Origin of the sequence: Burkholderia sp. LA-2-3-30-S1-D2, assembly GCF_001523915.2 — a bacterium.
Classification (GTDB): Bacteria; Pseudomonadota; Gammaproteobacteria; order Burkholderiales; family Burkholderiaceae; genus Burkholderia; species Burkholderia diffusa.
This window is the reverse complement of record NZ_CP013384.1, coordinates 3,312,407-3,367,693: the sequence shown is the minus strand read 5'-3', so window position 1 is coordinate 3,367,693 and position 55,287 is coordinate 3,312,407. Positions and strand designations below refer to the sequence as shown.

At 68.2% G+C, this 55,287-nt stretch carries 55 protein-coding genes and 1 pseudogene (2 of these 56 only partly in view); 19 read left to right on the top strand and 37 right to left on the bottom strand.

Annotation, left to right across the window (positions count from 1 at the left end; translation table 11 throughout):
- Positions 1–1,027, bottom strand: the 5' portion of a protein-coding gene (locus WS66_RS28680; protein WP_059607484.1) for an NAD(P)-dependent alcohol dehydrogenase. The gene continues 26 nt to the left of window position 1, outside the view; only the first 1,027 of its 1,053 coding nucleotides appear in the window; the start codon lies at positions 1,025–1,027; its stop codon lies off the left edge, out of view.
- Between the two features lie 227 nt (positions 1,028–1,254).
- On the opposite strand from WS66_RS28680, the gene WS66_RS28675 reads away from it, so the two are divergent.
- On the top strand, positions 1,255–2,199 hold the full coding sequence (locus tag WS66_RS28675) for an AraC family transcriptional regulator (RefSeq protein WP_059607550.1): 945 nt from the start codon (positions 1,255–1,257) through the stop codon (positions 2,197–2,199).
- A 67-nt stretch (positions 2,200–2,266) separates the two neighbouring features.
- Here the strand turns inward: WS66_RS28675 and WS66_RS28670 are convergent, their stop codons facing one another.
- From WS66_RS28670 to argB, 7 genes are all read right to left on the bottom strand, one after another.
- Positions 2,267–3,313 carry a M48 family metallopeptidase gene (locus WS66_RS28670; protein ID WP_059607482.1) on the bottom strand — a complete coding sequence of 349 codons (1,047 nt, stop codon included), beginning with the start codon at positions 3,311–3,313 and terminating at the stop codon, positions 2,267–2,269.
- Complete coding sequence (locus WS66_RS28665) at positions 3,303–4,724, bottom strand: AmpG family muropeptide MFS transporter (protein WP_059607480.1); 1,422 nt, start codon at positions 4,722–4,724, stop codon at positions 3,303–3,305. Before WS66_RS28665 ends, WS66_RS28670 begins: the two co-directional genes overlap by 11 nt.
- 125 nt (positions 4,725–4,849) lie before the next feature.
- Positions 4,850–5,458 (bottom strand): methionine biosynthesis protein MetW, encoded by a 609-nt coding sequence (gene metW, locus WS66_RS28660; RefSeq protein ID WP_059607478.1) that lies wholly within the window; start codon positions 5,456–5,458, stop codon positions 4,850–4,852.
- Positions 5,455–6,600: a homoserine O-succinyltransferase MetX gene (gene metX, locus WS66_RS28655; RefSeq protein ID WP_059607476.1), complete on the bottom strand. Its 1,146-nt coding sequence runs from the start codon at positions 6,598–6,600 to the stop codon at positions 5,455–5,457. Before metX ends, metW begins: the two co-directional genes overlap by 4 nt.
- 252 nt (positions 6,601–6,852) lie before the next feature.
- Entirely contained in the window at positions 6,853–7,515 is a 663-nt protein-coding gene (slmA, locus tag WS66_RS28650) for a nucleoid occlusion factor SlmA (protein ID WP_059607472.1), read from the bottom strand.
- Positions 7,482–8,273, bottom strand: a complete 792-nt coding sequence (locus WS66_RS28645; protein WP_059607470.1) for a pyrimidine 5'-nucleotidase — start codon at positions 8,271–8,273, stop codon at positions 7,482–7,484. Before WS66_RS28645 ends, slmA begins: the two co-directional genes overlap by 34 nt.
- The gene (gene argB, locus WS66_RS28640; RefSeq protein WP_059534964.1) at positions 8,270–9,169 is read right to left on the bottom strand and encodes an acetylglutamate kinase; all 900 of its coding nucleotides are present in this window, start codon (positions 9,167–9,169) and stop codon (positions 8,270–8,272) included. Before argB ends, WS66_RS28645 begins: the two co-directional genes overlap by 4 nt.
- Positions 9,170–9,464: 295 nt before the next feature.
- Between argB and WS66_RS28630 the strand changes: the two genes are divergently transcribed.
- The 3 genes from WS66_RS28630 to WS66_RS28620 all read left to right on the top strand — a co-directional run bounded on the left by WS66_RS28630 (position 9,465) and on the right by WS66_RS28620 (position 11,764).
- Positions 9,465–9,689 (top strand): cysteine-rich CWC family protein, encoded by a 225-nt coding sequence (locus WS66_RS28630; protein WP_059607468.1) that lies wholly within the window; start codon positions 9,465–9,467, stop codon positions 9,687–9,689.
- Positions 9,690–9,801: 112 nt separating this feature from the next.
- Complete coding sequence (locus WS66_RS28625; RefSeq protein WP_059607466.1) at positions 9,802–11,208, top strand: ATP-binding protein; 1,407 nt, start codon at positions 9,802–9,804, stop codon at positions 11,206–11,208.
- Positions 11,209–11,221: 13 nt separating this feature from the next.
- Positions 11,222–11,764 carry a response regulator transcription factor gene (locus WS66_RS28620; RefSeq protein WP_044847841.1) on the top strand — a complete coding sequence of 181 codons (543 nt, stop codon included), beginning with the start codon at positions 11,222–11,224 and terminating at the stop codon, positions 11,762–11,764.
- Between the two features lie 83 nt (positions 11,765–11,847).
- On the opposite strand, the gene hslU is transcribed toward WS66_RS28620, so the two are convergent.
- The 9 genes from hslU to lpxL form a co-directional block, all read right to left on the bottom strand.
- Complete coding sequence (gene hslU / locus WS66_RS28615; protein WP_059607464.1) at positions 11,848–13,191, bottom strand: ATP-dependent protease ATPase subunit HslU; 1,344 nt, start codon at positions 13,189–13,191, stop codon at positions 11,848–11,850.
- Positions 13,192–13,201: 10 nt separating this feature from the next.
- Positions 13,202–13,738, bottom strand: coding sequence for an ATP-dependent protease subunit HslV (hslV, locus tag WS66_RS28610; RefSeq protein ID WP_006760749.1), 537 nt, complete (start codon positions 13,736–13,738; stop codon positions 13,202–13,204).
- A gap of 237 nt (positions 13,739–13,975) precedes the next feature.
- Positions 13,976–14,392, bottom strand: coding sequence for an RNA polymerase-binding protein DksA (gene dksA, locus WS66_RS28605; RefSeq protein ID WP_006477498.1), 417 nt, complete (start codon positions 14,390–14,392; stop codon positions 13,976–13,978).
- Positions 14,393–14,886: 494 nt separating this feature from the next.
- Positions 14,887–15,957, bottom strand: coding sequence for a CobW family GTP-binding protein (locus tag WS66_RS28595; RefSeq protein WP_059607463.1), 1,071 nt, complete (start codon positions 15,955–15,957; stop codon positions 14,887–14,889).
- 198 nt (positions 15,958–16,155) lie between these two features.
- A complete protein-coding gene (locus WS66_RS28590; protein ID WP_059607461.1) occupies positions 16,156–17,370 on the bottom strand; it encodes a class I SAM-dependent rRNA methyltransferase in 1,215 nt (404 codons plus the stop codon).
- Between the two features lie 76 nt (positions 17,371–17,446).
- Entirely contained in the window at positions 17,447–18,367 is a 921-nt protein-coding gene (xerC, locus tag WS66_RS28585; RefSeq protein ID WP_059607459.1) for a tyrosine recombinase XerC, read from the bottom strand.
- A gap of 10 nt (positions 18,368–18,377) precedes the next feature.
- A complete protein-coding gene (locus WS66_RS28580; RefSeq protein ID WP_059607457.1) occupies positions 18,378–19,103 on the bottom strand; it encodes a DUF484 family protein in 726 nt (241 codons plus the stop codon).
- A gap of 36 nt (positions 19,104–19,139) precedes the next feature.
- Positions 19,140–20,009 carry a diaminopimelate epimerase gene (dapF, locus tag WS66_RS28575; RefSeq protein WP_059607455.1) on the bottom strand — a complete coding sequence of 290 codons (870 nt, stop codon included), beginning with the start codon at positions 20,007–20,009 and terminating at the stop codon, positions 19,140–19,142.
- Between the two features lie 295 nt (positions 20,010–20,304).
- Positions 20,305–21,189, bottom strand: coding sequence for a lauroyl acyltransferase LpxL (gene lpxL, locus WS66_RS28570; protein ID WP_059607453.1), 885 nt, complete (start codon positions 21,187–21,189; stop codon positions 20,305–20,307).
- A 265-nt stretch (positions 21,190–21,454) separates the two neighbouring features.
- On the opposite strand from lpxL, the gene metK reads away from it, so the two are divergent.
- Positions 21,455–22,642: a methionine adenosyltransferase gene (gene metK / locus WS66_RS28565; RefSeq protein ID WP_059607451.1), complete on the top strand. Its 1,188-nt coding sequence runs from the start codon at positions 21,455–21,457 to the stop codon at positions 22,640–22,642.
- A gap of 117 nt (positions 22,643–22,759) precedes the next feature.
- Here metK and WS66_RS28560 read toward each other — a convergent pair whose 3' ends face one another.
- Positions 22,760–23,101 (bottom strand): hypothetical protein, encoded by a 342-nt coding sequence (locus tag WS66_RS28560; RefSeq protein ID WP_059607450.1) that lies wholly within the window; start codon positions 23,099–23,101, stop codon positions 22,760–22,762.
- 353 nt (positions 23,102–23,454) lie between these two features.
- Between WS66_RS28560 and WS66_RS28555 the strand changes: the two genes are divergently transcribed.
- On the top strand, positions 23,455–24,228 hold the full coding sequence (locus WS66_RS28555; protein WP_059607448.1) for a phytanoyl-CoA dioxygenase family protein: 774 nt from the start codon (positions 23,455–23,457) through the stop codon (positions 24,226–24,228).
- Positions 24,229–24,378: 150 nt separating this feature from the next.
- On the opposite strand, the gene WS66_RS28550 is transcribed toward WS66_RS28555, so the two are convergent.
- Positions 24,379–24,585, bottom strand: coding sequence for a DUF3185 family protein (locus tag WS66_RS28550; protein ID WP_059448449.1), 207 nt, complete (start codon positions 24,583–24,585; stop codon positions 24,379–24,381).
- 184 nt (positions 24,586–24,769) lie between these two features.
- On the opposite strand from WS66_RS28550, the gene mgrA reads away from it, so the two are divergent.
- Positions 24,770–25,813: an L-glyceraldehyde 3-phosphate reductase gene (gene mgrA, locus WS66_RS28545; protein WP_059607446.1), complete on the top strand. Its 1,044-nt coding sequence runs from the start codon at positions 24,770–24,772 to the stop codon at positions 25,811–25,813.
- A 119-nt stretch (positions 25,814–25,932) separates the two neighbouring features.
- On the opposite strand, the gene WS66_RS28540 is transcribed toward mgrA, so the two are convergent.
- Positions 25,933–26,118, bottom strand: coding sequence for a hypothetical protein (locus WS66_RS28540; protein ID WP_059607444.1), 186 nt, complete (start codon positions 26,116–26,118; stop codon positions 25,933–25,935).
- Positions 26,119–26,420: 302 nt separating this feature from the next.
- The gene (locus tag WS66_RS28535) at positions 26,421–27,302 is read right to left on the bottom strand and encodes a DMT family transporter (protein WP_059607441.1); all 882 of its coding nucleotides are present in this window, start codon (positions 27,300–27,302) and stop codon (positions 26,421–26,423) included.
- 627 nt (positions 27,303–27,929) lie between these two features.
- Here WS66_RS28535 and WS66_RS28525 point away from each other — a divergent pair.
- On the top strand, positions 27,930–28,142 hold the full coding sequence (locus tag WS66_RS28525) for a hypothetical protein (protein ID WP_011886311.1): 213 nt from the start codon (positions 27,930–27,932) through the stop codon (positions 28,140–28,142).
- A 58-nt stretch (positions 28,143–28,200) separates the two neighbouring features.
- Positions 28,201–29,223 carry a serine/threonine protein kinase gene (locus WS66_RS28520; RefSeq protein ID WP_442859297.1) on the top strand — a complete coding sequence of 341 codons (1,023 nt, stop codon included), beginning with the start codon at positions 28,201–28,203 and terminating at the stop codon, positions 29,221–29,223.
- Between the two features lie 72 nt (positions 29,224–29,295).
- Here WS66_RS28520 and WS66_RS28515 read toward each other — a convergent pair whose 3' ends face one another.
- On the bottom strand, positions 29,296–30,738 hold the full coding sequence (locus WS66_RS28515; RefSeq protein ID WP_059607436.1) for a coniferyl aldehyde dehydrogenase: 1,443 nt from the start codon (positions 30,736–30,738) through the stop codon (positions 29,296–29,298).
- Positions 30,739–31,458: 720 nt separating this feature from the next.
- On the opposite strand from WS66_RS28515, the gene WS66_RS28505 reads away from it, so the two are divergent.
- Positions 31,459–33,102, top strand: coding sequence for a GMC family oxidoreductase (locus WS66_RS28505; protein WP_059607435.1), 1,644 nt, complete (start codon positions 31,459–31,461; stop codon positions 33,100–33,102).
- A 33-nt stretch (positions 33,103–33,135) separates the two neighbouring features.
- Here WS66_RS28505 and WS66_RS28500 read toward each other — a convergent pair whose 3' ends face one another.
- The 6 genes from WS66_RS28500 to fliF are packed head-to-tail and all read right to left on the bottom strand — an operon-like array spanning position 33,136 to position 39,952.
- Positions 33,136–34,479, bottom strand: coding sequence for a flagellar hook-length control protein FliK (locus WS66_RS28500; protein WP_059607433.1), 1,344 nt, complete (start codon positions 34,477–34,479; stop codon positions 33,136–33,138).
- Positions 34,480–34,510: 31 nt separating this feature from the next.
- A complete protein-coding gene (gene fliJ, locus WS66_RS28495) occupies positions 34,511–34,969 on the bottom strand; it encodes a flagellar export protein FliJ (RefSeq protein WP_059607431.1) in 459 nt (152 codons plus the stop codon).
- Between the two features lie 5 nt (positions 34,970–34,974).
- Positions 34,975–36,534, bottom strand: a complete 1,560-nt coding sequence (fliI, locus tag WS66_RS28490) for a flagellar protein export ATPase FliI (protein WP_059607429.1) — start codon at positions 36,532–36,534, stop codon at positions 34,975–34,977.
- Positions 36,528–37,211, bottom strand: a complete 684-nt coding sequence (gene fliH, locus WS66_RS28485; protein ID WP_059607427.1) for a flagellar assembly protein FliH — start codon at positions 37,209–37,211, stop codon at positions 36,528–36,530. The genes fliI and fliH overlap by 7 nt, the downstream gene beginning before the upstream one ends.
- Positions 37,204–38,199 (bottom strand): flagellar motor switch protein FliG, encoded by a 996-nt coding sequence (gene fliG, locus WS66_RS28480; protein WP_059468597.1) that lies wholly within the window; start codon positions 38,197–38,199, stop codon positions 37,204–37,206. Before fliG ends, fliH begins: the two co-directional genes overlap by 8 nt.
- A complete protein-coding gene (fliF, locus tag WS66_RS28475; protein WP_059607425.1) occupies positions 38,189–39,952 on the bottom strand; it encodes a flagellar basal-body MS-ring/collar protein FliF in 1,764 nt (587 codons plus the stop codon). The genes fliG and fliF overlap by 11 nt, the downstream gene beginning before the upstream one ends.
- 250 nt (positions 39,953–40,202) lie before the next feature.
- Between fliF and fliE the strand changes: the two genes are divergently transcribed.
- From fliE to WS66_RS28440, 6 genes are all read left to right on the top strand, one after another.
- Positions 40,203–40,547, top strand: a complete 345-nt coding sequence (gene fliE / locus WS66_RS28465; RefSeq protein ID WP_059607424.1) for a flagellar hook-basal body complex protein FliE — start codon at positions 40,203–40,205, stop codon at positions 40,545–40,547.
- A 208-nt stretch (positions 40,548–40,755) separates the two neighbouring features.
- Complete coding sequence (gene fliS, locus WS66_RS28460; RefSeq protein WP_059535013.1) at positions 40,756–41,190, top strand: flagellar export chaperone FliS; 435 nt, start codon at positions 40,756–40,758, stop codon at positions 41,188–41,190.
- Positions 41,187–41,519 (top strand): flagellar protein FliT, encoded by a 333-nt coding sequence (locus WS66_RS28455; protein ID WP_059607422.1) that lies wholly within the window; start codon positions 41,187–41,189, stop codon positions 41,517–41,519. Before fliS ends, WS66_RS28455 begins: the two co-directional genes overlap by 4 nt.
- A gap of 75 nt (positions 41,520–41,594) precedes the next feature.
- Positions 41,595–42,950, top strand: a complete 1,356-nt coding sequence (fliK, locus tag WS66_RS28450) for a flagellar hook-length control protein FliK (RefSeq protein ID WP_059607420.1) — start codon at positions 41,595–41,597, stop codon at positions 42,948–42,950.
- Complete coding sequence (locus WS66_RS28445) at positions 42,947–43,267, top strand: EscU/YscU/HrcU family type III secretion system export apparatus switch protein (RefSeq protein ID WP_059607417.1); 321 nt, start codon at positions 42,947–42,949, stop codon at positions 43,265–43,267. Before fliK ends, WS66_RS28445 begins: the two co-directional genes overlap by 4 nt.
- 269 nt (positions 43,268–43,536) lie before the next feature.
- Positions 43,537–44,271, top strand: coding sequence for a PepSY-associated TM helix domain-containing protein (locus WS66_RS28440; protein WP_059607415.1), 735 nt, complete (start codon positions 43,537–43,539; stop codon positions 44,269–44,271).
- Between the two features lie 79 nt (positions 44,272–44,350).
- Here the strand turns inward: WS66_RS28440 and WS66_RS28435 are convergent, their stop codons facing one another.
- The 9 genes and pseudogenes from WS66_RS28435 to WS66_RS28395 all read right to left on the bottom strand — a co-directional run bounded on the left by WS66_RS28435 (position 44,351) and on the right by WS66_RS28395 (position 52,584).
- Positions 44,351–45,376 carry an XdhC family protein gene (locus WS66_RS28435; RefSeq protein WP_059607548.1) on the bottom strand — a complete coding sequence of 342 codons (1,026 nt, stop codon included), beginning with the start codon at positions 45,374–45,376 and terminating at the stop codon, positions 44,351–44,353.
- A 339-nt stretch (positions 45,377–45,715) separates the two neighbouring features.
- On the bottom strand, positions 45,716–47,122 hold the full coding sequence (locus WS66_RS28430; RefSeq protein WP_059607413.1) for an amino acid permease: 1,407 nt from the start codon (positions 47,120–47,122) through the stop codon (positions 45,716–45,718).
- Positions 47,123–47,319: 197 nt separating this feature from the next.
- Positions 47,320–47,976, bottom strand: coding sequence for a response regulator transcription factor RqpR (gene rqpR / locus WS66_RS28425; protein WP_059607410.1), 657 nt, complete (start codon positions 47,974–47,976; stop codon positions 47,320–47,322).
- Positions 47,977–47,983: 7 nt separating this feature from the next.
- Positions 47,984–48,793, bottom strand: a complete 810-nt coding sequence (gene rqpS / locus WS66_RS28420) for a quorum system sensor histidine kinase RqpS (RefSeq protein ID WP_059607408.1) — start codon at positions 48,791–48,793, stop codon at positions 47,984–47,986.
- A gap of 415 nt (positions 48,794–49,208) precedes the next feature.
- The gene (locus tag WS66_RS28415; protein ID WP_059535031.1) at positions 49,209–49,979 is read right to left on the bottom strand and encodes a ferredoxin--NADP reductase; all 771 of its coding nucleotides are present in this window, start codon (positions 49,977–49,979) and stop codon (positions 49,209–49,211) included.
- Between the two features lie 226 nt (positions 49,980–50,205).
- A pseudogene (locus WS66_RS28410) lies at positions 50,206–50,337 on the bottom strand (LysE family translocator); the annotation flags it as partial.
- A gap of 71 nt (positions 50,338–50,408) precedes the next feature.
- A complete protein-coding gene (locus tag WS66_RS28405; RefSeq protein ID WP_059607406.1) occupies positions 50,409–51,224 on the bottom strand; it encodes an endonuclease/exonuclease/phosphatase family protein in 816 nt (271 codons plus the stop codon).
- 5 nt (positions 51,225–51,229) lie between these two features.
- Positions 51,230–51,718, bottom strand: coding sequence for a hypothetical protein (locus tag WS66_RS28400; RefSeq protein ID WP_059607404.1), 489 nt, complete (start codon positions 51,716–51,718; stop codon positions 51,230–51,232).
- 146 nt (positions 51,719–51,864) lie between these two features.
- A complete protein-coding gene (locus WS66_RS28395) occupies positions 51,865–52,584 on the bottom strand; it encodes a nitroreductase (protein WP_059607546.1) in 720 nt (239 codons plus the stop codon).
- 227 nt (positions 52,585–52,811) lie between these two features.
- Here WS66_RS28395 and WS66_RS28390 point away from each other — a divergent pair, with 227 nt between their 5' ends.
- From WS66_RS28390 to WS66_RS28380, 3 genes are all read left to right on the top strand, one after another.
- Positions 52,812–53,792: an AAA family ATPase gene (locus WS66_RS28390; RefSeq protein ID WP_059607402.1), complete on the top strand. Its 981-nt coding sequence runs from the start codon at positions 52,812–52,814 to the stop codon at positions 53,790–53,792.
- A 122-nt stretch (positions 53,793–53,914) separates the two neighbouring features.
- Positions 53,915–55,024: an NAD(P)/FAD-dependent oxidoreductase gene (locus WS66_RS28385; RefSeq protein ID WP_059607401.1), complete on the top strand. Its 1,110-nt coding sequence runs from the start codon at positions 53,915–53,917 to the stop codon at positions 55,022–55,024.
- Positions 55,025–55,196: 172 nt separating this feature from the next.
- Positions 55,197–55,287, top strand: the beginning of a protein-coding gene (locus WS66_RS28380) for a high-potential iron-sulfur protein (protein WP_059508331.1). Its footprint extends 221 nt past the window's final position; 91 of the gene's 312 nt are visible here — the first part of the coding sequence; its start codon is at positions 55,197–55,199; the stop codon falls past the right edge of the window.

Here is a 55,287-nt window from a genome sequence, read left to right as displayed (position 1 = left end):
TCACGAACCGGTACTTCACGTCGCTCTTCAGCATCCGCTCGTAAGCGGTGTTGATCTGCTGCATCGGAATCGTCTCGATATCCGACGTGATGCCATGCTTCGCGCAGAAATCGAGCATTTCCTGCGTCTCCGCGATCCCGCCGATCAGCGAGCCCGCGAGGCGGCGGCGCTTGAAGATCAGGTTGAACACCTGCGGCGACGGATGGTCGTGCTCCGGCGCGCCGACGAGCGTCATCGTGCCGTCGCGCTTCAGCAGGTGCAGGAACGGGTTCAGGTCGTGCTGCGCGGCGACCGTGTTCAGGATGAAATCGAAGCTGTTCAGGTGCGCGTTCATCTGCGCCTCGTCCTTCGAGATCACCACTTCATGCGCGCCGACGCGCTTGCCGTCCTCGATCTTCGACGGCGACGTCGTGAACAGCACGACGTGCGCGCCCATCGCGCGCGCGAGTTTCACGCCCATGTGGCCAAGCCCGCCGAGGCCGACGATCCCGACCTTCTTGCCGGGGCCGACGTTCCACTGGCGCAGCGGCGAATAGGTCGTGATCCCCGCGCACAGCAGCGGCGCGGCGCCGGCCGGGTCGAGCGTCTCGGGCACGCGCAGCACGAATGCCTCGTCGACGACGAGCTGCGTCGAATAGCCGCCGTACGTGACATCGCCGGTCACGCGATCCTGGCCGTTGTAGGTGCCGACGAAGCCGTTCTCGCAATACTGCTCGAGGCCTTCCGCGCAGCTGGGGCAGGTGCGGCACGAATCGACGAGACAGCCGACGCCGACCAGCTCGCCGACCTTGAAGCGCGACACCTGCGGGCCGGTCGCGGTCACGCGGCCGACGATTTCATGGCCCGGCACGACCGGGTAGATCGTGTTGCGCCATTCGTTGCGGGCCTGATGCAGGTCCGAGTGGCAGACGCCGCAGTAGAGCACCTCGATCTGGACGTCGAGGTCGCGCAGCGCGCGGCGCTGGAATTCGAACGGGGCGAGCGGTGACTGCGCGTCGGTCGCCGCGTAAGCGTAGGTTGTGCTCATGCAGGGGCTCCTTGTCCGGGAAAACATCCGGCGAATCAGACTGCCGCCGCGTCATGTGGCGACGCGGCGAGACAGGTGCCCATCGTAAGGAGCGAGCGGCGTCGGCGAAATACACGAAGGTCTCGAAGATTTGCCTATTCCTCTCGAATTGCGCGCGAACGGCCGTAAAAACGCTTTCAAGGTGCTACATTGCGAGCCTGATTCTCTTGCAGGACAGGATGACGCCGATGAGCTTCCAGCCCCTTTCAGACGACGCGGGCGACCGTGTGCGGCGCCGCATGATCGAGCTGCATTCGCGTCTCGCACCGAACGACGGCGATACGCTGGCGGCGCTCGACGGCGTGCGCTTCATCCGCGTGAGTCGTCCGGTGCCGCGCATGCCGGTGCTGTACGAGCCGAGCATCATCGTCGTGTGCCAGGGCCGCAAGCTCGGCTATCTCGGCGATCGCTCGTTCGTCTGCGACGCGCAGCAGTATCTCGTGCTGTCGGTGCCGCTGCCGTTCGAATGCGAGACCTTTGCGAGCATGGACGAGCCGTTTCTCGCGATCTCGATCCGCGTCGATCTCGCGGTGATCGCCGAGCTCGCGATCCTGCTCGACGAGACGCTCGGTGCGGCGGTCGGCGAGCCGCACGGCGTCTGTTCGACGCCGCTCGATGCGCCGCTCGCCGACGCGGTGGTGCGGCTGCTCGAAGTGCTCGCGTCGCCGCACGACACGTGCGTGCTCGGGCCGGCGATCATGCGCGAGATCGCGTATCGCGTGCTGACGGGCGCGCAGGGCGACGCGATCCGCGCGGCGCTCGTCCAGCAGCATCACTTCGGCCGCATCGCGAAGGCGCTGCGGCGCATCCATGCGGACCTGAAGGCCGATCTCGACGTCGAGACGCTCGCGCGCGAGGCCGGGATGAGCCTGGCGGTGTTTCACGCGCAGTTCAAGCACGTGACGGCGACGTCACCGATGCAGTACGTAAAGGCCGCGCGCCTGCACCAGGCGCGGTTGATGATGGTGCAGGACGGTCTCGGGGCAGGTGCCGCCGCGGCGCGGGTCGGCTATGCGAGCGCGTCGCAGTTCAGCCGGGAGTTCAAGCGGCTGTTCGGCCGCAGCCCGGGAGACGACGTGCGCTGGATGCGCGAAAGCGGCAGCCGGCCCGTCGAGTCGGAAGTCGGCGCGTAGCGCCAGGCCTCATACGCCGCTGACGCGCGCCGGCGATGCGCGGCGGGGAAGCCGCCGGATGCGCCGCTCAGCGCCGCACGATCTTGCGCCGCTGCGCGCTGATGCCCGCGTAGTCGGGGAGCGTGTCGACCCGTTTGCCGACTGCCTTCGCATACAGCGGCATCAGGTCCGGCAGGCGGTTCAGCAGATCTTGCCGCCGCGCGGCGTTGTACGGATGCATGTAGATGAAGCCCGAGGTCCTGTTCGCGCGCGTCGCCGCCGCTAGCTTGTCCCACAGCGTGATCGCCGCGCGCGGATCGAAGCCCGCGCGGGCGGCAATGTCGCCGCCGATCACGTCGGCTTCGGTTTCGTCGGTCGGGTCGTAGCGCAGCGTCTGCAGACGCGCGCCGAGGTTCAGCGCCTGCGGCAGCGGCTCGCCGACGCCGAACAGCGGCGGCAGCGAGGCCGCGCGCAGCGACGTTTGCGACGTCGTGCTGAAATTGCTGCGTGCGTGTTCGCGCAGCGCATGCGCGATGCCGTGCGCGAGCAGCACACCGAACTCGTCGTCGTTCAGGCGGACGCGATCGAGCATCCCGCCGTACACGAGCACCTTGCCGCCCGGCAGGCACGTGACGCGGATGTCGCGCGAGCGGATCGCGTTGACGTCCCATGCCCAGTTCTTCACGCGATCGTTCCACTTCACCGAATACGGCGCGAGCTTCATGACGATCGCGCGCAGTCGCTTCACGCGCGGCTGGTTGGCGGGCAGCAGACGGTCGCTGTCGGCGGCCGCCTGCACGATCTGCGCGTATTCGCTCGTGGTGAGCTGCTCGAGCAGTGGCGACGGGATCAGCGTGCGGAACGCGATCGCGTTGCCGTAGCGCACCTGCTGCGACGTCGGCGTATAGGCCTTCGCAGGCGCGGCGGCGCCGGTCGGCTGCGCGGCTTCGGCGGCGGACTGCGCAACCGGAGCGGCGGGCGTGGACGGCGCAGCCGGCGCGCCGGCGGGCGCGGAGCCGGCCGCAGCCGCACTTGTGTCGGTCGCATGCACGCTTGCCGCCGCGCCGAGCGTCGCGATGCCGACGCTCAGCGCGGCGGCGACGCGTGCCGCGCGATGCAGTCGATCATTGCGCACGGCTGGCCTCGCCGTTGCGCGCGGTGCCGTTCCACGGCGCGATCTTGAACAGCAGCAGCATGCCGGGGATCGCGAGCGCGGTGCACACGATGAAGTAGTCGAACCAGCCGATCTTCGCGACGATGAAGCCGCTCGCGGCCGAGGCGAGCGTGCGCGGCACGGACGCGAGACTCGTGAACAGCGCGAACTGCGTGGCCGTGTAGCGCGGATCGGTCGTGCTCGCGATATACGCGACGAACGCGGCCATCGTCAGGCCGGTGGTGAACGTTTCGGCGGCGTAGACGAGCGCGAGCGCGACCGTCATCGGGCTCAGATGCGGCGTGACCTCGAAGCCGAAGACCGACAGGAGCGACGCAAGCGCGTGACTTGCCGCGACCGTGAAGTCGTAAAGCACCGCGAGCACCGGCGAGCCGGGGCCGACCTGCGCGAGCCACGCGAAGCCGAGCGTCGACACCATCTGCAGCGCGCCGAAGATCCACAGCCCGCGGCCGATGCCGATCTTCACGAGCCAGATGCCGCCGACGATGCCGCCGGCAACGCTCGCGACGAGCGCGGTGGTTTTCGCGACGATGCCGATTTCGGTGCGCGTGAAGCCGATGTCGAGGAAGAACGACGTCGACAGCGTGGTGGCCATCGTGTCGCCGATCTTGAACAGGAAGATGAACGCGATGACGAGCAGCGCACCCCTCCAGCCGTCGCGCTGGATGAATTCGCGGAACGGCAGCACGATCGCGTCGCGCAGGTTGCGCGGCGGCGCGCCGATCACCTCGGGCTCGCGCACGACGAGCGTCATCAGGATGCCCGGCAGCATGAATGCGCCGGTGATCGCGAACACGACGTCCCACGCCATGTGGTCGGACAGGATCAGCGCGAGCGAGCCGGGGATCAGCGCGGCGAGCTTGTACGCGTTCACGTGTATCGCGTTGCCGAGGCCCTGCTCGGTGTCGCGCAGCAGCTCGCGACGGTAGGCATCGATCACGACGTCCGCGCTCGCGCCGAAGAACGCGACGAGCGTGGTGAGCGCGGCGACCGTCCAGATCGAGTCGCGCGGCGACACGAAGCCGAGCGCGGCGATCGCGCCGGCGACCAGCACCTGCGTGAGCAGCAGCCAGCCGCGCCGGCGTCCCGGCCGCCAGCCGGGCAGGCGCGGGATGTAGCGGTCCATCAGCGGCGCCCACAGGAACTTCCACGTATACGGGAACTGGATCAGCGCGAACAGGCCGATTTCCTTCAGGTTCACGCCCTCGGAGCGCAGCCATGCCTGCACGAGGTAGACGAGCGTGAAGAGCGGCAGCCCCGACGTGAAGCCCAGGAACACGCAGATCAGCATGTGCGTGTTCAGATAGGCGCGCCAGCCGGGGTGATCCTCGTGAGCGGTGAGTGCGGGCGCCTCGTGTGGCCTTTTGGACATGGACAGAAACTGGGTAGCGTTGACTGATTGCGGCGGCGGCGGCGGCGGCGCGGGCAGCGCGGGCGGCGCAGGAGGGGCGGCCGCACGCGGGTGCGGGCCGGATCATCCGTCAACGGCTCCCCGGCTCAGCTGCGCTTGACGCGGTAGACAGCAAGACTACCACGCCAGTTCGCTCCCCATCGAATCGGCTGGCCTTCGTGCAGCACGATGCGGTCGAGGATCGTGACGCCGACTTCGGGCGCGAGCGCCTCGAAATCCTTGATCGTCAGCACCCGGACGTTCGGCGTGTTGTGCCACTGGTAAGGCAGCGACTTCGACACCGGCATCCGGCCGCGCAGCACCGACAGCCGGTGCGCCCAGTAGCCGAAGTTCGGGAACGAAACGATGCATTCGCGTCCGACACGCGCGGTTTCGCGCAGGATCGCGGCCGTCTGGTGGATCGTCTGCAGCGTTTGCGACAGGATCGCGAAATCGAAGCTGTGATCCTCGAACAGGCGCAGGCCGTCCTCGAGGTTCTGCTGGATCACGTTGATCCCGTTCTTCGTGCTCGCGAGCACGCCGGCGTCATTCAGTTCGATCCCGTAGCCGGACACGTCCAGTTCCTCGGACAGCAGCGACAGCAGCGAGCCGTCGCCGCAGCCGAGATCGAGCACGCTCGAGCGCGGTTCGACCCAGCGGGCGATCGCACGGAAGTCCGCGCGTGCGGACAGGGAGTTCAGCGCTTGCTGGTTCATGCACCCACCTCGTTGGCGATTCGTTCGTAATACGCGCGGAGCAGGTTGTGATATCGCGCGTCGTCGAGCAGGAACGCGTCGTGGCCGTGCGGCGCGTCGATCTCCGCGTAGCTGACCGTGCGCTTGTTGTCGAGCAGCGCTTTCACGATCTCGCGCGACCGCGCGGGCGCGAAGCGCCAGTCGGTCGAGAAGCTCGCGATCAGGTATTTCGCCTGCGTGTGCGCGAGCGCGGCCGTCAGGTTGCCGTCGAACGCCTTGGCCGGGTCGAAGTAATCGAGCGCGCGCGTGATCAGCAGGTAGGTGTTCGCGTCGAAGTAGTCGGCGAACTTGTCGCCCTGGTAGCGCAGGTACGACTCGACCTCGAATTCGACGTCGAAGCTGAAGTTGTACGCGTCGAGCGCGCCGTCCGCGCGCCGCAGCGCACGGCCGAATTTCTCGGCCATGTCGTCGTCGGAGAGATACGTGATGTGGCCGATCATCCGCGCGACGCGCAGGCCCCGCTTCGGCTTCACGCCGTGCGCGTAGTAGTTGCCGCCGTGGAAGTCGGGATCGGACAGGATCGCGGAGCGCGCGACCTCGTTGAACGCGATGTTCTGCGCGGACAGCTTCGGCGTCGACGCGATGTCGATACAGTGGGCGACGCGGTCCGGATACATCAGGCTCCATGCGAGCGCCTGCATCCCGCCGAGGCTGCCACCCATCACGGCGGCAAAGCGCTCGATGCCGAACGCGTCGGCGACGCGCGCCTGCGCATGCACCCAGTCCTCGACGGTGACGACCGGAAAGCGTGCGCCATACGGCTTGCCGGACGACGGATCGATGCTCATCGGGCCGGTCGAGCCGAAGCACGAGCCGAGGTTGTTCACGCCGATCACGAAGAAGCGGTTGGTGTCGAGCGGCTTGCCCGGGCCGACCATGTTGTCCCACCAGCCGGTGCTGCGCGGATCGTCCGCGTAGATGCCGGCGACGTGGTGCGATGCGTTGAGCGCGTGGCAGACGAGCACCGCGTTCGAGCGCGCGGCGTTGAGCTCGCCGTACGTCTCGACGACGAGCTGATAGTTGCCGATCACGCTGCCGCTTTGCAAGCGCAGCGGTTCGGCGAAGTGCATGGTCTGTGGAGCGACGATGCCGATCGATTCCATTCGTTCCGCCTTATGACTGGGCGGCTAAACGGTGTCGGCGATGCGCGGAGGCGAAGGTGCGCGGCTGACGACCTCTTTAGCCGCATTTGTAGTGAACCGCCGGGACGAAGACGCATCAAGGCCCTGGTCGGTTCGCGCGCCCGCAATCGAGTCAGCAAATCGGCGCGCTTCCGACCCGCCACCAAAGTGGCAGGTCGAAGGAGTATAGCGGAATTCCGCGGAGCGCGGATTTCGCGGGCCGGCTGCGCCCGGCTACTGCAGGATCAGCCGCAAATGCGCATCGGCCTGCTCGCCGGGCGGCCTCTGGAAGCCGCCTTTCGCGAACCGGTGCCACTTGCCGATCACGTAGCTGACGAGCAGGCTCGCGCGCGCGGCGGGATCGTAGTCGGCCGGCAGCACGAACGGCGCGGCGCCATCGGGCGCCTGCGCCTCGGTACGCGCGACCCGCAGGCACTGCTTGAGGGTCGCCTCGATCCGGTCGAGCAGCTGGTTCACGCGTTCGGTGAGCCGCTCGTCCTCGCCGACCAGCGCCTCGCCCGTCAGCACGCGCGTCATGCCCGGATTCTTCGCCGCGAAATTGAGCATCGTCAGCGCGATCGTGCGCGCCTGCTGCACGCCGTTCGGCTCCTTCGCGACGATCTGGTTGACGAGCCCGAACAGTGCCTGCTCGATGAACTCGATCAGGCCTTCATACATCTTCGCCTTGCTGGTGAAATGCCGGTACAGCGCGGCTTCCGACACGTCGAGGCGGGCCGCGAGCGCGGCCGTCGTGATTTTTTCGGGCTTCGGCGCCTCGAGCATCGCGGCGAGCGTCTGCAGGATCATCACGCGACGCTCGCCCGGCTTCGGGCGCGTGCGGGACGGCGTGGCCTGGTCTTCCTTTACGGCTTGGTCCTGCGGGTAAGTCGGCTGCATTTCTGTCGCCCCGATCGTGTGCCCAGTCGGAGCGATTTTAACGAACGAATGCGCTGGTCGACATATTGCGGGCGGCCGATGTTCGGCAGATGGCCCGGCAGGTGCCCGGTGATCCACACCGTGCCGATGCCGAGGCGCTTGTAGCGCTTCAGGTGGCTGCGGGTATCTTCGACGAGGATCGCGTCTTCGAGCCGCGCATGCGCGGCTCGAAGAATCCGGCGCAGCATCGTGTGGTCGGGCTTCGCGCGCCATGTGCGACGGTCGCGCATGTGCTCGATCGCGATCACGCGCTCGAACAGGCGCTCGATGCGCAACTCGCGCAGCACCGCGCGCGCGTAGTTCTCGGGCGCGTTGGTCAGCACGAACTTGCGGCCCGGCAGCGCGGCGACGATGCGCGCGAGGCCGCGCTCGGCGCGCAGCATCGCGGGCAGGTCGGAAAACGTGTGGACGACGCGCAGGAAGTCGTGCGGATCGATCGGGTGATGGCGCGCGAGGCCGAGGAGCGCGGCGCCGTAGCGCTGCGTGTAGCCGGTGCGCAGCCGGTCGGCTTCGGCACGCCCGACGTGGAGCGTGTCGATGATGTACTGCGTCATCGCGCGGTTGATCTCCGGAAAGATCGCGTGCGATGCGTGATGGAGCGTGTTGTCGAGATCGAACAGCCAGACGGGCGCGCCGGCGCGCGGCCGGCTGCGGGAGATGCGCCGGCGTCGCAGCGACGCCGGCAGGTCGGGGCTGGAGGTTTTGCGGCGCGCGCTCAATGCGAGCGGATCATCGTGCCGAACGGCTGCTCGGTCAGGATTTCCAGCAGCACCGAGTGCTCGATCCGGCCGTCGACGATGTGCACCGACTTCACGCCGCTCTTTGCAGCGTCGAGCGCCGACGAGATCTTCGGCAGCATGCCGCCCGAGATCGTGCCGTCCGCGAACAGCGCGTCGATCTCGCGCGCCGACAGATCGGTCAGCAGGTTGCCGTCCTTGTCCATCACGCCGGGGATGTTGGTCATCATCAGCAGCTTCTCGGCGTTCAGCACCGTCGCGAGCTTGCCCGCGACGAGGTCCGCGTTGATGTTGTACGAGAGGCCGTCCTCGCCGAAGCCGATCGGCGAGATCACCGGGATGAACGCGTCGTCCTGCAGCGCCTTCACGACCGCCGGGTTGATCGCCTCGACTTCGCCGACCTGGCCGATGTCGATGTACTGGCCCGGATTGTCGCGGTCCGGCATCAGCAGCTTGCGTGCGTGGATCAGGCCGCCGTCCTTGCCCGTCAGGCCCACCGCATGGCCGCCGAAGTGGTTGATCAGCATCACGATGTCCTGCTGGACTTCGCCGCCCAGCACCCATTCGACGACTTCCATCGTCTCTTCGTCGGTCACGCGCATGCCCTGGATGAAGGTGCCGGCCTTGCCGATCTTCTTCAGCGCGTGATCGATCTGCGGGCCGCCGCCGTGGACGATCACCGGATTGATGCCGACCAGTTTCAGCAGGATCACGTCGCGCGCGAAGCCTTGCTTGAGCCGCTCTTCCGTCATCGCGTTGCCGCCGTATTTGATCACCACGGTCTTGCCGTGGTAGCGGCGGATGTACGGCAGTGCCTCCGCGAGGATTTCTGCCTTCAGCGTGGGGGCGATCTGCGAGAGGTCGATGGGCTCGGACATGGCGGCGGCTCTGGCTGGGAACGGTTGAAACAGGGCGAATTGTACAGGAGTGGCGCAGCGCAGCATCGGGTTTTTGGGCTGGCCGGACGGCCGATCGCGCGGGCCGGTCGCCACGCGCGGCGGCCCGCCGGCCATGGTGCCGGACCCCGCACGGGGCGCCCGCGGCGGCGGGGTGGACAGCGCGACGGCCTGCGTCGGCGGCATGCATCGGCCGAGCGGCCGACGTGCAAAATCCGTCCGCCGCGCTATGCTTGTCGCGTAGGGTGACGTTCCTGCCCGCTTCCGCGTTTCCGCCATGACCGATACCGCCGCCGACGCCCGCTCGACGCCGCGCCGCGCGCGTTGCCCGCGCTGCGGGCGCGGCTTCGACTGCGGCGCTCGCACCCAGCCATTCGACTGCTGGTGCGCGTCGATGCCGACCCTGTCCGGCGGCGCGCCGCCGGCGGCCGGTACGCGCTGCCTCTGCCCGGAGTGTCTCGCCGCCGAGATCGCGCAGCGCATGGCACGCGAGGCCGGCTGACGGCGCGGGCCCGTGCAACCCGACTCGACGCCGGCTCGTCCGGTGCGCCGTCCGTCCTCGCTGAACCGGCCCCCGATAGAGGTGCCGGGCGCTAAACGGGTAAACTGCCCGGATGCAACGAATTACCACCACCGGGCGCGTCAACCTCAGTCACCTGTTCTGGCTGCGCAATCTCGCGATCATCGGCCAGCTCGTGACGATCGGCGTCGTGCAGACCTATTTCGGCGTGCATCTGCCGTTGCCGGCGATGCTGATGGTCATCGCGCTCGAAATCGTTTTCAACGCGCTGACCTGGGTGCGCGTGCTGCGCGCGCGGCCCGAGACCAATTTCGAGCTGCTCGGCCAGCTGTGGGTCGACCTCGGCGCGCTGTCGGCGCTGCTGTTCCTGTCGGGCGGCACGACCAACCCGTTCGTATCGCTGTACCTGCCGTCGCTCGCGATCGCGGCGGCCGTGCTGCCGTGGCACCTGATGATCTGGCTCGCGGCGTTCGCGGTCGCGTGCTACGCGGCGCTCGGATTCGATTCGGTGCCGCTCAACATGGACAACCCGGCGAATCTGTTCGACTACTACCGCACGGGGATGTGGGCGAACTTCATGGTCAGCGTCGGGCTGATCGCATGGTTCGTCGCGCGCATGTCGAACGCGTTGCGCCAGCGCGATGCGGCGCTCGGCGAAGCGCAGGCGCACCTGCTGCGCGACGAGCGGGCGGTCGCGCTCGGCGTGCAGGCCGCCACCGTCGCGCACGAGATGGGTACGCCGCTGTCGACGATCGCAATGCTTGCGGAGGAGCTGCGCGATGCGGCGCGCGCCGATCCGGGGCTCGCGCGCTACGAGGCCGACCTGAGGGTGCTGGAAGAACAGATGACGCTCTGCACGTCGGCGCTTGCGCGCCTGCGCAGCCGGGCGAGCGCGCCGGCGAGCCGCCAGCCGGTGGACGACTGGCTCGACACGTTCGTCGAGCACTGGCGCCTGAGGCATCCGCACGTGCAGTTCGAACTGCTCGGCGCGCGCCCGTCGGGCGTTGGGCTCGACGACACGGTCGCGGCCGGCCAGATCCTGACGATCCTGCTCGACAACGCCGCGCGGGCGAGCCCGCACCGCGTGACGCTGGCCGCGAAGCTTGCGCACCACGAGCGGGCTGCGGACCAGATCGAATTCGAGGTATGCGACGACGGCCCCGGCATTCCGGCCGCGCTGCGCGAATCGCTCGGCTCGATGCCGGTCGACAGCACGCAGGGCGGCCACGGGGTCGGCCTGTACCTCGCGTTCAGCGCGGCCGTGCGTCTCGGCGGCGAGATCGAGCTGTCCGATGTCACGCCGCGCGCGGGGGGCGGCAACGGGCGCAGCCATGGCGGCGCGAACGGACACGCGGCAGGTGCGTCGGGCCAGCGCGCGACCGAACGAGCGACGGCCACGCCGGACGGCCGCCCGGCCGGCACCCCCGGCCGCGGCACGCGCGCGGTGCTGCGCCTGCCGGTGGCGCGTATCGCGGTGCCGGCCGCCTCAACCAACACGTAGACGGAGAAACCACATGAGCGAGAACAATTTCCTGGTGATCGACGACAACGAGGTGTTCGCGGGCACGCTCGCGCGCGGCCTCGAGCGCCGCGGCTATGCGGTCCAGCAGGCGCACGACAAGGAGGCGGCGCTGCGGCTGGCGGCCGGCGGCAAGTTCCAGTTCATCACCGTCGACCTGCATCTCGGCGACGATTCGGGCCTGAGCCTGATCGCGCCGCTGTGCGACCTGCAGCCCGACGCGCGGATTCTCGTGCTGACCGGCTACGCGAGCATCGCGACCGCCGTGCAGGCGGTGAAGGAAGGCGCCGACAACTATCTGGCGAAGCCCGCGAACATCGAGTCGATCCTGGCCGCGCTGCAGACCAACGCGAGCGAAGTGCAGGCAGACGAGGCGCTCGAGAATCCGGTCGTGCTGTCGGTCGACCGGCTCGAATGGGAGCACATCCAGCGCGTGCTGGCGGAGAACAACAACAACATCTCGGCGACCGCGCGCGCGCTGAACATGCACCGCCGCACGCTGCAACGCAAGCTCGCGAAGAAGCCGGTGCGGCAGTAAGGGGCGCGGCGGCATCGGCCGGGCGCACCAACGAAAACGGGCGGCCCGCCGGGCCGCCCGTTTCGCATTCGACGCCGCGTGCGTTACAGCACGTAGCGCGACAGGTCTTCGTCCTGCGACACTTCGCCGAGCGCGCGATCGACGTACTTCGCGTCGATCGTCACGCGCTCGCTGGCGTGATTGCCGGCCGAGAACGACACTTCCTCGAGCAGCTTCTCGATCACCGTATACAGCCGGCGCGCACCGATGTTCTCGGTCTTCTCGTTGACCGAGTACGCGATCTCGGCGAGGCGGCGGATGCCGTCTTCGGCGAACTCGAGCTGCACGTCTTCGGTGGCGAGCAGCGCCTGGTACTGCTTGACGAGGCTCGCGTCGGTCGCGTCGAGGATCGCCTCGAAGTCTTCCACCGACAGCGAATCGAGTTCGACGCGGATCGGAAAGCGCCCCTGCAGTTCGGGAATCAGGTCGCTCGGCTTCGCCAGGTGGAACGCGCCGCTCGCGATGAACAGGATGTGATCGGTCTTCACCATCCCGTACTTCGTGTTGATCGTCGTACCTTCGACGAGCGGCAGCAGGTCGCGCTGCACGCCCTGGCGCGACACTTCGCCGCCGCTGCCTTCGTTGTTGCGCGACGTGATCTTGTCGATCTCGTCGAGGAACACGATGCCGTTCTGCTCGACGTTCTGCACGGCCTTCGTCTTCACTTCCTCGTCGTTGAGCATCTTCGCCGCTTCCTCGTCGGTCAGCAGCTTCAGCGCTTCCTTGATCTTCACCTTGCGGCGCTGCTTCTTGCCGCTGCCGAGGTTCGAGAACATCGAGCGGATTTGCTCGGTCATTTCCTCCATCCCCGGCGGCGCCATGATTTCCATGCCGGCCGTCGGCTGCTCGAGGTCGAGTTCGACTTCCTTGTCGTCGAGCTGGCCTTCGCGCAGGCGCTTGCGGAAGGTCTGGCGCGTCGCGTTGTTGTCGTCGTTCGCGTGATCCGCGTTGCCGCCGAAGCCCACCGCGCGCGGTTGCGGCAGCAGGATGTCGAGGATGCGGTCTTCCGCCTGGTCGGTTGCCTTGCTGCGCACCTTGCGCATCTCGGATTCGCGCGTCTGCTTGACCGAGATCTCGATCAGGTCGCGCACGATGCTGTCGACGTCGCGGCCGACGTAGCCGACTTCGGTGAACTTGGTCGCCTCGATCTTGATGAACGGCGCGTCGGCGAGCTTCGCAAGGCGGCGCGCGATTTCGGTCTTGCCGACACCCGTCGGCCCGATCATCAGGATGTTCTTCGGCGTGATTTCCGTGCGCAGCGGATCGGCGACCTGCTGGCGGCGCCAGCGGTTGCGCAGCGCGACCGCGACGGCCTTCTTCGCCTTGTTCTGGCCGATGATGTGCTTGTCGAGTTCCGAGACGATCTCGGCAGGGGTCATGGTGCTCATGGTGCGGTCCTTACTCGATCGTTTCGATGATGCGGTTGTGGTTCGTGTAGATGCACATGTCGCCGGCGATCTCGAGCGATTTCTCGACGATCTCGCGCGGGGACAGCTCGGTGTTCTCCGCGAGCGCGCGGGCCGCAGCTTGCGCATAGGCGCCGCCCGAACCGATCGCACAAATGCCGCCTTCCGGGTCGAGCACGTCGCCGTTGCCGGTGATCACGAGCGTGGTGGTCGCATCGGCCGTGATCAGCATCGCCTCGAGCCGGCGCAGCATCCGGTCGGTGCGCCAGTCCTTCGCGAGCTCGACGGCCGCGCGGGTCAGGTTGCCCTGGTGCTTCTCGAGCTTCGCCTCGAAGCGATCGAGCAGCGAGAACGCATCGGCGGTGCCGCCCGCGAATCCGACCAGTACCTGGTTGTTGTAGATCCGCCGCACTTTCCGCGCGCCACCCTTCATGACGATGTTGCCGAGGGTTACCTGGCCGTCGCCGCCAAGCGCGACCTTGTCGCCGCGCCGGACCGAAACGATGGTCGTGCCGTGAAATTGCTCCATCTGCGTTCCTTGAGAAAAACGGGGAAGAGTCGGGCGGCGCGGGGCGCCGCCGCTTGAATCGCAGTGCGCCGGGGAGCGGCCCGGCGCGCGTCCGATTCATTTTAGGGCGGGCGCCGGGATATCAAGAGGGGGAGGCAAATCGGCCGGCGGGCCGGGAACCGGTGCCGGAAAAACAAAAAGCGCGCGGCAGGCCGCGCGCTTTCGGGAAGCAGCGTGTCGGAGCGGAACGCCGCTCGATCAGTCGCCGAACAGCTTCTGGCGCAGTTCGCGGCGCTCTTGCGCCTCGAGTGACAGCGTGGCCGTCGGGCGCGCGAGCAGGCGCGGGATGCCGATCGGCTCGCCGGTTTCCTCGCACCAGCCGTAATCGCCGGAATCGATGCGGGCGAGCGACTGTTGAACCTTCTTGAGGAGCTTGCGTTCGCGATCGCGCGTGCGCAGTTCGAGCGCGTGCTCTTCCTCGATCGTCGCGCGATCGGCGGGATCGGGCACGATCACCGTCTCGCGCAGGTTCTCGGTCGTCTGGCCTGCGTTCTTGAGGATGTCCGCCTGCAACTGTTCGAGCCGATTTTTGAAGAAGGCGAGCTGATCCTCATTCATGTAATCCTTGTCGCTCATCTTCAGGATTTCGGCTTCGGTCAAGAGTTTCTTCGTCATCTGCTTGCTTCTTCAATGTGCGGCAAATCAAGAGATATTGCCTGCACTTTGGGATTACCCGCAACTGCGCTTGCAATCATTTGCGATATGCCGCCGCGGGGCCGAAAGCCTCTGGAAAACCGGTTCTCAAATACCAGGATAGCCCTGGCGCGGATTTGCGCGCGCGGCGAACCGGTGTGCTGCGCGGCAGATCGCATCGGCCGCGGCCGGGTGGCGGATGGGCGATCCGGCGCGGTTGCGATGCCCGGTCAATGGTTCAGCAAGAACCGGGCCTGTTATTGCCGTACTCCAGCGGGCACGTATTGTAACTGAATCGCAAGCGGGCGCCGTATCGGGTCGATCCCCGTCGGCTGCGCCAATATCTAGAAAATATAACGCGCAAATCGCGAAAAAGCGATGACGGCGAAACCCTGCCCGGAAAAGGCACCGCGCAAGCGCCGCGGCCGCCCCGGAAGGCGGCCGCATGGAAGGCGCGCGACGCCGGGCCAGAAGGCTCAGGCGAGGCAGGCGTCGAGGCCGTCGGTGATCAGGTCCTGCGGCAGGTCGACGCCGATGAACACCATCTTGTTGGTCTTCTTCTCGACCGGCAGCCACTTTGCGGCGAGGTCGCTGCCCATCATCTGGTGCACGCCCTGGAACACGACCTTGCGGTCGACGCCCTTCATGTACAGCACGCCCTTGTAGCGCAGCATCCGTTCGCCGTAGATCTGCAGGATGCCGCCGAGGAAGTCTTCCAGCTTGTTCGGGTCGAACGGGCGGTCGTTGCGGTACACGAACGACTTGATCTTGTCGTCGTGGTGCGCGTGGTGGTGGCCGTGGTCGTGATCGTGCGCGCATTGACCGTGATCGTGGTCGCAATGCGCGTGATCGTGATCATGGTCGTGATCGTGGTGATGGTGCGCGTGGTCGTCCTCGGCGAGGAAGTCCGGGTCGATCTCGAGCTTCGCGTTCAGGTTGAAGCCGCGCAGATCGAAGATTTCCTTGATGTCGGCTTCGCCGAAGTTCACGACCTTGATCGTCGCCTTCGGGTTCATGTGCATCAGGCGGTGCTTGAGCGCCGCGACGGCCTGGTCGTCGACCAGGTCCGACTTCGTGATGAACAGGCGATCGGCGAAGCCGACCTGGCGCTGCACCACTTCGTGTTCGTCGAGCTGCGCGTTCGCGTGCTTCGCGTCGACCAGCGTGATGACCGCGTCGAGCAGGAAATCGTCGGCGATTTCGCTGTCGATGAAGAAGGTTTGCGCGACGGGGCCCGGGTTCGCAAGGCCGGTCGTTTCGATCACGATGCGGTCGAAGTCGAGCTTGCCTTCGCGCTTCTTCGCGGCCAGATCGCCGAGCGCGCGTGCGAGGTCGCCGCGGATCGTGCAGCAGATGCAGCCGTTGCTCATCTGGATGATCTGCTCGTTCGTGTCCTGAACGAGGATCTCGTTGTCGATGTTCTCTTCGCCGAACTCGTTCTCGATCACGGCGATCTTCATGCCGTGCTGTTCGTTCAGGATGCGCTTGAGCAGGGTCGTCTTGCCGCTGCCGAGGAAGCCGGTGAGGATGGTGACGGGAGTGGCCATGTCGGTCGCCTGTGGTTCGTGAATCGGGGTCAAAACCAGGATGTGTGCGTCGCGCCGTCGACTCGCGAGCCGGGGCGCACAACCATCCATTGAAACATACCTGTCAAGCCTTCGCCCGTCGTCCGGACGACAGGCTCGAGCGCGTGGCCGCCAGCCGGGCGTCCCGGCGGACGCGGGTGTGCGCGTAGATCGGGGCGATCAGACGATTTGCAACAGCAGGCCCTTCAGATATTCGCCTTCCGGGAACGCGGCGAGCAGCGGGTGATCGACGCCCGCGCCGAGCCGCTTCAGGATCCGCGCGTCGACCTTCGCGTCGGCGGCCGCGCCCGCGACGATCTTCTGGAACAGGTCCATGTCGATCGCGCCCGAGCACGAATACGTGAACAGCAGGCCGCCCGGACGCAGCAGCTTGAAGCCGCTCAGGTTGATGTCCTTGTATGCGCGTGATGCGCGGTCGACGCTGTCGCGGGTCGGCGCGAACTTCGGCGGATCGAGCACGATCAGGTCGAAGCGCTCGCCTTCGTCGACGAGGCGGCGCAGCGTCTTGAACGCGTCCGCGTCGAGCCAGGTCGCGCGCTCGGCATCGAAGCCGTTCGCGACGACGTTCTGCTGCGCGAGCGCGAGCGCGTCGCCCGACGAGTCGATCGACACGACACGGTTCGCGCCGCCCTTGAGCGCCGCGAGCGAGAAGCCGCCCGTGTAGCAGAAGCAGTTGAGCACGTCGCGGCCGGCCGCGTATTGCGCGACGAGTGCGCGGTTGTCGCGCTGGTCGACGTAGAAGCCGGTCTTGTGGCCGTTCGGCACGTCGACGTGATAACGCACGCCGTTTTCGTTCGCGATCAGCGTCGCGGGCGGCGCATCTCCTGCCAGCACGCCGGTCGTCTGTTCGAGCCCTTCCTTGTCGCGGATCGACACGTCCGAGCGTTCGTACACGTTCGGGCAGCCGGTCGCGCCGCTGAGTGCCGCGACGATCGCGTCCTTCCACGCCTCGACGCCCGCCGCCATGAACTGGCACACGAGCTGGCCGCGCGGTGCGGCGCCCGGCTCGGCCGTGTCCGCGACGTAATAGTCGACGATCAGCCCCGGCAGCCCGTCGGCTTCGCCGAACACGAGCCGCACCGCGCCCGTGCCCGACACCATCGTCGTGCGGTGCGCGACCGCGCGCTGCACGCGGCGCTTGAAGAAGGCGTGATCGATCGGCTCGTTCTCGTCGAAGCTCCACACGCGCACGCGGATCTGCGACTGCGGGCTGTACGCGCCGCGCGCGAGGAAGCGGCCGTCGTGCGCGCGGACGATCACGGTCGCGCCGGGCGCGGGCTTGCCGTCGACGCGGTCGATCGCATTGGCGTAGATCCACGGATGGCGGCGCAGCAGCGATTTTTCCTTGGACGGCTTGAGGGTGACGGTTTGCATGATGAGATCGAAAGGGGCCGTGCGCAAAGCCGACCTTGGCCGGTCGCCGCGCGCGGCGGGTAACACGGGAAGCGCGTCAGTCGCGCTTCTTCGCGCGCGGATGCGCGCTGTCGTAAATTTTCGCGAGATGCTGGAAGTCGAGCGACGTATAGACCTGCGTGGCGGAGACGCTCGCGTGGCCCAGCAGTTCCTGCACCGCGCGCAGGTCGCCGCTCGACTGCAGCACGTGCGTTGCGAACGAATGGCGCAGCACGTGCGGGTGGACGTTGGCGGGAATGCCCGCGGCCAGCGCCGCGCGCTTCACGCGGTCGCGCACGACGCCGGGCGCCATCCGGTTGCCGCGCACGGACACGAACAGCGGATGCGGATCGTGCTTCACGAATTCGCCGCGCACGGCGAGCCACGCGTTCAGCGCCTCGATCGCCTTGCGGCCGACCGGCACCTTGCGTTCCTTGTTGCCCTTGCCGCGCACGGTGACTTCGGCTTCGGCGAGATCGAGCCAGCCGGCCGAGCGGTAGCCGTCGGCCTGCGTGTACATGACGTCGAGCCCGACCAGTTCGGCGAGGCGCAGCCCGGACGAATAGAAGAGTTCGAGGATCGCGTGATCGCGGATGCCTTCGGTCGTACCGGCGAGCGGCGCGTCCATCAGTGCCGATGCGTCGTCGACCGAAAGCGCCTTCGGCAGGGTTTTCGGGCGCTTCGGCGCACGCACCGCGGCGACGGGGTTCGCGGGCATCTCGATGCGTTGCGCGAGCCAGCGGTAGAACGCGCGCCACGCGGACAGCCGGTGCGAGATCGAGCGCGCGGACAGCCCGCCCGCATGCGCGCGCGCGACCGCGCCGCGCATGTCGGCAGCCGTGAGCGCCTCGAGCGGGCGGCCGGCGGCGAGCTTCTTCAGTTCGTCGAGTTCGTGCGTATACGCACGCAGCGTGTGTTCCGACAGCTGCCTGACGTGCTTCAGGTTCGACAGGTAGGCGGCGATCGGATCGTCGGTCATGGGCGCGGCATCAGTGCGGCAGCAGGCGCGTGAGCGCGGCGCTCGCGAGCGTCGCGATCTGCGCGAGGAAGTCGGTCGCCATCCCGTCGTGGAAGCGGCGCGGATCGGGCGAGCCGAGCACCAGCAGGCCGAACGCGGGGGCGTCGGTGCCGCCGAGCGGCGCGCGCAGCGCGAGCAGCGCGACCGACGTGGCCGCGCCGTCGCCGGCCGGCGCGGCTTCAGCGCCTTCCGCCGCGTTCGCGGCCGGCGCCGCGAGCGCGGGTGCGAGCCACTGGGCCGCTTCGAATCCGGTGTTCGCGCCGCAGTACGGCGTCGACAGCCCGTTCGTGAACAGGCGCACTTCCTCGCCGACCTGGCGCGCGAAGTCGGCCTGCGAGTAGGTGTCGGCGACGTCCCACACGCGCAGCGCGGTTTGCGGCACGTCGAACACCTCGGCGATGCCGTCGGCGATCGTGCGCGGCAGCGCGTACGGATCGCGTTCCGCGATCACGCGCGCGGTCCAGCGGCTGAACTTCGCGGACAGGCTGTCGTTCTCGTGGCCGTAGCGCACGAGCTCGGCGAGCCGGCGCTCGAGATGCTTGTTCTTGTCGCGCAGCATTTCCATCTGCCGCTCCTGCAGCGAGATCGCGGCCTTGCCGTGCGGATTCGCGAGACGGATCGTCGCGAGCAGTTCCGCGTGTTGCGCGAAGAATTCGGGATTGGCGAGCAGGTAGTCAGCGACTTCGCGATCGTTCATGTGGCTGGAGCGTTCAGTTATCAGGACGTTGCAGGGTCAGACGTTCAGGTCGATCTCGCCTTCGAACACGGTCGCGGCGGGCCCGGCCATCATCAGCGCGGCGGTTTCGTCGCGCGCGCCGTCCCAGCTGATCGTCAGCTTGCCGCCGTGCGTGTGCACGGTTACCGGCGAATCGAGCAGGCCGCGCCGGATGCCGGCCGCCACCGCCGCGCACGCGCCGGTGCCGCACGCGAGCGTCTCGCCCGCGCCGCGCTCGTACACGCGCAGCTTCACCTCGTTGCGCGACACGATCTGCATGAAGCCGGCATTCACGCGCTGCGGGAAGCGGGTGTGAAGCTCGATCAGCGGGCCTTCTTCGAGCACCGGATACGCTTCGGCGTCTTCGACGACCTGCACCGCGTGCGGGTTGCCCATCGACACCGTCGAGATCCAGCGCGTCGCGCCGCCGACGTCGAGCGGCCACAGCGTGTCGTTGCCTTCCGTCCGGCCGTCGAGCCCCGAGGCGTCGAACGGCACCTGCGCCGGCGCGAATATGGGTGCGCCCATGTCGACGACGACTTCGCCGTCGTCCTGCATCGTCAGTGTGATCAGGCCCTTCATCACTTGCACGCGCACGCTGCGCTTGTCGGTCAGGCCGCGGTCGCTGACGAACTTCACGAAGCAGCGCGCGCCGTTGCCGCAGTGCTCGACCTCGCCGCCGTCGCAATTGAAGATCCGGTACTTGAAATCCGCGCCGTCGACGGTCGGTTTCTCGACGAGCAGCAACTGGTCGGCGCCGATGCCGAAGTGTCGGTCGGCGAGCGCGCGCACCTGCGCCTCGGTGAGCGGCGGCAGCGCGCGCGAATAGCTGTCGAGCACGACGAAGTCGTTGCCCGCGCCGTGCATCTTGGTGAACGAGAGTTTCACTGGGTCCGGAATTCCATGGCGAACAGGGCGGTCGGCACGGCGGACGCGGCGTGCCGCGATGGCGTGCGGCGTCGTTCGTCGTGCTGATCTCAACCGCAAATGATACATGCAGCCGACAGGGGCGTCCTGCGTGGGCGGGGCGTCATTCGGGTGGCTGGGCGGGGAAAGCGGCGGGACGGCGGATCCGTGGCTCGCGCAGCAATCGGCCCACGATCTCTGGCAGGGGCGCGCGCAAGGCGCGCCGAAGGTGGCACGGCTGCAGGCGCGCATCGTGCCGCGCGCCCGCGGGTTCGGCTCAGTAGAGGCTCGGCTCGCCGGGCGGGCGCGTCTTGAAGCGCTTGTGCACCCAGTAATACTGCTCCGGCATCAGCGGAATCTGCTCCTCGAGGAATTCGTTCATCCGCCGCGCGTCGAGATCGTCGTCGCCGGTCGGGTAGTTGTCCCACGGCTTGAACACCTTCAGCCGGTAGCCCTTGTAGTTCGGCAGCACCTCGCCGATGAACGGCACGACCTGCGCGCGGCCCGTCTTGGCGAGCCGGCCGACGGCCGTCAGCGTGCACGCCGGCACGCCGAAGAAGGGGACGAACGTCGAATTGCGCAGACCATAGTCCATGTCGGCGCCGAGCATCACCGGCTTGCGGTCGCGCAGCCAGCGCAGCACGACGCGGGCGCTGTCCGCGCGGCCGACCATCTCGGCGTCGAAACGCCCACGGGCCTTCTTCGCCTCTTCCTCGAGCACGGCATTCGAGAACGGCTGGTACAGCGACCCGCAGCGGCGGTGCAGCGAACGGTTCAGCCAGATCGAGCCGGCTTCGATGCCGACGAAATGCAGGCCCAGGAACAGCGTCGGGGGCAGATCCGGATCGGTGAGGTCGACTGCGCTGTCGACCTGGATCAGCTTCGCGAGCTTGCGCTCGGAGCCGAACCACTGGACGCTGCGCTCGACGTAGCTGCGGATCGCGTGGCGGAAGTGCTGGCCCGCCACTTCCTCGCGCCGTTCGTCGCTCCAGTCGGGGAAGCAGAGTTTCAGATTGGTATGTACGATGCGCTTTCGCCGGCTGGGAATCTGGTACAGCAGCCAGCCGAGGCCGTCGCCGAACCGTGCGGTCAAGCCGTACGGCAGCAGGGCGAGCAGCTTCAGCAAGCCGATGGCGAGGTGCGTGCCGAGGCGGCCTAGCATGCGGAATCTCCGTGGGGCCGGCTGGCCGGCACGTTGCGAACAGGGGGGTAGGACAGCGGACGATGCAGCACGAGTGGCGCTCTGTGACAATTCACGAAAGCCGCTATAATACGGGCTTCGCCGAGTTAACTGACAACTTGCGGGGCGAAGCCGGCTGGCGCGAAGCGCGCTGCCCGGTCCTGGTAATCCGCTAAAGCGTCGCCGCTTCAGGCCCAACGAAGCTGGCTACGTGAAACCAACCGTAACCACACAGGAGCCTGAAAAAGTGGCAAACGATTATCTCTTCACGTCCGAATCCGTCTCCGAAGGCCATCCGGACAAAGTCGCGGACCAAATCTCGGACGCGATTCTCGACGCCATCCTCGAGCAGGACAAATACTCCCGCGTTGCAGCCGAAACGCTGTGCAACACGGGTCTCGTCGTTCTGGCCGGTGAAATCACCACGACGGCCAACATCGATTACATCCAGATCGCGCGCGACACCATCAAGCGCATCGGCTACGACAACACCGACTACGGCATCGACTACAAGGGTTGCGCGGTGCTCGTCGCGTACGACAAGCAGTCGCCGGATATCGCGCAAGGCGTCGACCGCGCGCATGACGACAACCTCGATCAAGGCGCGGGCGACCAGGGTCTGATGTTCGGCTACGCATGCGACGAAACGCCGGAACTGATGCCGCTGCCGATCCACCTGTCGCACCGTCTCGTCGAGCGCCAGGCGAGCCTGCGCCGCGACGGCCGCCTGCCGTGGCTGCGCCCGGACGCGAAGTCGCAGGTGACGATCCGCTACGTCGACGGCAAGCCCGATTCGATCGACACCGTCGTGCTGTCCACGCAGCATGCACCGGACATCGAACTGCCGGCGCTGCGCGAAGCCGTGATCGAGGAAATCATCAAGCCGACGCTGCCGGCCGACCTGATCAAGGGCGACATCAAGTTCCTGGTGAACCCGACTGGCCGGTTCGTGATCGGCGGCCCGCAGGGCGACTGCGGTCTGACGGGCCGCAAGATCATCGTCGATACCTACGGCGGTGCCGCACCGCACGGCGGCGGCGCGTTCTCGGGCAAGGATCCGTCGAAGGTCGACCGTTCGGCAGCGTATGCCGGCCGTTACGTCGCGAAGAACATCGTCGCGGCAGGCCTCGCATCGCGCGCGCTGATCCAGGTGTCGTACGCGATCGGCGTGGCCGAGCCGACCTCGGTGATGGTCAACACGTTCGGCACGGGCCGCGTGTCGGATGCGGTGATCACGAAGCTCGTGCGCGAGCATTTCGACCTGCGTCCGAAGGGCATCATCAAGATGCTCGACCTGCTGCGCCCGATCTACGAGAAGACGGCAGCTTACGGCCACTTCGGCCGCGAAGAGCCGGAATTCTCGTGGGAAGCGACCGACAAGGCGCTCGCACTGGCCGAAGCGGCCGGCGTGGAGCCGACGGCACGCGTCGCGTAAGCGTCGTCCGCCCGAAACAAAAAACCCCGGCATGCCGGGGTTTTTTTATGCGCGTCGATCGCCGGCGGGATGACGGCATCGCTGCGATCGTGGCGAGCACTGCCCGCCGGCGCGGCTTCAGCGTGCGCTGAACCCGAACCAGCCGTTGCTGGCCGCGAGGCGGCGCGGGCGGTTGATGCGGCGCTGCGGGCCCAGCGTGCGGCGCAGCGCGAGCGCGCGCAGCGACGACGGCTTCTGCAGCAGCGAGCGTAGGCCGGCGCGGCGTGCGAACGCCTGCGCGCTCATCATCGAGAAGAACGCGTGGAACCAGGCGCGGATGCCGTCCAGCCGGCTGTGCGCGTGCGTTTGCTCGGCGAGCGCCTGTGTGCGTGCGCGGTGATGGCGCAGCGGGCGGGCGGGAGCGGACGGTGCGACGCGCTTCGCAGTGCGGTTGAGACGGGAAGTCAGACGGAATGGCATGTGAACGATGCTTCGCTTGTATGGATGGCGCCCTTGAAAAGCGCACTGGTATGAACGGCCTCGGATGGCGCAACGGATCTTACCGAAAGTCGTTGCGCGCCGCGCCCGCCAGAATTGACAGGCCGCGACAGGCTACAAGGGATTCGTGACGTGCAAAAGTCGCGATAAACCCTTGTGCCGCAAGCGTGTCGCTGCATACCGCCTGTCGCTGAGGCTCGCGCCGCGCCGCACAGTTCCCTTGCGCCAGATCAAATCGACGATTGGCATGCCCCTGCGCACGACAATGGCGCTGTTCGCGGCATCCGGCGCCGATTTACAATCGTCACATTCACACGATAAACGTCTGGCATCCCATGTCGTCTCCATTGCAGTTGGAATCGATCCGCGCGCAAGTCGCGGAATTGCGCGAACGCGGCTTCGTCGTCGCGCGCGGCCTTGTCGACGAGGCGCAGTGCGCGGCGCTCAAGCAGATCGCGGCGCGCCAGTTGCAGGAAGCGGCGGAGCCGATCGAGTTCGAGGCGGATTTGCGCTACCCGGGCGCGCCCGAGTCGAAGCATGCGCCGGGCGGGCATACGGTGCGGCGGCTGCTGGACGCCTACACGCGCGATCCGGCGTTCGCCGCGCGCGCGATCGCACCCGAAATCGGTGAGTGGATGCGCGAGTACTTCGGCGAGCAGCCGGTGCTGTCACGCGCGCATCACAACTGCATGATGACGAAGCACCCCGCGTACGGCAGCCTGACTGGCTGGCATCGCGACTTCCGCTACTGGTCGTTCGAACGCGCGGACATGGTGTCGGTGTGGCTCGCGCTCGGGCCGGAAACGAATGAAAACGGTGCGCTCTGGCTGGTGCCGGGTTCGCACACGGCCGAATTCGGGCCGGAAGCGTTCGACGACGCGAAGTTCTTCCGCAGCGACCTGCCGGAAAACCGCAAGATGATCGACGCGGCAACCTGCCCGTCGCTCCAGACGGGCGACGTCGTGTTCTTCCACTGCAACACGCTGCATTCAGCGGGGCAGAACCGCTCCGACCAGGTGAAGTTCTCGCTCGTCTATACGTACCACGGCGTGAGCAACCGGCCGACGCCGGGCACGCGTTCGGCGGCGAAGCCGGAAGTGCAGTTCTAGCGGCGGTTCGGGCGGCGATGCAGCCGCGCCGCTTGTCCGATGGGGCACTGCGGCCGCGCGGGCGGATGAACAAACGGGCGGCCTGGGCCGCCCGTTGCGTTTTGTGCAGCCCCGCTCCGCAACGCGGGCCGCCATCGCGCGGCTGCGCGATCAGCGCTTGTTGGCCGGCATCGCGAGGCCGATCAGGCCGATCAGCGATGCAACGGCGCCGCCGGCGATCAGCAGGATCGTCTTCGTGGCGGGCGAGCCGGTGAAGAAGCGCGACACGTTGTCGTTGATCGAATGGAACGACTGGCCGCCGAAATACAGCAGCACGACGCCGCCGACGAGCAGCGCAACCGAGATGACCCGGGACATACCAACCTCGCTGTAACGGTGATTCGAGACGCCGCAGTGTAGGCGACGCACGCGGCTGCGTCCATTGCCGTGCGCGCTTCGCCCACGTTCGATACCATAACCGTCGTACGTTTCCCTCGCCGCCGGCGCGCGATGTTCGCGCGCGGCGCGCGTCCCATCCCCGACGTCTTCACGGAACCGACTCATGGCCTACGAAGCAGCTTCCGAACGTTATGCCGACATGCAATACCGCACCTGCGGCAAATCCGGGCTCAAACTGCCCGCCCTGTCGCTCGGCCTGTGGCACAACTTCGGCGACTCGACGCCGATCGCGACGCAGCGCGACATCCTGCGCACCGCGTTCGACCTCGGCATCAATCATTTCGACCTCGCGAACAACTATGGGCCGCCGTACGGCAGTGCCGAAACCAACTTCGGCCGGCTGCTGAAGGAAGATTTCCGGCCGTACCGCGACGAGCTGCTGATCTCGACGAAGGCCGGCTGGGACATGTGGCCGGGGCCTTACGGCAGCGGCGGCGGGTCGCGCAAGTACGTGCTCGCGAGCCTCGACCAGAGCCTGCAGCGGATGGGGCTCGACTACGTCGACATCTTCTATTCGCACCGCTTCGACGCGCACACGCCGCTCGAGGAAACCGCCGGCGCGCTCGCATCGGCCGTGCAGCAGGGCAAGGCGCTGTACATCGGCATTTCGTCGTACTCGGCCGCGAAGACGCGCGAGATGGCCGAACTGCTCGCGCAATACAAGGTGCCGCTGCTGATCCACCAGCCGTCGTACAACCTGCTGAACCGCTGGGTCGAGGAGGATCTGCTCGGCACGCTCGACGACATCGGCACGGGCAGCATCGCGTTCACGCCGCTCGCGCAGGGGCTGCTGACGTCGAAATACCTGAACGGCGTGCCGGCCGATGCGCGCGTGAACAAGCCGGGCGGCGGCTCGCTGAAGCAGGATCACCTGAGCGCGGACAACCTCGAGCACGTGCGCAAGCTCGACGGCATCGCCCAGCGGCGCGGGCAGAGCCTCGCGCAGATGGCGCTCGCCTGGGTGTTGCGCAATGGCCGCGTGACGTCCGCACTGATCGGCGCAAGCCGTCCGGAGCAAGTGCGCGAAAACGTCGGCGCGCTGAAGAATCTCGAATTCTCGGCCGACGAGCTCGCGGAGATCGATCGCTACGCGACCGAGGGTGGCATCAATCTGTGGGAAAAACCGTCCACCGATCAGGCAATCTGATCGGCATCAAGGACAGTCGATACGGGATGCGAACCATTGCATGCCGTATCGCTGCGCACGCACACAAGCGGCTACGTCGCTGCGATGCCTCGGCATGACCGGCGCACGCCAACGCGTCGCTAGAGCAGCGCAGGCAGGCCTTCGACGAGCAATACCGCAACGCCGACGCCGAGGATGGCGCCGAGCACGCGCAGCAGGTTGTGGCGGAATTCGGTTGCGCACGGCACCGCGCCGAGAAACAGCGCGCCGGCCAGCGCCATCGGAATCAACAGGATGAAGTCGCCGATCGTGAAATAGGTGGTCATGCGTGTCTCCATAGCCGGCCGGAACCGGCGCACGCGCGTCTTCCAACTCCATGCCGGGCATTTCTCGTGTTGGGCCGACCCCGATTGCGAACGGGGCGGTCAGTTCGAGTATAGGCAACCTCGCTGCGTTTTTCGCTATCCGAACCATTAAAAGTATGCGGAAAACCCCGGAGAATCTGCATTTTTCCGGCGAGTCGGACGAATGCCTTGCACCATTCTTTCCCGCCCCTTTCGATTCGCGCTGAAACGTCGTACATGTTCGATACGGGCCGCCGCACCCGCGGGCGCGGCGGCCCGTCCACCTACGCGCGATCAAGGCGCGCGCGAACGGCCGGGGTGCGGAACACGAGCGCGAGCCCCGCCACGATCGCGCCCATGCCGGCGAGCGCGAGCGGTTCGGGCCGGTTGCCGAGCCAGACCGCGTCCATCAGCGTGGTGAGGACGGGCACGAGATAGAACAGGCTCGTCACGTTGACGAGATCGCCACGTTGCATCAACCGGTAGAACAGCAACTGCGCGATCACCGAGATCACGATGCCGAGCCACAGCAGCGGGACGATGAACGCCCAGCCGACCTCGAGCGAGACCGGCCGGAATGGCAGGATCGCCACGCACAGCGCGAGGCCGATCGCGTTCTGCAGCGGCAGCACGTCGGCAGGCGCCGCGCGCACGTGCTTTTGCAGCAGCGAGCCGGCGGTCAGCGCGACGAGCGCCGTGAGCGCGCAGACGACGCCCATGATCGGCACGCCTGCACCGCCCACGCCGCGGCACACGACGAGCGCGAGACCGGCGAGCGACAGCCCGAGCCCCGCGACGCGCATCGGTTGCCAGCGCCGCTCGATGATCGCCAGCGTGAGGATCGGCTGCACGCCGAGGATCGTCGCAAGCACGCCCGGCGCGATCCCGCGCTCGAGCGCGAGCAGGTAGAAGATCGAATAGCCGCCCATCATCAGCAGGCCGGTCAGCGCGGCCATGCGCCGCTCGCCGCGCGGCGGCAGCCAGCGTCCGCGCATGACGGCCGGCACGAGCAGCACGAGTGACGCGAGCGCGAATCGTGCGGCGAGAAAGACGAACGCGGATGCGTGGCGCAGACCGAGTTCAGCGAAGATCGCGCCGCTGCTCCACAGCAAGACGAAGAGCGACGTCACGCCATGCGCGGCGAGCGCGCGTTTGAACGAAATCATGTGAATCCACCTGTCGAACGGATCGAAACGTCCCAAGTCGCGCACGTGGCAACGCGCCGTGCGCAATGACGCACGAACGGCCGCAAACGGGCGAATGGAAAACGGAAACCGAAAGCCGGCTGGTCAGCCGACGCGTGCCGCCGGCGGGGGCGGCGCGGCGCCGACGAGCGGCGGTGCGACAGGAGGAGGGAGGACGGATGGATGCGCGCACGCCTGCGGCCGCGAGTCGAACTGCGGCCGGGATGTTGCGAGAGCGGACGTGAGCGGTTGCATCGGGTCGATTAGCGCTTGAACGCGAATGAGCGTCAAAGGTAACGCAAGGCGGCCGCCGGGCGCAACCACCGTCGGCGGGAGGCCGGCGCCGCGCGTGTGGCCGGTTTCGGCGGACGGTCACATTCGACAGGGTATGATGGGGGTATCCGTCCGTGCAAGCGCACGCGCGGCGCAGTGGTTGATTGGAGACATTCGACGAATTCGCGGCACTTCGCCTGCTTCTTCTTCTTTTCGCGCTTCGATAAACCGTGAACAATGGGATTACGCGCAACATCCCGACGAGGGCGGCGCGGATCGTGCATTTGCCGGCTCGCCAGCGAGCCGGGTTTCAAGTTTCAAGAGTGGGGAACCATCATGCATGTCGGGTCGATTGTCTGCACTACCCATATCGCCGTGCCGAAGGGCGCGCGCGGCATCGTTCAGCGCGTTCTGGGCGACATGGCCATGGTGACCTGGTACGCGGGCGTGCCAGGCGAGTCGAAGGAACTCAACACCGAGCCGTTCTTTCTCGAGGACCTGATCGACACCGGCGAATCCGTGCTGCCGGCCGGCGCCGCGATCCACTGAGCGCGCGTGCCGTATCGGACGCTCGTGTTTCGGCGCGGCTGACGGCACAATGCGGGGCATGAAAGACGTCACTTCCGCCCCCGCAGCTCCCGCCGGCCCGCCGTTCGCCGGCCTCACGCCCGAGTGTGTGCTCGATGCGCTCGACAGCGTGCTGATGCCGGCCGGGCTGCGCACCGACGGGCGCCTGCTCGCCCTCAACAGCTACGAAAACCGCGTCTACCAGGTCGGCATCGAGGACGGCCCGCCCGTCGTCGCGAAGTTCTACCGGCCCGCGCGCTGGTCGGACGAAGCGATTCTGGAAGAACACGCGTTCGTCGCCGAACTCGCCGCGCGCGAGATTCCGGCGGTGCCCGCGCGCGTCGTCGACGGCCGCACGCTGCACGCGTTCGACGGGTTCCGCTTCTCGATCTTCGAGCGGCGCGGCGGTCGCGCGCCCGACCTCGACCGCAGCGACACGCTCGAATGGCTCGGCCGCTTCATCGGCCGGATTCACGCGGTCGGCGCGATGCGGCCGTATGTCGCGCGTCCCGTGCTCGACATCCGCGCGTTCGGCTACGAGCCGCGCGACTACCTGCTCGCGCACGATTTCATTCCCGACGACGTAAGGCCCGCCTACGAGACGGCGGTGACGCTCGCGCTCGAAGGCGTCGAGGCCGCATTCGAGCGCGCGGGCGAGATTCGCCTGCTGCGCACGCACGGCGACTGTCATCCGAGCAACGTGCTGTGGACCGACGCGGGCCCGCATTTCGTCGACTTCGACGACAGCCGGATGGCGCCCGCGGTCCAGGATCTGTGGCTACTGCTGCCCGGCGATCGCGAAGGCGCGTCGCGCGCGCTCGCGGACCTGCTCGCCGGTTATGAGGACTTCTGCGAATTCGAGCCGCGCGAACTGCATCTGGTCGAAGCGCTGCGCACGCTGCGCTTGATCCACTACGCGGCATGGCTCGCACGCCGCTGGGACGATCCGGCGTTTCCGGCCGCGTTCCCGTGGTTCAACACGCATCGATACTGGGAAGCACGCGTGCTCGAACTGCGCGAGCAGATCGGCGCGATGCAGGAAGGGCCGCTCTGGCCCGTGTGACGGCGCGCGCGGCAACCTCGCCGCGCGGCATTTTCGGGTGGGCCGGCGCGCGTGGCTCGCGGCCCGCGCCGCTCAGAACTTCAACATCATCTTGATCACCGCGGCGAAGCGCTTGCCATAGGGCGGTGCGATCAGCCCGCGGGTATTCAGGCGTGCCTGCGTGAGCACGGGCTTCATCTTCGAGAACGTCACGAAGCCGTCGTAGCCGTGATACGCGCCCATCCCGCTCGCGCCGACGCCGCCGAACGGCAAACTGCCGCACGCGATGTGCAGCAACGCATCGTTGACCGTCACGCCGCCGGAGATCGTTTCGCGCATCACGCGGTCGATCGTGCCCCCATCCTCATCGAACAGGTACAGCGCGAGCGGCCGCGGGCGCGCGTTCACGTACGCGATCGCCTCGTCGAGCCGCTCGTACGGCACGAGCGGCAGCAGCGGCCCGAAGATTTCCTCCTGCATCAGCTGCGACGCGGCCGGCACGTGCGTGACCGCGCACGGCACGAAGCGGCGCGACGCGGGGTCGGACGGCGCATCCGACAGCGGATGCAGTTGCGCGCCGGCGGCCTGCGCGTCGGTCGCGAGCTGTTGCAGCCGGGCGTAATGGCGCGGCGACACGATCGTCGTGTAGTCGCCGTTGGTCGACAGGTCCGGATACAGCTTCGCGAAGCGCTCCCGTGCGCGCTCGATGAACGCGGCTTCCATCCCGCGCGGCAGCAGCACGTAGTCGGGCGCGATGCAGGTCTGGCCCGCGTTCAACGTCTTGCCGCCGATGATCGCGTCGACGGCCGCGTCGAAGCGCGCATTCGGCCCGACGATCGCCGGCGACTTGCCGCCGAGCTCGAGCGTGACGGGGGTGAGATTGTCGGCCGCGGCGCGCATCACGTGGCGGCCGACGTGCGTCGAGCCGGTGAACAGCAGGTGATCGAACGGCAGTGCGGTGAACGCGGCGCCGATCTCCGCATCGCCGTTCACGACCGCGACATGGTCGCGCGAGAAGGTCTTCGCGATCAGCTGTTCGAACAGCGCCGACGTGCGCGGCGTTAGTTCGGACATCTTGACGATCGCGCGGTTGCCGGCGGCGAGTGCGCAGATCAGCGGCCCGGCCGCGAGCAGGACCGGATAGTTCCACGGCACGACGATGCCGACCACGCCGAGCGGCTGCGGCAGCACCTTTGCGCGCGCCGGCCGTAGCCACTTGTTCATCGGCTTGCGGATCGGCTTCACCCAGCGCTTGCCGTGCTTGAGCGCGTCGTCGATCTCTTCCTTCGCCATCCAGATTTCCGACAGCAGCACTTCCTGCTTCGCGCGATGCCCGAAGTCGGCGCTGATCGCATCGGCGAGCGCATCCGCGTGATCGATCAGCATCGTGCGCAGCGCGCGCAGGTGCTGCGCGCGGGTGTCCCACTCCGGGTATGGCGCGCGCAGGTAGGCTGCGCGCTGGTCGCGCAGCAGCGACGTCAAGGCATCGACCGACGGCAGCGCTTGCGGGGCCAGTTCGGGCAAATCGTTCTTCATTTCGTCTCCTCCAGTTGGGCGTGGCACGTCGGCCAGCAGTCAGGCCGCACGTACCCGCTCGGCGAGCGTGGCGGGGCGGGGCAGGATGGCGCGCGTCGCACGGCAGGGTGCCGGATGCGATGCACGGTCGAAAACAGGGTGCAGCGTGCGGCAAGCGTCGCATCCGCGCGACGGTGTTCGTGTCCGAAAACGGGATTGCGCGGTCCGCGCGTACGGCCGGATGCGATGTCCGGCCGGTGTGCGATGGCGCGCGGCGGGTACTTGCCGGCGCACCGAAGCAGGGCAGCGCGGTGCGCGCGGCGACGTGCGCACCGGCAGGTCGTGCCGCGCGTGCGACGAGCCGTCCAAACGGTCGGCGATACGTCGCGTCGTTCGATTTCGACCGGCCGCGCGCACGGTGTTGCACGTCACCGTCCGGGCATCCGTTTGAAATGAAATGCGGGCCGCGCGCAGTGCGTCCGGACAACCCGGTCGGCACGCGGCCTGCAGAGCGTCGCGCTGCATCGTCGTCTCCCCAGTTTCGCGACGGCGCGGCTTCTGGCGGCCGGTGCATCGCGTCGCATCAATCGATACATCTTAAATTTAGTTCACGCGGGCGTTTAGAGGAATCGCTCTTGAATCGGCGTGCCGCGCGCGCGGCGGCCATTCCTACAATGCCCGAACATTACAAGCGGGAGCCGGCCGCGCCGGGCGCCGTTCATGACACGAAGGAGACGTGACATGCAATACGACTACATCATCGTAGGCGGAGGGTCGGGCGGCTCGAGCCTCGCCAGCCGCCTTGCCGACGCATGCCCCGACGCGACGATCGCGTTGATCGAGGCCGGCTCGCACACGGAGCGCAACCTGCTCGTCAACATGCCGGTGGGAATCGCGGCGCTCGTGCCGTTCAAGCTCGGCACGAACTACGGTTACGAGACGGTGCCGCAGCCGGGCCTCGGCGGCCGCCGCGGATATCAGCCGCGCGGGCGCGGAATGGGCGGCTCGAGCGCGATCAACGCGATGATCTACACGCGTGGCCACCCGGGCGACTACGATGAATGGGCGCAACTCGGCGCGACGGGCTGGGGCTGGCAGGACGTGCTGCCGTATTTCCGCCGCGCGGAAGGCAACGCGCGCGGTGCCGATGCATGGCACGGCGCGGACGGCCCGCTGACGGTGTCCGACCTGCGCTTTCGCAATCCGTTTTCCGAACGATTCATCCAGGCGGCGCACGCGGCCGGCTATCCGCTCAACAACGACTTCAACGGCGCGACGCAGGAAGGCGTCGGCTTCTATCAGGTCACGCATCGCGACGGCTCGCGTTGCAGCGTCGCGCGCGCATACATCTACGGCCGCGAGCGGCCGAACCTGCACGTGATCACCGACGCGACGGTGCTGCGCGTGGGCTTCGACGGCAAGCGCGCGGTCGGGGTCGTGGTGTCGCGCGACGGACGCGTCGAGACGCTCGGTGCACGCGCGGAAGTGATCCTGTCGGCCGGCGCGTTCAATTCGCCGCAACTGCTGATGTGCTCGGGGATCGGTCCGGCGGAACAGCTGCGCCGGCACGGGATCGCCGTCGTGCAGGACGCGCCGGACGTCGGCACGAACCTGATCGACCATATCGATTTCATCATCAACACGCGCGTGAATTCGTCGGAGCTGGTCGGCGTCTGCCTGCGCGGGATCGCGAAGATGACGCCGGCGCTCGTGCGCTACTTCTCGGGCCGCACCGGGATGATGACGAGCAACGTCGCGGAGGCCGGCGGCTTCATCAAGAGCGACCCGTCGCTCGATCGTCCGGACCTGCAGCTGCATTTCTGCACGGCGCTCGTCGACGACCACAACCGCAAGATGCACTGGGGCTTCGGCTATTCGCTGCACGTGTGCGCGCTGCGCCCGTTCAGCCGCGGCACGGTCGCGCTCGCGAGCGGCGATGCGCGCGACGCACCGCTGATCGATCCGCGCTTCTTCAGCGATACGCGCGATCTCGACCTGCTCGTGCGCGGCGCGCAGGCGATGCGCCGGATCCTGTCGCAGGCGCCGCTCGCGTCGCAGGGCGGGCGCGAGCTCTACACGCGGGCGGACCAGAGCGAAGCCGAGCTGCGCGCGACGATCGTCGAGCATGCCGACACGATCTATCACCCGGTCGGCACCTGCCGGATGGGCTCGGATGCGCGCGCGGTCGTGGATCCGCAATTGCGCGTGCGCGGCGTCGAAGGGCTGCGGGTGGTGGATGCGTCGGTGATGCCGACGCTGATCGGCGGGAATACGAATGCGCCGTCGGTGATGATCGGCGAACGCGCGGCGGACTTCATCGTCGCGACACGCCGGGGCGGCGGCATGCCGCGCAACGAGGCGGCCGCGGCGGCGCACGGCCGCTGAGCGGCGCGCACCGGCACACGACCGACGCGATGCTCAGGCGAACGTATCGACGAGGCCCGCGCGGCTCACGGTCGCGCCGGCCGCTGCGGATTGCACGGCGTCGACCGGTGCGTCGACGGCTGACGATCCGGCGCGCGCGCGCGGCGACGGCCGGCCGCCGGCGAAGCTTTGCTGCGGGTTCTGCTGCTGCGACGCGAAGCCGCCATCGCTGACGCTCGCGCTGCCCAGGCCGAGCCCGCCCGCTTCCATCGCTTCACGCAGTTTCGGCAGCGCGGCTTCCACCGCGTCGCGCACCTGCGCGTGCTGTGACACGAACAGCGCGTGCGCGTGGTTGTCCGCGACGCGCAGCACGACCTGCAGCGGGCCCAGGTCCGGCGGGTTCAGCGTCAGCTCGGCGCTCTGCTGGTGCGCATTCGACAGGAACACGACTTTCTGGCTCAGCGCATCGGTCCAGTCGGCGGTGCCGACGTGCGGCGCCAGCACGTGTGCGTTGGCCGCGGCGATCGAGCTTGCGGCGGGCGATGCCTGGAGGTTCGCCTGTGCGGCTGCCGCAGCCGTTGCGGCGGCAGCGACCGTCGCGTCGGCGGCCGGGCTGGCGGTTTCCTCGGCGGCCGCGAATGCGTGCTGCGCGGCGGGCTGGGCCGTTGCGCCGGCCTGCAGCGCCGGTGCGGTGGCTTGCGTGGGCGCCTGCTGCGTCGCGAGCGCGCCTTTCGCGTCGGCGAGCGTGCGGTCGAAGGTCGGGACTTTCGGCGTCGGCGGCGTAGCGGCAGCCGAGGCGGACGTCGCCGCCGCGGGTGCTGCCGCCGTCGCGGGCATCGCGATTGCGCCCGCGCCGCCGGTCAGCTTCGCAAGTGCCGCCTGCAGCGTGTCGCGACCCGACACCGGCACGGCAGGCTCGGCGGCCGCATCCTTGCTTGCGTGGTTCGTCAGCGCGGCCGTGGCGTCGGGCTGGCCGGACACGGCCGTCGTTTGCGCGGCGGTGGCAGCGCTATCGGCGCCGGCCGGCGCCGCGTCGTTCGCGCGCGTCTGCAGTTGCGCCTGCACGGCGGCTGCCGCGGCGAGCGCGGCGGCGTCCGGGTTGAGCGTCGCGATGGCGTCTTCGGTCGACTGGTCGTCGTCGTGGTCGGCGGACTTCGTGCCGGCGGCGGATGTCGACGACGCCTGTTTCGTCGAGACGTCCGGCTTGCCGGCGATTGCCGCGTCGTGCCGCGTGACGACGCTTTGCTTCAGCGTCTGCGCGAACGGCATGGCGGCAGGGCTGCTTGCGGCATCGTTGCCGGCGGACTTGGCGGAGGCGGACGAACCCGCATCGCGGATCGCCTTGAGTGCGGTGCCGGCGGTGTCGAGCAGCACGCCGAGCAGGGGCAGGGGAGGCATGACGATTCTCTCGTTCGAAAGCGGTGAGCGGTTACGCTGAACGGGCCGCATCGGCCCGCATGCGCAGGATCTTCGCGGCGTGTTCGTCGGCGTCGCGCTGTTCGCGCTTCGCCGTACGCTGCGCTTCCTGCGCGACGCCGCGCGCCTGCAGGATTTCGTATGAACCGACGGTGCGTTTCTTCTGTTGCCAGTTGGGGCGCGCCTCGTCGATGCGGACTTCGGCTGCGGCCAGCACGTTGCGTTGCTGCACGATCGCCGCGTCGAGCGTATCGATGAACGCCTGGAAGTTGCGCCAGTTGCCGGCCGGCATCCCGTGTTGCGCGGACTGCGCGAAGCGCGCGTGATACTCGTCGCGATAGCGCAGCAGCGCATCGAGCTGGTCGGCGGCCGCGGTGCGGTCGCGCTGCGCGGTGCCGAGCTGCTTCGCGGCCGTGTCGAGATCTTCCTGCGCGCGGTCGAGCAGGAGCTGAAGGGGAAAGCCGTGTGCCATCGGGGTCAGCCTCCGTGTACGTCGAACAGCGCATCGAGCGCGCCGAGGCTCGACGCGAACGGCGCGCATTCGCGAAAGCCCTGCTGCAGGAACGATTCGATGCGCGGGTAGAGCGCGATCGCGCGGTCGAGCTGCGCGTCGCGGCCGGGCGCATAGGCGCCGACCGCGATCAGGTCGCGATTGCGCTGGTAGCGCGACAGCATCTGCTTGAACTGCCGCACGCGGTCGAGATGCGTTTCGTCGATCAGCGCGGTCATCGCGCGGCTGATCGACGCCTCGATGTCGATCGCCGGATAGTGGCCGGCTTCGGCGAGCGCGCGCGACAGCACGATATGGCCGTCGAGGATCGCGCGCGCCGAATCGGCGATCGGGTCCTGCTGGTCGTCGCCTTCGGTCAGCACCGTGTAGAACGCGGTGATCGAGCCGCCGCCTTCGGGCCCGTTGCCGGTGCGCTCGACGAGCGCGGGCAGCTTCGCGAACACCGACGGCGGATAGCCCTTGGTCGCGGGCGGCTCGCCGATCGCAAGCGCGATCTCGCGCTGCGCCATCGCGTAACGCGTCAGCGAATCCATCAGCAGCAGCACGTGCTTGCCCTGGTCGCGGAAATACTCGGCGAGCGACGTCGCGTAGGCCGCGCCCTGCATCCGCAGCAGCGGCGACACGTCGGCCGGCGCTGCGACGACGACCGAGCGCGCGAGCCCGTCCTCGCCGAGGATCTGTTCGATGAATTCCTTCACTTCGCGGCCGCGTTCGCCGATCAGCCCGATCACGATCACTTCCGCGCTGGTGTAGCGCGCCATCGTGCCGAGCAGCACCGACTTGCCGACGCCGGAACCCGCGAACAGGCCCATCCGCTGCCCGCGGCCGACGGTGAGCAGCCCGTTGATCGCGCGCACGCCGACGTCGAGCACGTGATGGATCGGCTCGCGATCGAGCGGGTTGATCGACGGCGCCGACAGCGGTGCGTCGACCTTCGACGCGAGGGGGCCGAGGCCGTCGAGCGGGCGGCCCGACGCGTCGACCACGCGCCCGAGCATTTCCCAGCCGACCGGCAGCCGCTTCGCACCAGCGAGCGGATCGGCGACGGGCGCGCTTTCCTGCGGCCACACACGCGCACCGGGCAAGACGCCTGCGACGTCGGTGGTCGGCATCAGGAACAGGCGATCGCCGGCGAAGCCGACGACTTCCGCTTCCGCGTGCGGCAGCGTGCTGCCGGGCGGCAATTCGATCGTGCATTCGGCGCCGACCGACAGGCGCAGCCCGATCGCCTCGAGCACGAGGCCCGCGGCGCGCGTGAGGCGCCCGCACGGGCGCAGCGGCAGCGCGCGGTGACTGCGGGCCGCGAGCCCGTTCAGGTGCGTGCGCCAGTGCGCGAGGTGCGGATTGTGCGGCGCGCGCGGCGCATCGCCGGCGGCATCTGTCGCGGGCGCGTGCGTGCCGTGCGCGGCGCCATGCGACGCTTCGAGGTCGAACGACGCATCGGGGCCGAACGACGCGAGTGCGAGTTCGCGCTCGAGCGGTGTCATCCCGTCGTGCAGCACCGATTCGGGCGTGGGCGTCACCATGCGCTCACCTTGCCGATCGCGGCGGCGACGCGCTGCCAGCGGGTGGGCAGCGTCGCGTCGACCTCGCCGGTCGCGGCGTGCGCGCGGCAGCCGCCGCGCTCGATCGAGGCGTCGGTGCGCACGTTCCAGCCGAGCGTATCGAGATCGTCCTGCAGATAGGCTTCGACGACGGGCAGGTCGGCCGGATTCACCACGAGATGCGGCGCGCCGGACAACGCCGGCTCGGCGGCGAGCACGTCGCGCACGGCCGCGACGAGGGCGGCCGGATCGTGCTTCACGTGCTGGCGCACGACCTGCTGCGCGATGTCGAGCGCGAGCTGCGCGAGCTCGGACGCGAGATCGTGCTCGACGCCCGACACGGCCTCGCGAAACGACGCGGCCAGCGCTGCAAGCTGCGCGGCCTGTTCGCGTGCTTCGGCCTGGCCGGCCTCGAAGCCTTGTTCGCGCCCCTGATCGAACCCGGCCTGGTAACCCAGTGCCTGGCCTTCGACGTGGCCGGCCGCATGGCCTTCGGCATGCGCGGCGTCGCGCACGCGCTGCAGTTCCTCGGCGAGCGCGGCCGCCGCCGCTGCCGCATCGTCGGGCGGCGGCGGGGGCGGCGGCGGATCGAACGACGCCATCTCCCACCGCTGGTATGCGGTGAGGGTGCCGGCGTGCTCGCGCGCGGAATCAGACATACGCGTCTTCCGCCTTGCCGCCGATCACGATCTGACCGCTCTCGGCGAGGTTGCGCACGATCTGCAGGATGCGGCGCTGCTGCGTCTCGACTTCGGACACGCGCACCGGGCCGCGCGCGTCGAGATCCTCGGCGAGCAGTTCGGCCGCGCGTTGCGACATGTTCGCGAGGAATTTCTGGCGCAGCGCGGGCGGCGCGCCCTTGAGCGCGATGATCAGCGTTTCCGACTCGACTTCCTTCAGCACCATCTGGATCGCGCGATCCTCGAGGTCGAGCAGGTTCTCGAACACGAACATCTGGTCGACGATCTTCTGCGCGAGGTCGGCGTCGTACTGGCGCACGCTTTCGAGCACGCCTTCCTCATGATTGCTCGTCATGAAGTTCAGGATCTCGGCCGCGGTGCGGATGCCGCCCATCGGGCTGCGCTTCAGGTTGTCGCTGCCGGACAGCAGGCCGGTCAGCACGTCGTCGAGCTCGCGCAGCGCGGCCGGCTGGATGCCGTCGAGCGTCGCGATCCGCAACATCACGTCGTTGCGCAGCCGCTCGGTGAAGCACGACGCGATCTCGGACGCCTGGTCGCGGTCGAGGTGCACGAGGATCGTCGCGATGATCTGCGGATGCTCGTTCTTGATCAGTTCCGCGACGGCGGCCGAGTCCATCCACTTCAGGCCCTCGATGCCGCTCGTGTCGCTGCCCTGCAGGATCCGGTCGATCAGCACGCCGGCCTTGTCCTCGCCGAGCGCCTTGGTCAGCACCGAGCGGATGTACTCGCTCGAATCGAGCGACAGCGCGGTGTGCTGCTCGGCTTCCTTCGCGAACTCCTGCAGCACGCCCTCGACCTGCTCGCGCGTGACGTTCTTCAGCGCGGCCATCGCGGCGCCGATCTTCTGCACCTCGCGCGGCGCGAGGAACTTGAATACTTCAGCGGCCTCTTCCTCGCCGATCGACATCAGCAGCAGCGCGCTCTTGGTCAGGCCTTCAGCGTTCATCGGACACCCAGTTCTTCACGACGGTGGCGACGATCTTCGGATCCTGGCGGGCGATCGTGCGCGCGTAGTCGAGGTTGCGTTCGTAGCGGTTCTTTTCGTTCTCGAAACCGAGCAGCAGCGGATCGGGCTCGTCCGCCTGTTCCAGGGCGGGCAGGCCGTCGAGCGCGACCGGATCCTCCGGCGCCGCGAGTGCCGGTGCGGCCGGCTCGGGCGGCGGGAACGCGCGGCGCATCGCCGGGCGCACGAACATGAAATAGAGCGCCGCCGCGGCCGCCGCGATGCCGAGCCACTTCGCGGCTTCCTTCGCCATCGCGATCATGTCCGGCTGGCGCCACCACGGCAGGTCGGCGTACGGGTCACTGACGGTCGAGAACGCGCTGTTCACGACGTTGACCGAGTCGCCGCGCTTCTCGTCATAGCCCATCGCGTCCTTCACGAGCTGCTCGATCTGCGCGAGCTTCGCGGGCGGCAGCGGCTGCATCGTCACGTGGCCCTTCGCGTCGGCGACCGGCTGGTAGTTGACCACGACGGCGACCGACAACCGCTTCACGTTGCCCATCGGCTGCTCCACGTGGCGGATCGTCTTGTCGAGTTCGTAGTTGGTCGTCTGGTCCTTGCGGTCGCTGACGGGCGTCGACTGCGGCCCGTTCTGGCCGTTGCCGACGACGATCGGCGCGGAGGCCGGCTGCGGCGGCGTGTTCGACAGCGCGCCCGGCACGCCCGATGCGCCGCCCTGCGCGAGTTCGGTCGCGCTGCTGGTCTGCTGGCTGCGGATCGCGGCCTGTTGCGGCGTGCCGTTCGGGCCGTAGCTTTCCGAGGTCTGCTCGAGCTTCGAGAAATCGATGTCCGCGCTGACCTGCGAGCGCGCGTTGCCGGTGCCGAAGATCGGCGCGAGGATCGCGTCGATGCGCTTTTGCGTGTTGTGCTCGACCTGCTGCACGTACTTGAGCTGGCTCGCGTCGAGGCCGGTGGCCGACGCGGTCTGCGTCAGCAGGTTGCCGTCCTGGTCGACGATCGTCACGTTCTTGGCCGGCATGTCGGGCACGCCGGACGACACCATCCGCGTGACCGCCTGCACCTGGCCCTCGTCGAGCACGCGGCCCGGGTAGAGATCGACGAACACCGATGCGCTCGGCGCTTCCTTGTCGCGCACGAACACCGACGGCTTCGGGATCGCCAGATGCACGCGCGCCGTCTTCACGGCGTTGATCGACTCGATCGTGCGTTGCAGCTCGCCTTCGAGCGCGCGCTGGTAGTTCACCTGCTCGGCGAACTGGCTGATGCCGAATTTCTGGCTGTCCATCAGCTCGAAGCCGACCGAGCCGCCCTTGGGCAGGCCCATCGCGGCGAGCTTCAGGCGCGTTTCGTGTACCTGGTTCGACGGCACGAGGATCGCGCCGCCGGCGTCGGCGAACTTGTAGGGAACGTTTGCCTGCTGGAGCGCGGTGATGATCGCGCCGCCGTCGCGGTCCGACAGGTTGCTGTACAGCACGCGATAGTCGGGCGCGCGGCTCCACAGCACGAGCGCGGTGATCGCGGCGATGGCGAGCGCGACGGCGATCACGAACGGCAGTTTCGGGTTGCCCTTCATCCGCGTGATGCCGGGGATGCGTTCCGCGAAGCCGCCGAACCCGAAGTCCGCGCCGGCGCCGCCCGCTCCCGGCAACGCGGCGGCCGCGGTGGCGCCTGGCACCGGGCTGGCGAGGCCCGTGCGGGCGTCGGGGTTGATCAGCGAGTTGGCCTGCGAATCCATGCGTGGAATTTCTCCGGAGCGGGACGACTGAGCCGCTCGGACGAGCGGACGGACAATGACACGATGCGATTATCGGGACCGGAGCGCGACTCCGATCGACTGAAAAGAGCGGGGTTTCCCCCGTACTTTCGCGGCTTTGGCGCGCGCCGCGCTGCTATCCTTTTTCGCGATCCGGCATGGTGCGCGTCGTGCGGCGCCGTCGGAGCGCCCGGTGCGTCCGGGTCTCTACTCTCATATGTCTGGGGACAGCATGGCTGCCAACGTCAGCGGAATCGGTTCGGTGTTGCAACAGATGCAGGCGATGGCCGCGCAGGCGAACGGCGGCGTCGCGAGCCCGACGGCGGCGCTCGCCGGTTCGGGCGCGGCGACGGCCGGCACGTTCGCGAGCGCGATGAAGGCGTCGCTGGACAAGATCAGCGGCGACCAGAAGCACGCGCTCGGCGAGGCGCAGGCGTTCGAGGTCGGCGCGGCGAACGTGTCGCTGAACGACGTGATGGTCGACATGCAGAAGGCCAACATCGGTTTCCAGTTCGGGCTCCAGGTCCGCAACAAGCTCGTGAGCGCCTACAACGACATCATGCAGATGTCCGTGTGACGGGCCCGGCAACCCGGGACGGCCAGCCGGTGACGGACATCCGCGGGCGGCTGACCGGCGACGCGCCCGGTGAGCGGCCTGCCGGTCCGGCCGGCGGCCCGTGCGCCTAAAGCTTTTCAATTCCCTTCCGATAACTCTGGAAGAAGGCCGCTTCATGCATTGCAGCGCGGCGGCCACCGCATAGCCAACGCAACACAAGGAGAAGCGCATGTTTTCCCCAGGACACGCTGGAGCCAGTGCATACGCGCGTGTCGGCGTCGAGACGGGGGTGATGGGCGCCTCCCCGCACCGGCTGATCGCGATGCTGTACCAGGGCGCGCGCCAGGCCATCGCGCTCGCGCGCATGCATCTGCAGCAGGGCAACGTGCCCGCACGCGGCGAAGCGATCGGCAAGGCGATCGGGATCGTCGAGAGCGGCCTGCAGGCGTCGCTGAACCGCGACGCGGGGGGCCAGATCGCCGGGCGCCTCGACGCGCTGTACACGTATATCGGCCGGCGCCTGCTGGAAGCCAACATGCACGCGAGCGACGCGATGCTGGTCGAGGTCGACGGGTTGCTCGCGACGCTCGAGGAAGCGTGGACGGGCATCGCTCCGGAAGTCGCGCGCATGGCCGCGCAACAGGCGGCGGGCGCGGCACGATGAATCTCAAGGCCGAATACTTCGCTCGCTACGAGGCGCTCGCGGCCGTTTCGGGCCGCATGCTGTCCGCGGCGCGCGGCGCGGAGTGGAGCGCGCTGCCGGAGTTGCAGGCCGAATTCCTGCGTCTCGTCGATGGGCTGAAGGAGGCCGATCCGGGCGTCGCGCTCGACCAGGCCGACCTCGGTCGCAAGCTCGGGCTGATCCGCCGCATCCTCGCCGACGACGCCGCGATCCGCGATCTCGCGAGCCCGGAAGTCGCCCGGCTGTCCGCGCTGTTCGAGGCGCGGCGCTCGACCCAGGTATTGACCGATCTCTACCGCGCTCGCGGGTAGTGCCCGTTTGCCGGGGCGGCGGTTGCCGCCTGCCCGGCTTCCCAACGATGTGGCTGAGGTGAGCAGGCTCCGATCATGACCGGTATCGACTCCGTTGCGGCCGCCCTGCTGGCGAGTCGCCTCGACAGCCTGCTGACCGGCTCCGTGACGGCGCCCGCTGGCGGCGGCGCGACCGCGCAGGTCGGCACGCCGGGCGCCGGCGCGTCGTCGCCGTCTTCGACAGGGGCTCCGCCGGCGGCACCACCGGCATCCGCGCAGACCGCGCTGTCCGAGGTCGCGCTCGTGCTCGACGCGATCTCGCGCTCGGGCGGCATCGCGACGCCCGTGATCGCCGGGCGCACGCCGCTGCTGGCCGATCCTGCCGTGTTGCTGAGCACGGCGGCGGCCGTGCCGCCGGACGGGCAGCCGGCCGCCGGTCCGGCTGCGTCCGCCGCCACGCTTTCCACTGCAACGCCTGCGTCTGACGTCGCGGCCGCGCGCGATGCGGCGGCCGCGCCGCCCGTCGCGGCGCTGCGTGCGGCGCTCGCGCAGGCCGTGAGCGAAAGCGGCCTCTTTTACGAATCCCATCTCGCGCAGTGGCTGGCCGGCCAGCGCCCGCTCGCCGCGCTGATGCGCGAACCGCAGGCGCGGCTCACGACCGCGCCGGTGCAGCCCGCCCCGGATGCCGCGCAGCACGATGCACCCGACGTGCTCGACGAACTGCTCGCGCAGCGCCTGCCGCTACCGACGACGGCGCGAACGGCCACGCAGCCGGGCACGCCCGCGTCCGGCGGTGCGGTGCCGCGCGAGCTTGCACAGAACGCGGCTGCCGCCGCTCGGCAAGGTGCGGCGTCGGCCACGGCCGCGACGACCGACCCGCTCGGCGACCGCCCCGACACGCGCTGGACGCCCGCGCGCGCCGAACTGGGCGCCGCGTCGGCCGATCCGCAGGCGCAGGCACCGGCTCCCGTACATCCGGCCGCCGTGCCGATCGTCCGGCAGCAGCTCGATGCGCTCGCGACCGACCAGTTCCGCTGGGCGGGCGAGGCGTGGCCCGGGGCGCGCCTCGACTGGACGATCGAGCCCGACGATCCGGGCGGCCACGCGTCGCGCGGCGGCGACGATGCAGGGAGCGGGATCGCATGGCGCACGCGGCTGACGCTCACGTTACCGTCGCTCGGCACGGTCGACGCGGAGCTGGTGCTCAATGGCGCGCAACTCGTCGCGCGACTGCGCGCGAATTCGGCCGGCGCCGACCGGCTCACGCGGAACGAGGCCGCGCTGCGGCAGCGGTTCGAGGGATCGGGGCTGCAGCTCGGCGGACTGTCGATCCGTGCGGTCGGCGACGAACCGGACGGCTTCGACCCGCTCGTCGCGCAGGCAGCCGCCGCCGCGTATGCGCGCAGCGCGGCGGGCGGCACGCCAGGCGCCGACGACGAGGTGCCGCGATGAGCATGGCGTCCCGCAAGCGCGCGACCGCGCTCGTCTACGATCCGAAGGGGGGCGATACCGCGCCGCGCGTGGTTGCGAAGGGGTACGGCCTGCTCGCCGAGATGATCGTCGCTCGTGCGCGGGATGCCGGGCTGTACGTGCATACCGCGCCGGAGATGGTATCGCTGCTGATGCAGGTCGATCTCGACGACCGGATTCCGCCGCAGCTTTACCAGGCCGTCGCGGATTTGCTGGCATGGCTGTACGCGCTCGATCGGATCGAGCCCGGGCCGGGCGACGTCGCCCCGCACTTTCCGCTACCGCCGCTGCGCCGCTGAGCGTTCGCCGGCCCGTTTTCCTTTCCTTGCGAGATGCTGTCACAGTCTTTCACGATAATTTCGCCGGCATTTCCTTCTATTGACCTGGATTGGCGTGCAATCCGCGCGCTTCGTCGGTTATCGCCTGATATTCTTGTCGGTCGACGTTCGCGGTGGGATTGAGCGGGCGCGTCATTTGTGTAATGATATCCATTCTCATTTTCATGTTATCCGGGCGGCGCGCGTTTTTCGTGCGCTGCCCGTTGCTTTGAACGAATGGATACTCTCGCGTGAACGCGCCCGAAACGATCGCCCCGCCGCAGGCGGGCAGACCCCCAGCGGGCGTCACCGTGCTGCATCCGGCTGCACGGCCCCTGAGCGACGCCGAACTGGCGACGCGCCGCCGGCGCTCGCGCCGCGCGACCTTCATCAAATGGCTGCGCAAGGTGCATGGCTGGGTCGGGCTCTGGGGCGCGGTGCTCGGGCTGCTGTTCGGCGTGACGGGCGTGCTGCTCAACCACCGTGCGCCGCCGCTGAAGATCCCGACCGGCGAACCGCAGGTCGAGCAGATGCAGATCGCGTTGCCGGATCCGGCGCCGAAGTCGCCGGCCGCGATGACGAAGTGGCTGCAGCACGAACTGCACTTCGACGGCCGGCCGGGCCGCGTGCGCAAGGAGCCTGCGCAGCCGGTCGCCTGGGGCGACAAGCGCGTGATGCAGCCGGAGCACTGGCAGATGGGCCTGTTCGGTCCGCACCAGAACCTGCAGGCCGAATATTGGGTCGGCAATGGCTACGTATCGGTGAAGCGCACCGGCAATACGTTCCTGACCACGCTGAACAACCTGCATCGCGGCGTCGGCATGAATCTCGGCTGGGTGTTGCTGATGGACACGATCGCCGGTTCGCTGATCCTGTTGTCGCTGACGGGCGTGCTGCTGTGGACGGAGCTGAACAAGCGCCGCACGGTCGGCGTCGTGCTGGTGGCAGGCTCCGTCGCCGCGGCGCTCGCCGCGGGTCTCGCCTGACTTGACCATCGACGTGCGCCGGTTGTCCGCCGGCGCATGACGGCCTCCGGCACGGCCATGCGCCACGGGGCAACCAGCTTCAGAGGCCGCAGGTCGCGCCGCTGTTCGCCGCGATCTCGCGGGCGGCCTTCGCGCCCTCGACCTGCAGGATCGTCGGCAGCGACACGTTGTTCTTCGCGGCCGTGATCTCGGCGAGGATCGAGATCGCGATTTCCGGCGGCGTGCGGCTGCCGATGTAGATGCCGGCCGGCCCGTGCAGCCGCGCCAGTTCCGCCTCGCTCAGGTCGAATTCGAGCAGCCGCTCGCGCCGGGCGGCGTTGTTGCGCCGCGAGCCGAGCGCGCCCACATAGAACGCGGGCGTCTTCAGTGCCTCCATCAGCGCGAGATCGTCGAGCTTCGGGTCGTGCGTGAGCGCGATCACGGCCGAACGCGCGTCGAGTTTCATGTCGAGCACCGTGTCGTCGGGCATCGTGTGTACGACGCGCGTACCCGTCACGTCCCACGCATCCGTGTACTCCTCGCGCGGATCGCAGACCGTCACCTGATAATCGAGCCCGACCGCGATCTGGCACAGATAGCGCGACAACTGCCCCGCTCCGATCACGAGCATCCGGTAGCGCGGCCCGTGTATCGTCACGAGCCGGTCGCCGTCGAACGCGAGCCCGTCGGTCGCCTGCGCGGGCGACAGCGACGCGCGGCCGGTCGCGAGCGTCATCGTGCGCGTGACGAGGCGGCCGGCCTCGACTTCCGCGCACAGCGCGGCGATCCCGCTGTCGGGCGTGAGCGGCTCCAGCACGAGCTGGATCGTGCCGCCGCAGGGCAGCCCGAAGCGGTGTGCTTCCTCGGCCGTCACGCCGTACTTGACGGCTTCCGGGCGTGCATCGGCCGCGATCCCGCTCGCATGCACGCGGGCGATCAGGTCGTCCTCGATGCAGCCGCCTGACACGGAGCCGACCACGAGGCCGTCCTCGCGCACCGCGAGCATCGCGCCCTCGGGGCGGGGTGACGAGCCCCACGTCTTCACGACCGTCACGAGCAGCACGCGGCGCCCTTCGTCGAGCCAGCGCGCGCTGGATTTCAGTACATCGAGATCGACGCTTTCCATCATTCCGTTCCTGTTGCCGGACGGCCCGCCGGGCCGGGCCGTCGTTCGATGGCCGGATTATGAACCGCCCGGCGCGCGCGTGCTGGCAGCGTGCAAATCGTGCGCGCAAATCCGGACGATCGGGCAAGAAATCGCGACGATCGGACAGCGATCGGACAGCGATCGGGTGCGGGCGGGGCGCGGCGGCGCGTGTGGTGCGTGTGGTGCGTGTGGTGCGCCACGCTCAAGGGGCGCCGATGGCCGGGCGGGTTCGGGCGGGGAGGGGGCGCCCACGGGGCCGGTGACGGCCCGGCGTGGCGTCGTGCCGCTGCGCGCGGCGTGCGCGCGCAGCGACGGCGGTCAATGCGCGTCGTGCTGACCGTGCGCGAGCTTCGAGTGGTGCCGCGAATACAGGAAGTAGATCACGAGGCCGATGACGAGCCAGATGCCGAACGCGGCCCACGTGACGGGTTGCAGGTTCAGCATCAGGAACAGGCACGCGCCGACCGCGAGGATCGGCACCACCGGCACGCCCGGGCAGCGGAATGCGCGCGGCAGTTCCGGGTGCGTGCGGCGCAGCACCAGCACCGCGATCGACACCATCGAGAACGCGGCGAGCGTGCCGATGTTGATCAGCTCGGCGAGCACGTTGAGCGGCACGAGCGCGGCGATCAGCCCGAAGAACAGGCCGACGAGCCAGGTCGTCAGGAACGGCGTCGCGTAGCGCGGATGCACGCGCGACAGCGCCGCCGGCAGCAGCCCGTCGCGCGACATCGCGAAGATGATGCGCGTCTGGCCGTAGCTCATCACGAGGATCACGGTCAGCATGCCGAGCACCGCGCCGAGATCGATGAAGCCCGCGACCCACTTCTCGCCGGCGATCTGCAGCGCATACGAGATCGGATGCGACACGTTCGCGTACTGCGCCGACGGCACGATACCGGTCGCGACTGCCGCGACCGTCACGTACAGCACCGCGCACACCGCGAGCGACGCGATGATCCCGATCGGCAGGTCGCGTTTCGGATTCTTCACTTCCTCGGCCGCCGACGACACCGCGTCGAAGCCGATGAACGCGAAGAACATCACGGCCGCCGCGCCGAACACGCCGTTCCAGCCGTGCGGCATGAACGGCTTCCAGTTCGCTGGCGTGACGTGGAAGACGCCGACCGCGATCACGAGCAGCACGACCGACACCTTGATGAACACCATGATGTTGTTGATGCGGGTCGACTCACGGATGCCGATCGACAGCAGCGTCGTGATCACCAGCATCACGAGGAACGCCGGCAGGTTGAACCACGTGACGACGCCCGGAATCGCGCCGGGCGCGGCCGTCAGCACGGTCGGCAGCGTGAGCCCGAAGCCCTGCAGCAGCGACTGCAGGTAGCCCGACCAGCCGACCGACACGGCCGACGCCGCGAGGCCGTATTCGAGCATCAAGTCCCAGCCGATGATCCAGGCGACGAGCTCGCCGAGCGTCGCGTACGAGTACGTGTAGATCGAGCCCGCGACCGGAATCGTCGACGCGAATTCGGCGTACGACAGCGCCGCGAGGCCGCACGCGATCGCGGCGATCACGAACGACAGCATCAGCGCGGGGCCGGCCTGCACGGCGCCCGTGCCGGTCAGCACGAAGATGCCGGTGCCGATGATCGCGCCGATGCCGAGGAAGGTGAGGTCGATTGCGCCGAGCGCTTTCTTGAGCCCGGCGCCGTGTGCGCCGGCGATCATGCGATCGACGTTTTTCTTGCGGAAGAGGGACATTGCGGATGAGTCTCCAGCGCGCGCGAGCGCGGCGGCGCCGAGTGAGTGAAAACCCGTAATTTTAGCCGATTTGGCGTGGAAGACCCGCTGCGGCGCAGCGGCGCGCTCGGGAATCGTCCGATAAAACAAGCGCTTGTGTGCGTCGTTCGGCGCACCGGGCCCGGCGCGGAGCCGGCCGGCGCGGCGAGGACGATGAATCAGGCGCCCGACGCGGGCGCCATGTCGACGAGCCGGTTGCTCATCACGTAGAACGTCAGTTCCGCGTTGTTCGACAGCCGCATCTTCTCGAGCAGCCGCGACCGGTACACGCTGACCGTCTTCACCGACAGCGACAGCGTGTTCGCGATGTCGGTGAGGCGCTTGCCCGACGCCAGCATGCAGAGCGTCTGGTATTCGCGGTCGGACAGCTTCTCGTGCGGCAGCGGTTCGTTCTCGAACGACACGTATTCGGCAAGCGCCTCGGCCATCGCCGGGCTCACGTACTTGCGGCCGGCCGCGACCTGCTGGATCGCGCCGATCATCTGCGCGGCATTCACCGTCTTCGACAGGTAGCCGGCCGCGCCGGCCTTCAGCGCGCGCACCGCGTACTGGTCCTCGCGATACATCGAGAACATCAGCACCGGCGCGCCTGGCAGCTTGCGCTTGATGCGCTTGAGCACCTCGATGCCGTTCGTGTCCGGCAAGGAGATGTCGAGCAGGATCACGTCGAAGGCCTGGCGGTCGACGGCGGCCACCGCATCGCTGCCGGTCTCGGCTTCGGTCACGTTACGCGCGATGCCGCGGTCGATCAGCAGATGGCGGATCCCTTGCCGGACGATCGCGTGATCGTCCACGAGCAGGATGTTCAGGCTCATGAGGGCCTCACGAAAGCGATGCGCGGCGCGCGGCCGCCGGCTCCGCGAACAGCGAGTCCCACGCGAAGCGCGCGGTGACGCGCGTGCCGCGACCCGCTTCCGGTGCGCTCGCGTCGAAGCTGCCGCCGAACGCCTCGCAGCGTGCGCGCATTCCGGCGAGACCGTAGCCGGCGCACCGGTTACGTGCAAGACCGGTCCCATCGTCGGTGACGATCAGGGACATATGCGAGTCGTCGGTGTCGATCTGCACGTCGACGGATGTCGCGCGCGCATGCTTCGCGACGTTCGACAGCGCTTCCTGCGCGACGCGGAAGATGGCGAGCGCGCCGGCGCCGCCGAGTTGCGTGAGTCGCGCGTCGGCCGCGCAGACGAAGCTCGTGCGCAGGCCGGTGCGGGCCGTGTGGCTGTCGACCCACGCCGACAGGGCGCCGACGACGCCGCCGTCGAGTGCCGGCGTGTCGCGCTCGTCGATCAGCTGGCGGTTGGCGTCGGTGGCGGAGTCGAGCGCCTGCTGCGCCAGCTCGAGCGCGCGCAGGCAGCCGTCCGGCGCATCGGCCGGTAGCCACGTTTGAACGTTTGCCAGCGCGAAACGCGCGGCGGTGAGTTCGGCGCCGAGTCCGTCATGCAGTTCGCCGGCGAGATGGCGGCGGGCCGCCTCGTCGGCAACCATCAGCTGGAGGGACAGCGCCGCGATCCGGGCGGCGGACGTGTCGTGTTGGGGCAGGGCTTCGGCCACGGGCGCGGCCGCGTCGCAGTCGAGCGGCTGCGACGGGAACGGGGCGTGAGCGCCCGTAGGCGCATTGAGCGACGTAACCATGACTCTCCCTGCTATCAGAAAGCGGTTCGGACACCGGCTGGCTGCCTGGATCGGCTGCCGTTTCGATGACGGCAGCCGCCAGAGAATCGCCCCGTACCGAGGTAACAAAAGTTACATCTTGTAACGTTTGAGTCCGACCCTCCAATGGTCGCCGAATCGGCGACCGCGCGGGGCGAATAATATCTCAAAAATTTGGAAAACGTCATGCCAGGCGGACATTTAAGGGTAAATGTGAATAATCCGAGTGAAGCTGTTGTAGGAAAAACACTGACACGGAAGCACCTGGATGGTGCGTATCAAAATGTAACTATTTGCCATGGAATGATCGTGGTTTGTTACGAATTCGCCAAGTAGGGGCGAAAAAAAACCGGAGCTTTTGCTCCGGTTCTTGATGCTGCACAAATTCGGGGATCGATCAGTCCACGAATGCGCGTTCGATCACGTAGTGACCCGGCGCGCTGTTCTTGCCTTCGACCAGGCCGGCCTGCTTCAGCAGGTCCGTCGTGTCCTTCAGCATCGCGGTGCTGCCGCACAGCATCACGCGGTCGTTTTCCGGCGAGAACGCCGGCACGCCGAGGTCCGTGAACAGCTTGCCCGTCGCGATCAGGTCGGTGATCCGGCCCTCGTTGTCGAACGCCTCGCGCGTGACCGTCGGGTAGTAGACGAGCTTTTCCTTGATGATGTCGCCGAGGTACTCGTGGCCCGGCAGGTCGTGCTTGATGTAGTCCATGTACGCCAGCTCGCCCTTCAGGCGGCAGGTGTGCGTCAGGATGACCTTGTCGAAGCGTTCGTAGATGTCCGGGTCGCGGATGATCGACATGAATGGGGCGAGGCCCGTGCCGGTCGACAGCATCCACAGCGTCTTGCCGGGCAGCAGGTTGTCGGCGACGAGCGTGCCGGTCGGCTTCTTGCCGATCAGCACCGAGTCGCCCACCTTCAGGTGCTGCAGGCGCGACGTCAGCGGGCCGTTCTGGACCTTGATGCTGAAGAATTCGAGGTGCTCTTCGTAGTTCGGGCTGACGATCGAGTAGGCACGCGCGAGCGGCTTGCCGTCGACCTCGAGGCCGACCATCGTGAATTCGCCGTTGTTGAAGCGCAGGCTCGGCTCACGGGTGCAGGTGAAGCTGAAAAGCGTGTCGGTCCAGTGATGGACGGATTGGACGGTGGCGGTGTCGTATTTGCTCATGGCTTTGAAAACGGACGCGCGTAGCGGACGCGTGTAACGGGCCCAAAAACGGGCAAAAAACCGAGTGCGTCGGCCCGATCGCGGATCGGCCGGCCGGCGCGTCGGACACGCGCCTTCTCGATGACAGACGATTGAGGAACTGGTTATTTTACCCTGCTTGGGGCAGATGCGGGCTTGACCCGCGCGGCTGCGCGGATTTGGCGCAACGAAATCTTGCAACCGGCTTTCAGCGATCGGCCGCGAGCTTCGCGCCCAGGCCGACGAGCGCGGCGCCGCATAGCGCGTCGAGTGGACGCCACGCGCGGCGATAGCCGCGCTGCGCACGCGGGCTCCCGAACAGGAACGCGACGCACGAATACTCATGGCGGGCGCGGCGGCGGGCGCGCAAATCGCTACTGTAGCGCGCAGCCCTGCTGCCGCGCTACCGCGTCACTGCGGATCGAGGCGCAGCCGCGCGATATACGGCAGGTGGTCCGACAACCACGCGGTTTCGCCGGACGGCGCCTGCCATTCGAGCGGCGTCAGCCCGCGCACGAACATCTTGTCGAGCGCGAGCGCCGGGGAGAACGCGGGGAACGTGCGGCCCGACTGGCCGAGCAGCGTCGCGACCTCGGACAGCCCGATCTCGCCGAACAGCGCGACCGAATCGTTGCGCCAGTCGTTGAAGTCGCCGGCGAGCACGAGCGGGTCGTCGCCCGCGTTGCGCACGATCCAGTGCGCGATCCAGTGCATCTGGCGCAGCCGCGCCGCGCGCGTGAGCGCGAGGTGCGCGCACAGCAGCGTGACGGGCCGTGCGCCCGCGAGCGTCGCGCGCGCGACCAGCAGCCCGCGCCGCTCGAAGCGGTGCGCGGAGATGTCCCAGCGGCCGCCGAGGTCGAGCGGATGCGGCGACAGGATCGCGTTGCCGTGCCGCCACGACGGCTTGAACACGTTCGGTCCGAGCGCGATCTGCCAGTCGAGCGCCTGCGCGATCTCGGTGGCCTGGCAGTGCCACACGTCGTCGACCGTGTCGTCCATCGGCGCGCCGAAGCCGGGGGCGAGCATCGGGCGCGGCATGCGGCGCGCCATCGCCTCCTGCAGGAAATACACGTCGGCGTGCGTCGACTGCATCCAGTTGCGCATCGCGTTCCATGCGGTGAAGCCGAGCGGCGAGCGGCCCTTGTGCAGGTTCCAGCTGACCGCGGTGATTTCGTCGGGCGCGGCGTGCGGTTCGGCGAACGGCAATGACAGGGCATCGGCGGACATGGCGCTCAGTCCTTCGTGACGTGCGCGCGCACGCGGTAGACGAGATGCGGGCGCTGCTCGACGAGCGTCCAGTCGGTCCATGCGTCGCCGCCGACCGACAGGCCCGGATGGCTCGCGACGATCTGCCGCGGCGACGCGGGCAGGCACGGATCGCTGCGCGTCGCGTTTTCGTCGTCGAGGGTTTCCTGCACATCGAGCGCGAGCGACACCGTGTGCGCGGCGTCGTCGACGGTGAGCGGCGCGACCGTCACCGAGCGCGAGCGTTCGGTCGGCACGACGCGCGCGGCATTGCCGCAGCCGACGGGCACGGCGGACGGGTAGCGATGGGTGTCGGTACGGGTTTGACCCATGGTGGTGCGTTGCTGGAACGTGTCGATCGTCTGACCGTCGCGCACCACCTGGATCTCCCACGCGACGACGGCCGGTGCGGGGCTCTGCGCATGGGCCGCGAGCGCGGCGCTCGCGAGCAGGATGGCCAGGCCGTGTTTCAGCATGAAACTTCTCCGGAAACGCGGGGTAGCGGGGAACGGACGCACATCTTACGCCCGATGGATCGGGACGGTGGTGTGACAGGACGTATCGCAGCAGGTTCGCAGCACGATCCGGTCCTGATCGAAAGGTAGGTCCGCGTCATGCGTTTTCAAGCGAAAAAGCGCGCGAACTCGGCGACGCTCGCGCGCTCGGTGACGAGACGGTTCTCGATCGCATCCGGGTCCGCATGGCCGAGCGACATCCCGCAGACGAGCTGCTCATTGGGCGGCATCCCGAGATGCTCGGCGATGATCCGGTGGAACGGCACGAACGCGGCCTGCGGGCAGGTGTCGAGGCCGCGTGCGTGCGCGGCCGTCATCACGCCCTGCAGGAACATTCCGCAGTCGAGCCATGCGCCGTGCGTCATCACGCGGTCGAGCGTGAAGAACAGCGCGACGGGCGCATCGAAGAAGCGGAAGTTGCGCGCATGCTGCGCGTGCATGCGGGCTTTTTCGTCGCGGCCGATGTTCAACAGACCATACAGGTCCCAGCCGACCTTGCGGCGCCGGTCGATATACGGCGACACCCATTCGCGCGGATAGTAGTCGTACTCGGCGACGTATTTCTCGTCGCGCGCCGGATCGTCGTACGCGGCGCTCAGGGCCGCGGCGAGTGCGTCGCGGGTCGCGCCGGTCGCGACGTACACGCGCCACGGCTGGATGTTGGTGCCCGACGGCGCGCGGCTCGCGGCTTCGAGGATCGCCTCGAGCGTGTCGCGCGGCACGGGCGTCGGCAGGAACGCGCGAATCGCGCGGCGCGACTTGAGCGCGGAGTCGACGGCGTCGATCGCATCGGTGTCGGCGCGCGGGACGGCAGCAGGGATGGACATCGGCATACCTTCGAAACGAAGCGCACGGCGCCGCGCGGGCGCCGTGGCATGGCCGGCGCGGCGGCCGGTGAATCATCGATCATACGCCGCACCGCGCGGCGCTGCAGTGTGCGCGTGGTGTTAGCAGCAGACCGGGGCGGCTGCTTGCTTGCACGCCGATGCGGGATCGCTACACTGAAATCGTAAGGGTCTGATGATCGTGTGACGGTAGCGGTAGCGAGGTTGGTATGACGACGGCGATGGTGAAACAGGAACTGGCGGTAGCGTCCTTGAGCACGGTGTACGACCTCGAGCAGGTCGAGACCGCGTTGAACGACTTGAACGAGAGCGCGAGCGACGCACTGCGCGCCACCTACGAGCGGATGCTCAAGACCGGCAATCTGCGCTTTTGCGTGAAGCCGAACCGGATGCCGTCATTCGACGAACTCGGCGGCGCGCTGCCCAATTTCACCGAGCCGCTCGACGACGTGCGCAAGCAGGTCGCGCTGTGCCTCGAGACGGACGACCGGCTCGAACTGATGCCGATCCTGCTGCTCGGGCCGCCCGGCATCGGCAAGACGCATTTCGCGAAGGCGCTCGCGCAACTGCTCGGCACCGCGTATCACTACGTGCCGATGAGTTCGCTGACGGCCGGCTGGATCCTGTCGGGCGCGTCGTCGCAATGGAAGAACGCGAAGCCCGGCAAGGTGTTCGAGGCGCTCGTCAACGGCAGCTATGCGAACCCGGTGATCGCGGTCGACGAGATCGACAAGGCCGGCAGCGACGCGCAATACGATCCGCTCGGCGCGCTGTACGCGTTGCTCGAGCACGACACCGCGCGCGCGTTCGTCGACGAATTCGCCGAAGTGCCGATCAATGCGGGCAACGTGATCTGGGTCGCGACCGCGAACGATGCGCAGGCGATTCCGGAGCCGTTGCTGAACCGGATGAACGTGTACGAGATCGCGCCGCCGGACGCGGCCGGCGCGCGCCGCATCGCGCAGACGATCTACGACGAGATCCGCACGTCGCACGCGTGGGGGCGGCGCTTCCCCGACACGCTCGACGACGACGCGCTCGACGTGCTGGCCGCGACGCCGCCGCGCACGATGCGCCGTGCGCTGCTGCATGCGTTCGGCGCCGCGCGGCTCGGCGGCCGCGACGTGATCGCGCCGTCCGACATCCGCGCCGACGAGGGCGCGACGAAGCGCCGGCCGATCGGATTCTGAGCCGGCGGCGCGCGCCTCGCCGCGTGGCGCGTGCAGGCCGATACGGAGACGTTCGGCAAGCGGGCGGACCGGGACGTACAATTCCCTTCTCTCCCCTCGATGCGCAAGCGGCGCGAAACGCCATGGAGCAGATGGACTGTGTGGTGATCGGCGCGGGTGTCGTCGGCCTTGCGATTGCGCGGGAACTGGCCGCGCGCGGGCGCGAAACCATCGTGCTCGAGGCGGCCGACGCGATCGGCACGGGCACGAGCTCGCGCAACAGCGAGGTGATTCATGCGGGGCTCTATTACCCGCGCGGTTCGCTGAAGGCGCTGTCGTGCGTGCACGGGCGCGACCTGTTGTACGAGTTCTGCGAGACACGCCACGTGCCGCACCGGCGCGTGGGCAAGCTGCTCGTCGCGACGAGCGCCGCGCAGGTGAAGCAGTTGAAGGCGATCGCCGCGCGCGCGGCGGAAAACGGCGTGCTCGACCTGATGCCGCTCACGCGTGCCGAGGCGCAGACGCTCGAGCCCGCGCTCGAATGCGCGGAGGCGCTGTTCTCGCCGAGCACCGGTATCGTGGACAGTCACCAGCTGATGCTGGCGCTGCTCGGCGACGCCGAGCGCGACGGCGCGATGTGCGCGGTGAAATCCCCGGTCGAATCGATCGACGTGCTGCGCGGCGGCCGCTTCGTGGTGCGTACCGGCGGCGACGCGCCGACCGAAATCGAGGCCGCGTGCGTGATCAACAGCGCGGGCCTCGGCGCGCAGGCGCTCGCGCGCCGCACGTGCGGGCTCGACCCGCGCTGGGTGCCGCCGCTCTATCTCGCGCGCGGCAACTACTTCAGCCTGTCCGGGCGCGCGCCGTTCTCGCACCTCGTCTATCCGATGCCCGACCGCGCCGGGCTCGGCGTGCATCTTACGCTCGACCTGGCCGGGCAGGCCCGTTTCGGCCCGGACGTCGAGTGGGTCGATGCGTTGCGCTACGAAGTCGATCCGGCGCGCGCACCGGCGTTCTACGCGTCGATCCGCACATACTGGCCAGGGCTACCCGACGATGCGCTGCAGCCGGCCTATGCGGGGATCCGGCCGAAGCTCGCGGGGCCCGGCGAGCCGCCGGCCGACTTCATCGTGCAGGGCGCGGCGCAGCACGGCGTGCGCGGGCTCGTGAACCTGTTCGGCATCGAGTCGCCGGGGCTGACCGCGTCGCTCGCGCTCGCGCAGCGCGTTGGCGACATGACGTCGCATGGGTGACGCACGCGGCCCGTATTCGTGCGGACCAGCCGTGTGAATTCCGTGTGAGCCCCCGTGTGAAATCCCTTATCTCCGGCATTTCGGCGCGCACATTCATTCGCTTGAGCGTTATTCTGTCGAACGGCTGTCGCCAGAACAGCTTTCAAACCGATAACGTTGGAGCGAGTCCCCCATGAAAACATCCCGTCGGAGTTTCCTGATTACGAGCATTGGTGCCGTGTCCGCGCTGGCGCTGTCGCGCGAAGCGCTGGCCGATGCGCCGA

What these genes read in the sequence shown, in the direction of transcription:
- WS66_RS28675 (WP_059607550.1), top strand. Translation starts at nt 1,255, where the DNA reads ATGAGCTTCCAGCCCCTTTCAGACGACGCGGGCGACCGTGTGCGGCGC.
- WS66_RS28665 (WP_059607480.1), bottom strand. Translation starts at nt 4,724, where the DNA reads ATGTCCAAAAGGCCACACGAGGCGCCCGCACTCACCGCTCACGAGGAT.
- metW (WP_059607478.1), bottom strand. Translation starts at nt 5,458, where the DNA reads ATGAACCAGCAAGCGCTGAACTCCCTGTCCGCACGCGCGGACTTCCGT.
- metX (WP_059607476.1), bottom strand. Translation starts at nt 6,600, where the DNA reads ATGGAATCGATCGGCATCGTCGCTCCACAGACCATGCACTTCGCCGAA.
- slmA (WP_059607472.1), bottom strand. Translation starts at nt 7,515, where the DNA reads ATGCAGCCGACTTACCCGCAGGACCAAGCCGTAAAGGAAGACCAGGCC.
- argB (WP_059534964.1), bottom strand. Translation starts at nt 9,169, where the DNA reads ATGTCCGAGCCCATCGACCTCTCGCAGATCGCCCCCACGCTGAAGGCA.
- WS66_RS28630 (WP_059607468.1), top strand. Translation starts at nt 9,465, where the DNA reads ATGACCGATACCGCCGCCGACGCCCGCTCGACGCCGCGCCGCGCGCGT.
- WS66_RS28625 (WP_059607466.1), top strand. Translation starts at nt 9,802, where the DNA reads ATGCAACGAATTACCACCACCGGGCGCGTCAACCTCAGTCACCTGTTC.
- WS66_RS28620 (WP_044847841.1), top strand. Translation starts at nt 11,222, where the DNA reads ATGAGCGAGAACAATTTCCTGGTGATCGACGACAACGAGGTGTTCGCG.
- hslU (WP_059607464.1), bottom strand. Translation starts at nt 13,191, where the DNA reads ATGAGCACCATGACCCCTGCCGAGATCGTCTCGGAACTCGACAAGCAC.
- hslV (WP_006760749.1), bottom strand. Translation starts at nt 13,738, where the DNA reads ATGGAGCAATTTCACGGCACGACCATCGTTTCGGTCCGGCGCGGCGAC.
- dksA (WP_006477498.1), bottom strand. Translation starts at nt 14,392, where the DNA reads ATGACGAAGAAACTCTTGACCGAAGCCGAAATCCTGAAGATGAGCGAC.
- WS66_RS28595 (WP_059607463.1), bottom strand. Translation starts at nt 15,957, where the DNA reads ATGGCCACTCCCGTCACCATCCTCACCGGCTTCCTCGGCAGCGGCAAG.
- WS66_RS28590 (WP_059607461.1), bottom strand. Translation starts at nt 17,370, where the DNA reads ATGCAAACCGTCACCCTCAAGCCGTCCAAGGAAAAATCGCTGCTGCGC.
- xerC (WP_059607459.1), bottom strand. Translation starts at nt 18,367, where the DNA reads ATGACCGACGATCCGATCGCCGCCTACCTGTCGAACCTGAAGCACGTC.
- WS66_RS28580 (WP_059607457.1), bottom strand. Translation starts at nt 19,103, where the DNA reads ATGAACGATCGCGAAGTCGCTGACTACCTGCTCGCCAATCCCGAATTC.
- lpxL (WP_059607453.1), bottom strand. Translation starts at nt 21,189, where the DNA reads ATGCTAGGCCGCCTCGGCACGCACCTCGCCATCGGCTTGCTGAAGCTG.
- WS66_RS28560 (WP_059607450.1), bottom strand. Translation starts at nt 23,101, where the DNA reads ATGCCATTCCGTCTGACTTCCCGTCTCAACCGCACTGCGAAGCGCGTC.
- WS66_RS28555 (WP_059607448.1), top strand. Translation starts at nt 23,455, where the DNA reads ATGTCGTCTCCATTGCAGTTGGAATCGATCCGCGCGCAAGTCGCGGAA.
- WS66_RS28550 (WP_059448449.1), bottom strand. Translation starts at nt 24,585, where the DNA reads ATGTCCCGGGTCATCTCGGTTGCGCTGCTCGTCGGCGGCGTCGTGCTG.
- mgrA (WP_059607446.1), top strand. Translation starts at nt 24,770, where the DNA reads ATGGCCTACGAAGCAGCTTCCGAACGTTATGCCGACATGCAATACCGC.
- WS66_RS28540 (WP_059607444.1), bottom strand. Translation starts at nt 26,118, where the DNA reads ATGACCACCTATTTCACGATCGGCGACTTCATCCTGTTGATTCCGATG.
- WS66_RS28535 (WP_059607441.1), bottom strand. Translation starts at nt 27,302, where the DNA reads ATGATTTCGTTCAAACGCGCGCTCGCCGCGCATGGCGTGACGTCGCTC.
- WS66_RS28525 (WP_011886311.1), top strand. Translation starts at nt 27,930, where the DNA reads ATGCATGTCGGGTCGATTGTCTGCACTACCCATATCGCCGTGCCGAAG.
- WS66_RS28520 (WP_442859297.1), top strand. Translation starts at nt 28,201, where the DNA reads ATGAAAGACGTCACTTCCGCCCCCGCAGCTCCCGCCGGCCCGCCGTTC.
- WS66_RS28515 (WP_059607436.1), bottom strand. Translation starts at nt 30,738, where the DNA reads ATGAAGAACGATTTGCCCGAACTGGCCCCGCAAGCGCTGCCGTCGGTC.
- WS66_RS28505 (WP_059607435.1), top strand. Translation starts at nt 31,459, where the DNA reads ATGCAATACGACTACATCATCGTAGGCGGAGGGTCGGGCGGCTCGAGC.
- WS66_RS28500 (WP_059607433.1), bottom strand. Translation starts at nt 34,479, where the DNA reads ATGCCTCCCCTGCCCCTGCTCGGCGTGCTGCTCGACACCGCCGGCACC.
- fliJ (WP_059607431.1), bottom strand. Translation starts at nt 34,969, where the DNA reads ATGGCACACGGCTTTCCCCTTCAGCTCCTGCTCGACCGCGCGCAGGAA.
- fliI (WP_059607429.1), bottom strand. Translation starts at nt 36,534, where the DNA reads ATGGTGACGCCCACGCCCGAATCGGTGCTGCACGACGGGATGACACCG.
- fliH (WP_059607427.1), bottom strand. Translation starts at nt 37,211, where the DNA reads ATGTCTGATTCCGCGCGCGAGCACGCCGGCACCCTCACCGCATACCAG.
- fliG (WP_059468597.1), bottom strand. Translation starts at nt 38,199, where the DNA reads ATGAACGCTGAAGGCCTGACCAAGAGCGCGCTGCTGCTGATGTCGATC.
- fliF (WP_059607425.1), bottom strand. Translation starts at nt 39,952, where the DNA reads ATGGATTCGCAGGCCAACTCGCTGATCAACCCCGACGCCCGCACGGGC.
- fliE (WP_059607424.1), top strand. Translation starts at nt 40,203, where the DNA reads ATGGCTGCCAACGTCAGCGGAATCGGTTCGGTGTTGCAACAGATGCAG.
- fliS (WP_059535013.1), top strand. Translation starts at nt 40,756, where the DNA reads ATGTTTTCCCCAGGACACGCTGGAGCCAGTGCATACGCGCGTGTCGGC.
- WS66_RS28455 (WP_059607422.1), top strand. Translation starts at nt 41,187, where the DNA reads ATGAATCTCAAGGCCGAATACTTCGCTCGCTACGAGGCGCTCGCGGCC.
- fliK (WP_059607420.1), top strand. Translation starts at nt 41,595, where the DNA reads ATGACCGGTATCGACTCCGTTGCGGCCGCCCTGCTGGCGAGTCGCCTC.
- WS66_RS28445 (WP_059607417.1), top strand. Translation starts at nt 42,947, where the DNA reads ATGAGCATGGCGTCCCGCAAGCGCGCGACCGCGCTCGTCTACGATCCG.
- WS66_RS28435 (WP_059607548.1), bottom strand. Translation starts at nt 45,376, where the DNA reads ATGGAAAGCGTCGATCTCGATGTACTGAAATCCAGCGCGCGCTGGCTC.
- WS66_RS28430 (WP_059607413.1), bottom strand. Translation starts at nt 47,122, where the DNA reads ATGTCCCTCTTCCGCAAGAAAAACGTCGATCGCATGATCGCCGGCGCA.
- rqpR (WP_059607410.1), bottom strand. Translation starts at nt 47,976, where the DNA reads ATGAGCCTGAACATCCTGCTCGTGGACGATCACGCGATCGTCCGGCAA.
- rqpS (WP_059607408.1), bottom strand. Translation starts at nt 48,793, where the DNA reads ATGGTTACGTCGCTCAATGCGCCTACGGGCGCTCACGCCCCGTTCCCG.
- WS66_RS28415 (WP_059535031.1), bottom strand. Translation starts at nt 49,979, where the DNA reads ATGAGCAAATACGACACCGCCACCGTCCAATCCGTCCATCACTGGACC.
- WS66_RS28405 (WP_059607406.1), bottom strand. Translation starts at nt 51,224, where the DNA reads ATGTCCGCCGATGCCCTGTCATTGCCGTTCGCCGAACCGCACGCCGCG.
- WS66_RS28400 (WP_059607404.1), bottom strand. Translation starts at nt 51,718, where the DNA reads ATGCTGAAACACGGCCTGGCCATCCTGCTCGCGAGCGCCGCGCTCGCG.
- WS66_RS28395 (WP_059607546.1), bottom strand. Translation starts at nt 52,584, where the DNA reads ATGTCCATCCCTGCTGCCGTCCCGCGCGCCGACACCGATGCGATCGAC.
- WS66_RS28390 (WP_059607402.1), top strand. Translation starts at nt 52,812, where the DNA reads ATGACGACGGCGATGGTGAAACAGGAACTGGCGGTAGCGTCCTTGAGC.
- WS66_RS28385 (WP_059607401.1), top strand. Translation starts at nt 53,915, where the DNA reads ATGGAGCAGATGGACTGTGTGGTGATCGGCGCGGGTGTCGTCGGCCTT.